Here is a 57,671-nt window from a genome sequence, read left to right as displayed (position 1 = left end):
CTACCGGCTCCGCGGCCAAGAGAAGCGGACTTCCCGAACGGCCGTGGAGCATACGCTTGCCTATATCAATAACCATTACGCCGAGGAAATCTCTATCGAAGGCTTGGCGGCCATGGCGGGGATCAGCCCGGCTTACTATATGGAGATGTTCAAGAAAGTCGCCGGCAGAAGCCCCATCGACTATCTCACCTCCGTCCGGATCGACGCGGCGCAGAAGCTCCTGGAGGATACGGGCGCGCCCGCCCGCCAGGTCGCGGAGTCCGTCGGCTACAAGGACCCGTTCTATTTCAGCCGCCAGTTCAAGCGCGTGACCGGCGTATCGCCCTCCCGCTACGCGAAGCGCAGTCCGCTCAGAATCGCTTCCCTTCATTATCCGATGACGGGACAGATGCTTGCGCTGCGGCACATCCCTTACGCGGCGCCGCTCGACAGGGAGTTCTGCCGGTTCTATAGGCAGCAGTACGAGCTGCGCATACCGGTTCATCTGCGCGACCCGGCGGTGGACAGCAACATGATTTTCAACCTTAACGCCTTGCAGGAGGCGAAGCCCGATGTCGTCATTGCCGGCGATTGGCTGTCCGATGCCGATCAAGCGGCCTTGAACCGAATCGCTTCAACGCTATATATCCCTTGGTGGGAGAAAGACTGGCGCGAGCATCTGCTGCTTGTCGGCCGTTTCTTGGGCGAGCATGCGCAAGCGGAGCGCTGGCTGGACCGCTACGACAGCCGGGCGGCGAAAATACGCATGAGGCTGAAAAAGCGGCTGGGCGAGAGCAGCGTCATGGCCATTCACGTGCAGAACGGGGGCATCTACCGGTTCGGCAGCCGGAATCTGGGCACGGTGCTGTATAACGATCTGCAGCTGAACGTCGCCGGCGGGCTGCGCATCGACAAGGTCTACGAGCCGATCACGTGCGAGCAGCTGTTGGCTTCCGATCCCGACAACCTGCTGGCGGCGGTTGCGGACGACCCGCGTTCGGCCGCATTGTGGGCAGCCCTCATGGAAAAGCCGGAATGGAAAGCGTTGAGCGCCGTTCGGGAACGGAACGTGTTCCGCATTCAGCCAGACCCCTGGTTCGATTATTCCGCCATGGGGAACGAGCGCATACTGAACGAGGTCGACAGGCTGTTTTCCTAGAATCGTCCATTCTATTTCCTAGCATCGGCCATGGTAAACGAGGAAACGGACGGGTATAGTTAGGTTCTAAGTGATAGTGATTATCAATATCAGGAGGATCCCATGCTTACGAATACCAAGCTCCGCCTTGTCATCATGCTCTCTGTCTTATCCCTGGCTTTGTTCGGCTGCGGAAACGCAAACGGCGACGCCTCGACCGCGAATCCGAATTCGAATTCGAAATCGAATTCGACAACAGTTTCATCGTCGGATAACTTGTCATCCTCGCCGTCCGGCGCTGCAGCCAATGAAACGGCAGCCGGCCAATCCGATAGCGAGACGGCTAGTCCGGCCGATCAAGCGTCTCCTCGCGCCTTCACGGACGATGTTGGTCACAAGATCGACGTCCCTGCCGACCCGCAGCGAATCGTCGCTCCGTATCTGGAGGATGCGCTGCTCTCGCTTGGCGTTACGCCGAGCGCCCAATGGTCCGCCGGAGCGCTTCTGCTGAACTATCTGCAGCCGCAGCTGAAAGACGTGCCGAAGCTGGACTTCATCAATCTGCCTCCGGAGCAGATCGCAAGCTTCAAGCCGGATCTGTTCATCGTCCCGTTCGCCGTTCGTGCCGAGAAAGGGGCATACGATCAGTTCGCCAAAATCGCGCCGACCTACGTGTTCCAGGACGCGACGAAGGATTGGCGGAAGACGCTGCTTACGCTGGGCGATTTGCTCGGCCGGACGGACAAGGCCAATGAAGCCTTGACGGCATACGATGCGAAGATGGCCGAGATCAAGCAAAGCCTGCAGGATAAGGCAGCCGACAAATCGGCAGCCATCCTGCTGATCTCGGACAAGTCGTTCTCCGTGATGCAGGATCGCACCTACAGCGGCAACGTCGTGTACGGCACGCTTGGATTCCGCGTGCCGCCGCAGGCGGAAGGAACCGATTGGAAGGAGATCTCCCTGGAGGTTCTCCCCGAGCTGGATGCCGACTATATCTTCCTGATGCAGGTCGACGGCGCCGACCCGCTGCAGAACAAGGATCTCGCTTCCGTCTATGACACATCGGTTTGGAAGAACCTGAAAGCCGTCCAAGACGGTCATGTATTCAGCGTCGACCGCGACTATTGGATTAACGCCGGTCTGATCGCAAACGAGAAGGTCGCCGAGGATGTACGGAAGCTCGTTGCCGGCTAACGCGCGAACCTAATCCCGGCCCTGGATCCAAACGGCCCAACGGCCGAGGACATGAAAACCGCGATCCCATAGGGAACGCGGTTTTTGGATTGCAGAGGACCCCTGTACTTGAATGCCTACCGTACGTTCTTCTCTCAAGAAGCCAGTCATCGAGCAGAGGAATCCCCCCACCCGGCATTATTGCCGTTCCGCGCAGCCTTCTCCGCTTGAATCTCCCGCTCTTCCACGTAATTGCGGTACGGCCGCCCGGCATAATAATCCATAATATCCCTCGCGATCTCCGGATACAGCTGCACTTGATCCAGCTCGGCGACCGGCACCCATCTAACGCCGATCTGGTTCGCGTCCGGACGTTCCGGCATGCGCGGCTCCGACGTTTCCTTCAAGCGGCAGGCGAACGTTACGCCGACGGAGTGCGTGTCGCCGTACAGCCGGTCGTTGCAGGCCGGCTGGTATTCGTAGACGAAAACGGCGGGCCCGACCTCGATATCCGCGCAGGCTTCCTCCCGCGCCTCCCGGACAGCCGCTTGCGTAAGCGTCTCCCCCGGCTCGACGCCGCCCGCGGGCAAATTGTAGTGCACGCCCTCGCCCTCGTCGTCCTTGAATTCAACCAATAAAAGATTGCCGTCCTTAATAATTAATGCGCATGCCCGAAGCCGAAATGGCTGAGTCGGCATGGTACGCCTCCCTTCGTTTTACGTTCTGCGCTGCAGCGAGAGCTGCCGAACAAGAGGTTCGGTTAATGCGGCTAACGCATGGCCGATCGCGACGCCTTCCGTCTGCGACGCTCGCTGCGCGGCCGGCACCATCGAGAGCTGCGCGGCTGCGACGCGCGCGCCGGGATGTTCCCGGGCCGCCTGCAGCAGCCCTTCGCGCACGCGTTCGAGGTACGCTTCCTTGCGGCCTGCCATGATCAGCTCGAACGTACCCGGCAGCAGGCGCGACTCGATCTGCGGCGTCTTCCCTGCGGCTGCGAGGAAACGGCGAAGCTGCCCCATCGTGCCTTCGACCGTCGCCGGATTCGTGAATACGAGAACGGTCGGCCCGCTGCAGTCCGCAATTTCGCGGAACAGCGGATCGTCGATCTTGATCACCGGCACCGGAATGCGGCGCAGAACCTCGTCGTTCAAGATCGCGGTGAAGAACGTGCAGGTCACCAAAATCGCGTCGACATGGCATCGGGCGATCCAGTCCAGTGTCTCGAACACCTTCGTCTCGGCCAGCTCCGGGGTGAAGTCCGGATCGTGCTTGATCCGGTCCAGCCCCGGATCCACGAAATGAATCAGCTCGGCCTCGTACTCGCCCAGCGCCCTGTCCATATGCTCGATATTGGAGTAATGCGCATGATAGCAGCCGATTCGCTTCATGCCGGCGCCCCTTCCCGTGTCTATGATGAATAGATGCGCTTGTAGTATAGTCGAACCCGACGAAGGAATCCATACCAAGCTGCGCGTTGACGGGGCGTCCAGCGCTCCCGCATCGAGCTCGCGAAGTTCAGATGCACATAATGACTGCCGCTCCGCTCTCGCGCATCAACCCGTTTCCCGGAGAAATTGTCGGTGCGTACAGGCGAACCGGCAGCCTATGATTCGCAATAACGCCGACTAAATCCGAATGACTTGTCCCTCGGCAGACGGCGGTTCCGTCCCTTCCCGCTCATGCGACGGCAGCGACGGCCCGCGCACGAAACCCGTCGCCCATACGACGGCGCTGCCGAACAGCGCCACGTTCATCGTGGATACCGCCCACAGCGGGAACGTATACGCCGTGCTGTCCCCCGACTGGAACAGGATGACGTACGTATTGACGAAGATCGTCACGCTGAAGCCCGCTGCCAGCCAGAGCAGGATCCGGTCCTTCAGCTGCACATAGGCGAGCAGCGCCAGCGCCGCAGCGGGGAACAGATACCGTTCGTGCATGCCCGTCGACAGCGTGAACACGCCGGAGATGAGCAGCATCGCCGATGCCGCCGCGAAGGCCGGACGGCGGCTTCGCGCATAGGTCCGCCATGCGAATAGCGTCGTCAGCACGATGAACAGCAATCCCCATGCGTGATAACTGAGCCCGAGCGCGCGGGTATCATCGGCTTTGTAGTTCAGCCCCAGCAGCGCGAACAGATTGTACCCGTTCACCGTCGCATACGGGTATTCCGAGACCGTTCCGGTGTACAGCCGGTACAGCCAGAGCGGGCTTTGGCCGAGCGAGAACGGCAGCACGACGACGAGCAGCGTCGCGACCGCGCTCGCAGCCGCGGTCATCCAGGCGCGGAGCTGGCGCATGGACACGAGTCCGAAGAACAGCACCGGCGAGAAAATAATGCCCTGCGGCTTCATCAGAATCGCCGCCATGAAGAGCGCCGACGCCCAGCCGGCTTTGCGCAAGGTCAGGAGCCAGACGGCCGCGGTCACGAGCAGCGTGAAGAGCGAATCGACTTGTCCCCAATAGGTCGAGTTGACGATGACCGCCGGATTGAGCGCGTAGAGCACCGCGACGAGCAAGCCGGTCGTATAGCCGACATGCCTCCGGGATACCGCGAACAGCAGTCCGGCCGTCGCGACGTCCGCGATCATCGAGGGCAGCTTATAGAGCAGCGCCGCGTACGAACCGAGCGAGGCGGACGACAGCAGCTTGCCGATCGCGTAGAGCACGTAAATATAGAGCGGCGGGTAGTCGGCGCTGCCGTTCTTATAGAACCCGGCAAAGTCCTCCGCCGCCTGCGACGCCCATGTGCGAAAGAAATTCAAATCGCCTTGGTGCCCCGATACCCATGGCACGACCGCGATGCGCAGCAGCAGCGCGCTGCCGAGCAGAACCCAGACGAGGCCTTTGCGGCTTTCGGCGGGCACTTCGGCCTTCCGGCGGAAGACAGCGTACACGCCAAGCGCGGCTATGGCGACGAATGCGAAGCTGTACACGACGAGGCCCGTCTTGCCATCCGAAGCAGCGGAGAACCCGCCGCCGCGTCCGCCGAAGCCTCGGCCTGCTTGGGCATCGCCGGCGCCGTCACTGCCTTGCGCATCCGGCAGGCCGAAGCCGGCTCCGCCTGAGCGGGCGCCTTGCGCCGAGGGCGCATCACCGCCCGCGCCTGCCCCGGCGCCATCCTGCGCTGAAGGCGCATCACCGCCCGCGCCTGCCCCGGCGCCATCCTGCGCCGAGGGCGCATCACCGCCCGCGCCTGCCCCGGCGCCATCCTGCGCCCAAGGCGCATCAGCACCCGCGCCTGCCCCGGCGCCATCCTGCGCCCAAGGCGCATCAGCGCCCGTGCCTGCCCCGGCGCCATCCTGCGCCCAAGGCGCATCAGCGCCCGCGCCTGCTCCGGCGCCATCCTGCGGCGAAGGCGCAACACCGCTGGCGCCCGTCCCGTCCGACGCCGGAAACTGCGGCGCTCCGCTCGCGTCCGCGCCCTGCGCCATCGCGCCGCCGCCTCCTCCCGCGAACCCCCGAGACGGCCCGCCGTTCATGCCTTGGCCGCCGGCGGAGAACCCGCCGCTCCCGCCGCCGAAGCCTTGAACCGTCGAGGCGGAGCCGCCGTCCCTGGCCTGTATTAGGGAATAGGCGCATATCCCCAACGATAGAATCAGCAGCGCGATGGCAGCGATCCGAATGAACTGTTTGTGCATGAAGCCACTCCTCTCTTCCTTCAGTCTAGGCAGGGAAGCTGAAGCGCAACTTAGCGTTACCTGATAGTTTGCTGAAAGCTTGCCGGCCGCGGAAGTCCCCGGCAAACCGCAAAAAAGACGCCCCGTCCATCCAGAGCGCCTTCCTCCTGACTATTAATCCGCGGACCTGTCAGCCACGGGTATCTCCCCTGCCGCGGTCACTCCCACGGATACGTACTCAGCAAATAATCCGCGAACTTCTTGCTCTCTTCCCTACGGTGCTTCCGCAGCTGCGTACGGTACTCGGCCGTCTCGAACAGCTTCTTCTCCTCTTCCGTCTCCGGAATGACCTGCGGGACGGGGGTCGGCCGGTTGTTCTCATCCAACGCGACGAAGGTGAGAAAGGCGGTGGCCGCGATTTTGCGCGTGCCGCTGTTCATATCCTCGCAGATGACCTTCACGAACACTTCCATAGAGCTCGTCCCCGTATGCGTGATGAACGATTCCAGCGACACCGCGTCGCTCGGCCGGATCGGGTACAGGAAATCGACGGAGTCGGTCGAGGCCGTGACCGCCGAGCTGCGGCACAGCTTCGCGACGGAGATGGAGGCGATATCGTCGATATACGACATCAGCTTGCCGCCGAATAAGGTGTTGTGGTTGTTGACGTCGGTCGGGAATACGCGCGAAACCTTGAAGCAGCGCGTTTCGCGGATGAATTTCGATTCCATTGCATTCACTTCGCTCTCTTAGAAAGTCGGGTTTCTAAAAGATCAGTTCGAGACCGGCAGCAATTCTCCTGTTTTATCCTGAATGAGTTCGGACACGGTTACGAGACGGTAGCCTCTGCGTTGCAGCTCCGGCAGGATGACCTGCAGCGCCTTCACCGTATGGGTTGAGCCCGAAATATAGTCGTGCAGCAGCACGATGTCGCCATTGCGCGCGTTCTTCAGCACTTTGTTCACGATATGACGCACGCCCGGGCTGCGCCAATCCTCGGTATCCTGATGCCAGGACCAGAGGATGGTCGTATAGCCGAGCTTACGCGCAATATCGATCATGACGTCGCTGTAATAGCCGCCCGGGGGCCGGAACAGGAACGGTTTCTTGCCGGTCAGCTCGACCAGCGCCCGGTCCGTCCGCTCGATTTCGCGCTGAATCGTATCGGGCTTGATCCCTTTGGTGAAGAACACATGATTGAACGTATGATTGGCCACCTCGTGCCCCTCCGCGATCTCCCGTTTGATAATGTCCGGATACTCGCGCACGCGATAGCCAATGACGAAGAAGGTCGCCTTGGCGTGGTACTGCTTCAACAGATCGAGAATCTGGTTCGTCGTCTCCGGATCGGGCCCGTCGTCGAACGTGAGCGCCAGCTCCTTCCTATCCAGCGGCAGCTCCCAGATGATATCGCCCCGGCTTTCATAGAACTGCCTGTCCTTCCGGGGCGGAGCCTGGAACCCCGAAAGCATGGCCGCGCACAGCGTGACGGCCAACAACCGTTTCGTAAAATGCCGCATCGTGCTCCTCCCTTGCGCTTCGGCAAGCTAGACTGCAATCTGTCTTACTATGCGGAGGAGCGCGGATTTTTATGCCAGCGCATGAGAAGTCTGCCGGTCGGGAGCAGCGGGAAGGTCGACGCGCCTGCAATCGGCAACTAAAAAAAACGCTCCGGATAGGAGCATTCGCGTCAACCGCATTTCATTCGCCGAAAAGGAACCGTTCCTGCGGCGACGCCGGCAGCGCGCGCTTCTTCCACACCTCGTACGGCTCCGGGTACGGCACGGTCTGCTGCGTATGACGCTCATCGGCGTACGGCGCTAACTTGGCTTCCAGCCGGCGTATGCAGGCCTCCAGTTCGTCTAAGCGGGCTTGCACGATTGCGTATTGGGCCGTCCAGAACGACGGGATGGCCGTTATCGTCTCCAGCGCTTCCGACCGTCGATTGCCGAAGTATTCGTCCTTGGCTGGATCATCCATGCTCCGTTCCTCCGATCAACATCCAACAATATACATATCGTAACATCTATCGACTTGAAAATGAAGCGATTTGTATCGCCATTCGGAACGCCAAAAGACCGCCGATCGCTCGGCGGTCCAACATGGAATGAAGCAGAATGAAGCTAGAACGTACAGCAACAGCGCACAGGCAGCGCAATCCGAGCCTGTTTACGACGACGTCGTCGTCCGCGGCTGCGAGGAATCGAAATGCTGCATGTCGATACCCTTCCAGATGTTTCCTGCATCGAACGTCTCCGGATGGTCGAACACAAGGAACGCGGACGGCAAGTACCGCATGCCGTATTGGCTGGACGGCTTGTTGACGACCTCATCGTCCTTCACCAGCACGGTAGAGGAGCCGCCGTCGAGATTGGCCGCCGTAACCACGTTCTTCTCCAGCAAAATCTTCTGAATGTCATATAGCGTCGCGCCGACCGAATAGCCAGGCTGGCGGCCGTCGATAACGACGAACAGGATCGTGCCGTCCTTCTGCTGCGCCATGACGGTGCGCGGCGCGATGCCCCAGCCGTCGGCCTCGTTCTTGATCAGGCCTTTGCCGTTGACGATGAACTTCGGCTGGAACGTCACCGCGTCGGTCACGCCCATGTCCAGCAGCTGCGAAGGCTTGTACCGCCCGGCGACCATGAGGCCGTTCTTGTCGATGCCGACGACGTTGACCGGCGCTTGCATCCCGTCGCCCTTATACAGCACCTTGCCGCCGGACATGACGATGCCGGCCGGCCGGAAGCCGTTGCCGTCCCAGTTCGGGTCGTCGAACGCGCCGCCGTTGACGCCGGCGATCGCGCCCGTGCGCTTGACCATGCTCAGCACCGTCTCGCCCGAACCGACGACGTTCGTCGTCGCGACGCGGATCATTTTCGGATCGTGCACGTACATGATGAAGCCTTTGAACTTCGCGGTGGAAATCTTCTCGACCTGCACGTCGCTCGCCGGATGCGAGGCCAGCGCCACGTTGTGCTCGTCCTTGATTTCCCCCATCTCGTCGAACTTCTTCATATATTCCGCGACCCGACTGTTCAGCTCATCCTGGCCGATCAGGTACTTGGCCAGATAGCGATGCTGGCTCGTGATGAGCGTGTCCGCCATCATATAGCGGATATCCGAGCCGGAAGGGGTCAAATAAAACCAGCCCGCGCCGCCAAGCATAATCACGAGCACGCCGGCACAAGCTATCGCTATCCGTCTCCGCCACCGCGCGAACGCGCTTCGCCGCTTGAATCGTTTGCTTCTATAGTTAGGTTCGAACGAAGTCGTCTCCGTTGGGGTTCTCATAACCTTCTCCTTTGCCTGAAGCTTAAGTACGTGCACGGTGAGCGGCAGCAGTCTATGCCCCGCTCGACCATCCACTATACGCTCGTTAGCTTAGGAGAAGCTGAAAATCGCCCGTGTAAAAGATGGAAGCCCGCCGAAACCCGTGCGGCTGCAAGAATTACGCTATCTGCCGCGACGCCGTCAGAACGCCGTCGGTACGTTTGCCGGGCGGGCCAATACCGACGTCGCGTCAGCATGCGCGATTCGCCTTACTGCAGCTCGACGCACAGCACATACGGTACCCGCTGAATCAGCGGCAGCAGCTTATCCGGCTCTCCGGCGGCCGGCAGCTTGACCGTGAAGTGCAATTGCAGCTCCGGCTCTGCTCCGTCAAGCCGCTTCTCGGCCTGGAAATAAAGCACCTCGACGCCGGCATCGCGCAGCGCGCGCTGCAGCGTGTCAACGGCCCCCTCCGCGTCGGCAAGCCTGACGGTCAGCTGCTCGCTTCGCGGCGCGGTGAGCCAATCGAACCGGCTGTGCAGCAGCTTCTGGGCAATCAGGATAAGCAGCGTCACGCCGATGCCGAGCACGTATAAATTCGCCGCGATCGCCATGCCGATGCCTGCCGTCGCCCATATCCCCGCCGCAGTCGTCAGTCCTTTGACCGTCTGCCGCTGCATGAAGATCATGCCCGCTCCCAGAAATCCGACGCCGCTGACGACCTGCGCCGCAATCCGGGACGGGTCGAGCGCGATGTACGGCTTTCCCTGCAGATCCGAGAATCCGTATTTGGAAATGACCATCATGAGCGCCGCCCCCGTCGCCACCACGAAATGGGTGCGAATGCCCGCTTCCTTCATCCGGTTCTTCCTCTCGTAGCCGATCAACAGACCGCAGATACCCGCAATCATGACCCGAAGCAGCATTTCATATTCTAACCGCATGGCTATCGCCTCCTTCATCATATATAAGTACGCCGAAAGAACGATATTCAAACAGTCTCGAATAGACTGCCGTCCCAAGCTTTATATGAATAGGTTTTGAGGCCCCACCTGTTCCTCGGGCGACAGGCGAACCGCGACACCGTTGTCGGCATCCCAGCTGCAATCGAACAGCATGGCATAGCTGCCATCCCGCTCAAAAACAAGCTCCGTCGGCTTGACCATCAGCTGCAGCTGCGCATTCCCAGTAATGACCGGGCCGATCTGCAAGCTGTAGTACTGCTCCAGCAGTTCGCATATTCGCCGTTCATTGTCGCTTTGGCGCTCAAGGAAATAACGAAATTGCCGCCGCTGCTCTTCCGCGATTTCTTGTCCTTTGTACGCGGAAGCGACGCAATCGATACGGTAACCGCGATTCCATAAACGCACTTCAAACGGTTTCGACCAGCCATATGCATAGGTGACTTCCCCGAATACGGGATCTACCATGCTCATTCGATACATCCTCCTAGCGATTAGACTTTATCTATCCATCTCGTTTGTTTTCTTCATCTCGGAAATGCCGCCTGTATGAGCAACGTTGTTGTGAATTTCGGAAGGCACCAATTGCATGGTTTTGCAATCGCTGCACTCATGCCAAGTATAACCGTTTTCTTCACGCCATTGCTTGATTTCGTCCGGCGAACATCCGCGCGCCTCGGCCAGCTTCTCGTCGGCCTGCATAAAGTTCTTTCTGCGCGAATCCGTGAAATCATCGATTTCCACGGTGCCTTGGGCGATTTCCGAGAAGTCCGGTTCCCCCTCTTTGAAGGAAATATGGTCGATCCCGTGCTTGTCGAGCGCTTCCCCCCACGTTATGTTCTCGGGATTATACCGCGGCAGTAACGCTTCCTTGTCCGGATACCAGTCGGAGTTGCCGCGCTCGCCGCTCCAATGTCCGCCGTTCCCTTCGATCGGGCAGCCTTTGACGTTATCCGCGTCCAAAGCGATCGGCCGATCCAGCTCTCTTAAATCCAGCGACTTGTTCGTCATTGATTTCGCGATTTCGGAGAGCGGGCACTCGTTGATCGTCGTCTCCCGAATATCCATGTACGCGTTCATGACAGCCATTCCCCGCTTTCCAGCGTGTGCTTCCGCCAAGCCGAATAGATCTCCAGCCGCTCATCATCCCTGTCAGGGAAGCTTCGCATAAGGCACTGCGCGATGCTCATCTGCCATTCTGCGGATAGCCCCGGGATTTCCCTATCGATGAATAGCCGCAGCGAAGCGTTCAAATCGGAGAATCGCTTCTCGCTTCGGATGAGCGCATCTACCGCCGCCCGCGAACCGAGCTGTCCCGTGACGAGATCCGCCGTTTCGCCGAAACGCTCGTCCTTCCACAGCTCCAACCGGTTCGTCCGCCGATATTCCTCGAGCAGGCGTCGAATGATCATCTTCATCCGCGTCGACAGATTGGTGCGATCTACGGCATCGCCGAGATACGCCAGGTCCGGTTCCGTATCCTCCGGCACCCGGCCGCGCAGCAGCAGCTTGATGAATGCCGCCTTGAAACGAGCCGTTTCCGTCCCCCTTGCCGATCCAGCGGGTTCATACCGATACGGACGCCGGTCCGCTTCGTCGAATTTCCGAATCTGGCACAAGACCGGCTCCAGCCAATCGTTCTGATAGACGACCGCAACGCCGCGCGGCAGCTTGGATATCTCGTCCAGCTGGCCGTCCTTTAATGCGGCGGACTTGCCGGCCAGTCGCCGATCCGCTTCGTCCGGCAGCCGCATGATGATCTTCGTATTCGTATTCCGAATCGCGGACATGTCGACCGCGCTGGGGGATTGATCGGCGATTATGAAGCCTTCGCCGTACGTTCGCATCTCGGCAATCGCATTCGCCAGCAGCTCGACCGACTTGCCGGAGACGCTCGGATTCTCCGGGTTCTGCTCGATCGAGGCGCGTCTGAGAATATGATGCGCCTCTTCCAGAACGGTCACGTGCTTAAGCGGAAGATTCATGCCTTCGGCATGAGTCATTCGGTGTTCGTTGAGCCGCATGATCAGCAGCCCCATAATGAACGACTTCGTCTCGAGCGAACCGACGCGGCTTAGATCGATAATGACGTTGTCGTCAAACAGTGCCTCGTTCGGCGTCTCGTCGGCCGTGAACAGCTGTCCGTTAAGGCCGTTCGTCAACGATTTAACCCGGGTAACGAGCGAACCGGTGTAGTTGCTCTTCAACTCCTGGGAATAAGCGGAGCTCTCTATGACTTGTACGAGCTCATGCTGCAAATCGGCAAAGGTCGGGAACCATTCCCCGGAGAACCGATTGCTCGACTCCGCCAGATCCCAGCCGCACACCTCATAAGCCTGCAGAACGGCATCCTTCAGCACAGCCGGCATCGCCGCGTACATCGGCCAGCATACATTGAAGATTTCGATCAGCCGATCGACATGCTCCAGCACGTGGATCCCCTTCGGAAACCGGAACGGGTTGATCCGCAGCAGCTCGCTGTACTGCGCGTTCGTCCCAAGCACGCGTACGTCGTGACGATGTCCGAATACATGCTTGTATTCGCCCTTGGCCGGCTCGATGACCATGAACCGGACATCCACGGCATCCAGCTGGCGCAGCAGCTCATAGACCGTATTGCTCTTCCCGGATCCCGTTGAACCGGTAATGAAAGTATGCATCGTCAACGTATTGCGATCAAGCCCGATGCGATTGTCATGGACGCTGCCCATATTGAACAAGCGGCCCAAGTTGATATTGTTCGCCGACTTGCTCCCTTCGTATCGGACGACGTCCTTGCCGAAATCGGCATGCTCGATGACCGGAAATCCGCTGACGGACCGCCGCGGCAGTCCCATATGCAGCGCCAGCTCGTTGCCGCTCACCAGGGAGCAGGGCGTCACCTGAATATTCCCGGCTTCGTTGCGGTAAGCGAACACGGGATGCATGAAATTCGTCACGTATTCCCGAATGCGGCTCGCCTTATCCCCATCCCGCAGGCCCCATGAATTGATGGCCGAGAGCTCGACGCCCGAATGCTCGCCCCTCATCAGCGCCTTGTAGGTGGACGCGGCCATCTCGGCCGCATACGGATTCTCGGACATGAAATACGCCGCGCATTCCCACATGCCCAAGCTTTCGAATTCCTGCAATCGCGCCAGCTGCAGATCGATGCGATCGAGCATGCCGATGATCGTTTTATCCTGCAAGGTCAGGGTCATATTCTGCGAGTCTCCAAGCTGCTGACCCTGCGTAGCCGTGCTGCTCTCGTTGACGCTGGTCGTCGTTCCCTTGCTGGTGCCCGTCGTGTCGGAGAGGCTGTCCGCCGTAGACGTCTGCGATGTCGATCCGGTTGTCTTCGTACTCTGAATAGCCATGCCCAGAACGCCCAGGCTTCCGGCAAGCACACCGCCGGCTGCGAGACTCGCCCCTCCCGTTACGGGAGCAAGCGCCGCGCCGATCATGCCTGCGGCGGCGGCCAAGCCTTTGACCGCTTTGCTGGCCCCGCTTTCTACGGAGACGGATTCGGATGTTCCGCTGCTGGAGGTTTCGGTCGTGCCTCTCGTCGAGGATTGCGTCTCGCTGAACGAACTGCCTTGAGAGCTGCCTCTCGTTACGGCTTCCGACAGATTATAGGACCTGTTCATCGCGTAGCTGACCTGACTCGTTCCGAAAGGGGACAGCTGCGTGTATATTTGCTCGTAGCCCTTGCGGATATCGGACAATTGCTGCTGCGTTGTGCCGTTCGCCAGAATAATCGCGGTATATTTCTCTCCCTGCATGGACAGCGCAAGCTTCTCGAGTCCCTGGACGAACGAATGATTCGCCCGGTTCTGCTCGTCCTTGTCGTTGGCCACGCAAGAGACCGCCGATATCGTATTGGTCTTCATCCGTCCGAGGACAGCGCGCATCTCCTCATCCAAGTAATCCTCGGTCTTGACGCCGGGAAATTGTCCGGTGATCGCGCTCTTCAAGGTATCCTTCAACGAATGCGTCGTGCGCGCCGAATCCAGGGAGCGAATGCCCATGTAGAACTCCGTCTTCGCCCCGTCGCTGTCGATCAGAATGAAGATCGCGCAGTTCGCGGAGGACAGCGCATGGAAGACGCTCGCGAATTTGTAAGTCGAATATTCATCCTTCTCGTACACCATCTCGGTAATCTTGAAGAATCGAACGTTTTCCGTCAAATTCGTCTCCAGCGTATGCGCATCCAGCGGAACGACGTCAAGCGCTTCAAGTTTGGAAATATAGTTTTTAAGAACGATGTCGTCAACGACTTGCAGGGCGGAGGCCACGCTTGCCTCGATTTGTTCATGCTGCGGAATGGGGTATTGGGACACGGCGCCCGGTTGCTGGTTAAGAACGGAAGTGCTCATAGAAACCTCCTTGGCTTGCCTTTCAGCATCAAACCGCCTCCGGCAATGGCCAGGACGACGCCGGCAACGGTAATAATCGTTTTGGGAATGGCTGCGCCAAGAATCACGACGCCGATGCCGGCTACGGCCAGTCCCGCTCCGCGGCGTATGTTCGGACCTGCGCCGCTTCTACGCGGCGCCCTCGGAATATACGCTCCACGGCTGCCTCCGCTTGTCTGAACGCGAGGCCTTGCAGTCCCGGCTGCGACTTGCGCCGAAGCAGCCGAAGCAGCGGAACTTGCTTGCAATTGCGGTTGCAGCGCCCTCCCGTCGTACAGCTGGCGGCAGATACTCTTCACCAGCGCCACGCGTTCTCTGGAGAAATTTTGAACCATCGCAACCATCTGCTCGTCCAAATCATCCTCCGTCCACAACGCGGAAGCCTGCTGCAGCAGCTCCCCGTCATGCTCGTCATATAACGCGGTCAACCGCGCCGCGGCGTATGACAGCCTTTGGTCGAAATCGGTTTGCGTCGGGTCTACCATCAAACTGTTTTTGAGCATAATTCGTACCATTAATAGATCCTGGTCGAGCACCGCTTGCTCGAATTCCTTGTTTATCGTCATGGTTGTCCTCCCCGGAAGCTTCTCGTCGTGATTTGCCAGTCGCCTAGATGTCCAAAATGCCTTGGATCCGGTCCTGAATGTTCTCCAGCCACGTCAATCGCACCTGAATGTCCCGAATCGCCTGCTCCACGTTCGTGCGGTTCACGGCGCAATTCTCGAGCTCGTCCAGCTTCCGCTGCAGAACCCGATCGAGCTCTTCGAATCTCTTCTTGAAGGCCTCCTTGACCGCATGGGCCTGGTCTTTGGCATACTTCACCGCGATCTCGTTGTTTTTTTGCAATTCCGCCTCAATGGGGGCGAAATACTTGTCTCCGAGCTCTTTTCCGTTGATATATTCCTGATCTTCGTAGATGGCTTTGCTGTAGCCGGATTTTTGGAAATAGGTCCATGGCTTATACCATTTTTTATTCTCGTTTTTAACCCATTCCTCGCCTACCTTTACGGACTCGGTCTTCGTCAAGTCTTTAAGCAGCTTCTCCGGATCGGGCGCTTTCCCCACATCGCCGCTCATCATCTCGAACGGCTTGATCGTTACGGTTCCCGACTTGACGTCCTGGGCAAGCTCGGAAATGCGCCGCTCGTATTGATGCAGCAGCTCCTCGGCATTTCGCTTGACATGATCCGTGACGAGATTCTCCAGCTTGACCTCGATCCCCGCCTGAAGGTCCTGGGTAAACTTATCGAATTCCCGCCATATGACCTCGGCTTCTTTCCTCGTAAGCTTCTTCCCTTTCGAATCATCCAGATGCAGGCGGATTTTCTTCTGCGCATCCACTAAGACCGAATTGGCGACCTGACGGATCTCTTTATCGTAATTAATGGCCTCCACGTTCGCTTTGAACTTCTTCGCTTCTTCCCCGCTCTTCAGCTTCGCGCGAATCGCTTCGATCTGTCCGAGAATCTCCTGCTCCAGCTCCCGGTTCTGCGCGATTTCCTGCTTCGTGTTCTCGAACGACCGGGCGCTCTCGAGCTTCTTGGCGAACGTATCGACGATGTTTTTGATTTTGGCCGTCTTGGCATACTTCGCCACGTACATGCGGATCGCGGCTTCGATCGGGATAATGCCGGAGTGGATCAACGCTTCCTCCTTCATCGCGTTCGATCGGATCATCCGGTCCTGCTCGTTCATGGCGGCCGCATGCGCTTCCAGCTTCGCCGTGATTTCTCTCCTTACGCTCGGCGTGAGCGGAGCATAATTCTCCAAGTGCAGATCCGGATTGCGGTTCATCTTCTTGACTTTGCTGATGGCGCTTGCGATTTCGGGATCCAGCTCATCCAGCTCGTCCTCCGACAGGCCGATGACCGGAATGTCGCTCAATTGCGTGCGGATGTCGAGCGCGGTCAACGCCGACGCCGGATAAATATTCGGATTGGCGATTCCCTTGTCCTCCAGGTATTTCTTGACCTTGTTGAGCGAGCCCGCGACATGATCCTCGCCCTTCTTGAAATCATCCAGCTTGTTGACGACGAAAATAAACCTTTCCTTCGATTGCTTGCCGCCGACGGACATGCTGTCGGCAATGTAGGACAGCAGGTTGCTGTCGTCGTTCACGCCCAGCTGGGTTGCGTTCAATACATAGAGGACGACGGTTTTCGACGACTCCGACAGCATGCGGTAGGTCGTGACTTGATGCTCCGGGTCACGGGAGTTGTTCGGTCCCGGCGTATCGACCAGAACCAGCTTGATATCGTCCGAGGAGACGAAGGGGATGTCTCCCTCCGCAACGATGGTCGAGACCTGCGGGTTGGCGTTCAGCTCTTCCATCCGTTCGAACGTCAGCTCGGGCTCGCTCGCGATCAACGCCTTGCTTCGGTCATATACCGCTGCTTGGAAGCCCTCTCGGCCGGTATCCATGTCCTTGATCTCCGTGATCGTCGCCGTACAGGCCTCTTGTCTGGCCGGCATCAGCCTTTGCCTCAGCAAGGCGTTGATCAGCGTGGATTTGCCGGCGCTCATCGTCGCCACGACGTTCACGGGAAACTCGCTGCTGCTCGCCATCTCGAATGCTTTGACCACGTCCGGCTGTTTCAATTCATCGAAGGGACCGTGCTGGATCTCCAGGAAGATATCGGCGATGGCCTGCTCCTTGTCATGCGCTTCTTTCGCCGGAATATGCTCGCAGGCGATGCGAATGCCCTTGGCTTCGGCGTCTTCCGCCACCGAGACCAAGTCTTCGTAATCCAGCAGCGTGCCATGAAACTGAACGGCGAAGCTCTTCGTATTGCACTCCTCCACCAGCCGTTTGGGCAGCTCTTCCACCCATTCCTGGAATCGCTGATTGCCTGCGTCCAACGAGCTGTTCTTCTTGATCGGCTTACCGTCGATCGTGATTTCCGTCTCGACCTTGTACGGGTTGTACTTGATATGGATCGTGCGCATATTCCGTAACACTCCTATGTATTTAGTAGGTGCCGATGAGTCTCTCCAACAACGAGATGCCCGCGCGTCTCAAGAGCGTCGCATACTTCGCGGCCGCCTCGCCGTGCTCTCCGCGGTCTCCGCTTCCGGCTTGATCGAGCCGGGACATCGCTGCCGGCGCATCGGCCGAATAATAGGCGGACAGGTCATACTCCGGCCGCTTATATTTGCGAACGAGCAGGGCAAGCTCCTCGCTTTCGTCCTCGTCCAGCTCCTCGTTATAGAGCCTTTGCTTGGCCAGGTACCCCGCGTAGGCGGAGACGGGACAGACGACGGGCTCGGGAAATCCGATCCCAATTAGATCCTGCCGCAGCGCATGCATCGTAGATGCGACGGAATCCTCGCTCGGCTTGAACTGATCGAGCTTGTTCAGCACGAACAGCACTCTATTCGCCGGCACCGTCTCCCGAATGAACGATAAGTACTTCCGGTCGTCCGTCGAGCCTATATTCTCGGCGTTCATGACGTAGATCAGCTTATCGAAGCGTTCCTCCCGAACGGCTGTATACGCCAGCTCCTTATGCTCCGCGTTCAAGGAATAATTCACGCCGGGAGAATCGATGACGCACAGTCTCGCGGATGAGAGATGCGGTGAGCGGAAATAAGTACCCACGTAACGCTTGCCCCCAGCTATCTCCGCCGGATGGCGCAGCAGCTTGTCATGCCCCGCGTTCAGATCCAGGTCGTCTTCCCATACCGCATGCAAGCCGTCCTCGAAAGGCTTGTTATGGATGTAATGCAAGCTTGCCGTGCAGGCCTCGCTTTGCGTCCGGTTCATCTTCTTGCCGATAAGCGCATTCAGCAGCGTCGATTTGCCTGCGCTCATATTCCCCGTGACCAGCAGGTTGACCGGTTGGCGGGACAGGAACTGTCTATTGGCCTGCCAGCTTTGGAACGAAGCATGAAGAAAGTCCGGGGCAGTGAAGGCGCGATCTTCATACAACGCCCTGAAGAACAGCTCCAGCTTGTTATGATAGCGAGCATGAAATAACTGTCTGAGCTCGCGCTTGATGGATGTCGTCCGCCCCGGATCTGCCATGCCGTTAATAAAGCAGCAATCCAGAATGAGCTGATACCGATACGTAAAAAGCTTGAAGGATTTCAATTGAATCGCGCCCGCTTTCTTGACGCTCCTCGAAATGTCGTGCCCGGCCGTCCGATCTGGATCGGCAGGCGCTAATTTCTTCAAGAACATGCGAAGCACTTCCCCGGCGTAGGGATCTTGAGCGGCATATTTCCGCGTCATGTAGGTCAGAACATGGCAATATGACGCTCGGTACGCTTCTTTCTCCTTGGCGACGGGGTGCCGCTCGATGTAATGGGCTATGCTTAGTCTCTCGTACTTCATGATGCTATCCCCCAATGCGTCCATAACGGCATTCTTTGCTGGACTGGACGCTCCAGTATATTCGGATCCGCAGCCGATCTCGCCTACAGATAAATCTCGTTCATCGCCCTGATCATTTGGCGAAATTCTTCGCGCAGCGGCTCCGGGCCGAGCAGTTCGACCTGCTTGCCCTGGCCGAGCAGCCAGATAAGGCAGCCTTTGCCGAATACCTCGGCTTCGATGACCGTTCCCCGCTCATCCTTCCGCAGGATGACCGCGGTCGGAAAACGATCCAGAATCGCCTCAAGCGAAGGTCCTCGAAACAAAAACCGCAGACGAACGAGCTCGCCGCCGTACATGAATTGGACGCGCTTCTTCAACTCGCCGTCTTCAAAACGCCTGTAAGCGTGCGTTCTCCCCAACCGCTTGACGCTGTCGATCCGGTCAACTCGGAAGAACGTCGGATCGTTGTATTCGCTGTCCTCAAACTTGGCAATCAAATAAAAATAAAACTCGGAGAAGACGACCGCCAGCGGATAGACGATCCGCCTTCGCTCCTCGCCGTTCATGATCGTATAGCCGATCTCGATGACTTCCTTCTTCATGATGCATTGTCCGATATCCCAGATGAGCTCCAGGAGCGGCTTGCCGTGCGTGACGGGCTCGTAGTGAAACTTCTCGTTCAGGATCAAGTCGTTAAAGGCTTTGCGCTCCGGCTTCGATGCCATGCCGCACACCGCATTAAGCAGCGCATCCATTTCGGATTTGTTGAACGCCCGGCTTTCCAGCACGATTTTCACCAAAGCGAACACCTCGATGGCCGATACGGGCTTGCCGCCGTTATTGACAAGCCGGTAGCCTTTCTGCCGAGTGTCATAGCGGACGGCCTCGCCTATGTAGCGCTCCGCGATATACGCGCGAATCTCGTTCAAATCCCGTTGAATCGTCTTCTGCGTAACCTTGAACTCATCCGCGAGATCCTCCTTGTTCAGGACGAACCCTTTGCGGAGACGGTCGTAACCAAATAGGATTCTTGCAGCTTTGCTATCATCGTTTCTCACCTGAGCACTCCTACTTCGGATATAGGCACATTATACCATTTATGTTGTTAAATTCTTAATATTATTACAAAATCGGAGAGTCGCCACCGCTCGCCGCTTGCTTGCCATCCCTATAAAACAAGCATAACGAATAGGATGGACATATATTGTACCTACGAAAAAAACAGCCGATATCCATCCTTTGCCGAATGAGCGTCTTGCAAGTAAACTTGGGTTATGCGACGGCTGTCGGCCGATCCGCAATCTCGTAATTCCATAAGGAGGATGACCGCATGAATTGTCTCGGATGCCGCATTGCGAACGGCCTTGAACCGGGCGTCAACGTTGTTTATGAGAACGAGCTGCTAACCTGCGTACTCGATATCGCCCCGTTCAATGAAGGACATTTGCTCATCCTGCCCAAAGGGCATGTGCTCGATGTCGAGGACACCGACGCCGAGACTGCGTACGCCATTATGGATGCCGCCAAGAAGCTGTCCGCCTTGCTCAAGCGGACCTTCCGGCCGGACGGCATCACGATCTGCCAGAACGGCGGCCGCTTCAACGACCTCGGCCATTACCACATGCACCTCATTCCCCGATACGAAGGGGACGGGTTCGCGTGGAGCGAACCGCTCCATCCGCACGGCGCGGAGCGGCGGCTTGCGGAGACGAGGGCGAAGCTGGCTGCGGGGCTTGGGACGCTTTAATTTACCATTCTTTCATTGGTTTGTATCACATACATCGAATGACAAAAGAAAACATAAACGGCACCCGATTGGATGCCAAAATCTGTCGTTCAAGCGGCCCACCACCGCATTGACGACACGAACCAGTTGATGCTTTGGAATGTTTTAGGACAGATTCCTTGGCAGGGCTTGGGAAACGGACATGCGATCCTTTATTTGCTCGTATTCATCGATGTTTCGCTCGCTGCCGGACAGGAGATCCGCTATTTCTGCCGAAAGCCGTATTTTTACTGCATCCCGAAGCCAATAACGCATCCTATGTCCGATCGCTGCCTCCAAAACGCTGATTTCGATCAAATAGCGGATCCTCTGTCCGTCTGCCTATGCCCGTTCGTGGAGGAGGTACGCGTCTGACGATGCATGCTGCCCGAGCGGTAACGTTGTCAGCCGCGGGCCTCGACCCGAACGCCTTTTCAGCCGCCTGCGGATAGGGTGAAGAACCTCCATCCTTACGAAGGGGCTTCCCACGGCCATCCAACGATGACTTATGGGACGGCCCCTCTATGTTGGATGTGAATGTTAACGGATTGAAATATCCGTCCCATAAAGGTGAAGACGAAGGCGTCTGGCAATGGAAAGCGATGAATAATTATCCCATGATGTGCTGTACAAGGGGATCCTTCCGGACTGTCGTATCGCTTGGGCCCATGAGGAGGTTACGTGCATCGCGTATCCTTTGCCGCGATACGCTTCCAGCGTCTCGACTCCGGCCTCCGCAGCCTTATCGCTGCTTCTCGCACTGAAACAGACCGACACAGCCATGTTGTTCTCCGTCATCATGTAACAAGGCCCTCGAAACGCCAGCTCCGATAATAGCGCAGGGAACCCTGGTTCCAAGCAGTATTGATTGTCTTCCGTAACCAAGACGGCGCCCATGTACGCCTTATCGGTTTCATGAACGGCATAAGCCGGGCCCATCCATACGCCTCTCACTTCTCTGTCCTTGTCCAGCATGCGTATCACAGTGGCAAGCCGCTCCGTTGAATCGCCCCGCTCCATGCCTTGCAGAATGTCACGGACTAAGCGCTCGGGCATATCGCTCCGGAATCGTACAATACGGCCAGCGGCGGTCTGTCCCCAAAAGAATCGGGGAGCAGGCCCGTTCGCCGGCTCATTAATCGTCGTGATCCGCCCGGCATGATCATGGTTATAGAGAACCGCTGCTTGCATGCTCATGAGCTCTAAGTGGTCGTACAAAGGCTTACCTCCTCTATTGTTTATCCGTCACCCTTTCTCTGCACGATTTTACGCCCATCAAACACCACTCGCTTTCACCATTATCTGTATCCAAGATACCATCTTTTCACAGCGGTTTGAATGGTCGCCTATTCGCAAATAAATTTCCCATTAATTACATTTTGGTATTCACAAATAGGACAATAAGTAATAATATGTAACTAAACGGACATTGGAGGGATTAGCAACATGGCTGATTTACTGACAGTCGATCAATTAGCTCAGATGCTCGAAATGCACCCTAGAACGATCAGAAGATATATCCGAGAGAACCAACTGAAGGCAACCAAGGTCGGCGGCGAGTGGAGAATAAGAATGGAGGATGCGGAAATGTTTGTCGGCAGCAAACTCGAAGCGTTAAAGTCGGACGCTATGGACGACATCCAAGCTTTCATCGAAGGCAAAGACAGCGAAGTTGAAGGTAAGCTTCAAGTGTGCACGGTGCTTGACTGCTACGTTGACACCCCGGAAGCGGTCAAAATCTCCGAGGTCATCATGTGGCATATGAATCAGCCCGACCCGTCCAGAGGGAAAGCGAAGTTCCAATACTTCTTCGACGACAAAGAGAAAAAAGGCCGGTATATCATCTGGGGAACCCCGGCCTTCGTTGGCAAAGTTCTGTCGGCCGTTGGCGAGGCAGCACAATAATACCGGATCGGCTAGGTTTACAGAAGTTTGGCGATGACCTGCTATGGCCCCTCTTCCGAGGGGCCGGAGAAACGGCAAGCGCTCGAATTGAAAGAATCTAGGCGTCTCTCTAATGCTTAACCTGTTGAATCTCCTTCCACTTCTCCTTCAAGGCATTCAAATCTTCAATGAAGATCCCTCGTAAATTAGGTCGCCTTCGTACTGCAAGCGGGTGGTAGGCGAAGCCGATCGGTATACCCTGAAACGCATGCCAGCTGCCTCGCAATGCCTTGACGCTAGCACCCTCCTTATCCGGGAATACCGCTTCCGCTACGACATTGCCGAATCCAAACAATAGCAGTGTACGCTTCTGTGAGAGCTGCAGCTGTAGATGAGGAAGACACGCCGCTCTAGCCCCCGGCTTATTGTACGCGCGTATCGGCCGGCATTTCAGCAAAACGAACGAATTCCCTTCCCGATCCTCCCGGGCTCCGGGATTATCCAGCATCATCATCAGCGAGGCTCTCGGGTTTCCTTCCCCCCAGATGACGCGAGTCCGCTGCTTCGCTAATTCGCAAAGCTCGCAATGCTCTGCACCTTCGGGGGCCTGTTCTTCAGGCAGAATTACAGCGGGATGCTCCATCTCCGTATCACCGGCTCCTTCCAATCGTAAGCAGTAAGCCTATTATGCCCGCCCCCTGCAAAAACTTGCCGTCCCTTGCGGTTCGGCTCTCTGCGCTGCCTATAACGGCAAGGTAAAGCTTCATCAAAATGGAAAGCACGCTTGACATTCGATGCGCCGCACGATATATTTTCCATGTAAAGTCAACTTTCCATCAAGGCGGTGAACGCATTGAACAACCGTTTAGAAGCAATCCGCACGCAGCGCAAAATCAAGCAAGAGGAATTAGCCAAGGCTCTTGGCGTGACCAGGCAAACGATCGGCTCGCTGGAAAACGGACGGTATAACCCCTCGATCCTTTTAGCGTTCAAGATTGCCCGCTATTTCAATATGAGTATCGAAGAAATCTTTATTTACGAGGAGGATCAGGTATGAAGAAAACGATTTCGTCTTATTTGTTCACCGTTATAGGCGCAGGGCTGCTGGCAAGCGGCGTGTTCTTCATCAAGACCATCGAAGACCCGCAAGATCTACTGCGCGTGCTGCTGTATATATGCGTTGGGCTTGGCTGCTGTATTTTCGGTCACGGCATGGGAGAAACGATCGTCCGGCTTGCCATGAAGAATAATCCCGCCGTTGCAGAGCAGCTGGAGATTGCCCAGAAGGATGAGCGTAATTTGGCAAACGCAAACCGGGCAAAAGCGAAAGCCTTCGACTTGATGATTTTCGTGTTTGGAGCCTTGAATATAACCATTGCCTTGATGGATATCGATTTAACGATTGTATTGCTCTTGGTGATTGCCTATTTGTTTATTATTGGCTACTGCACGTATTACCGGATCAAGTACTATAAAGACATGTAACGTGTTGAAAGCGAACGATGGATTATTTCACTAAAGACGTGGAAGCTGTTTTGGCTCTCCATTTAGCAAGGTTCTCCCCATGGAATCCCTTCACAATGAACCAGGCTGCCAAGCTCATCTCGTAAACGCCCACAGGAAGCGCCATCAACCCTTTTACCGCCGAATAGGGTCCGATGAGCCCGAACATTTGCAGCACGCCGGCTGCAAGTACCATAACGGCCGTAATCATTCCGAAAATCGCTAACGGTTTAGGCACAAGGCCTGTTCGATAAAGCAAATAACTATACAGACCAGTATTGATGCCCAACATGATATTCGGACCCAACATCGCCGTCCAGCGATAAATCGACTGCATCAACAGCCCTATGGGTTCGATATTGGTTTTACTTGCCAAGCCAGTTGTATCATAATATGAACTAAGTTGTAACAAACCCAATATACTTACGAGACCGATCGCGATAAAAACGGCTTCCATAAACCGAAAACAAAGATACCCTAGCGCAAGATGCTCGTTCCAATGCCGAACGTAGGGAAACAGCATGACTGCCGTACCGACAGCCGTTGCTATAAGGAAGAGGTCATTGCATACACCGATTAAGACCTCCGTTTCCGAACCATTCGCCACGGCCAGCTGCCATTGTTCTGACAAAACCGGCCCGTACAAAACAACCGCTATGATTGACGTCACTGCAGCAAGGATATAGAAAATCCCCAATATCCTTGCATTTCTTCGATCTCGGGTCATCTTTTTTGCCTCCTAAGACAATACATTTATTTGCTGACGGACGTAAGGCATACTTGCCTGCCAAACTTGCTATAAGGAGTCATTATGGACCATAACGAAGTCATCGAACGCGCTTTGCTCCACATCGAGGGCCATTTACAACAGACCTTAACCCTGGAATCCGTTGCCAATGCCTTCAACATGTCTAAATTCTATTTTCATCGGCTGTTCTCCGCTATGATGAACTGTTCGTTAAACCAATACATTCTATCCAGAAGATTGAATGCATCTTTAACCTTTATTCAGAACAAAAACAGCTCTCTAACCGATATTGCTTATCGGCTCAACTTCGGAACGCAAGCCTCCTTCACCCGCGCTTTCAAACGACAATACGGCGTAGCTCCAAGTTCTTTAAGAACGGGACTTACAACCATCTCCCCCGTTCCCGTACCTTCAGTGGTGAAGAGGCCTATCAAAAACCTTAACGGCGATATCGTCACGGACTTCACCCTGACCGAGTTCAAGGAGACCCGAATCAGCGGGATCGCTTTTGAAGTGAATTTAGCCGATGAGGATTACAAGGCGAAGATTCGCGCGCATTCGGAAATGCTGTTGAGTCATATTGATGAAACCATACATGGTCCCTGTTACGTCATTTATTCAAACTGCCAGCCCGACTCAACTCGGTTTAAGGTGCTGTTTGGGATCCCAAGCGGCATTGAAATTGATAAACCTTATTATTTCACGGTGGATGTGCCGCGAATTTTTTGCGCAAGGTTCAACTATTGCGGCGAGTTACTCGACATTGGGGATGTGCTGGAAAGCGACTATGCCAGATTTCTGAAAATTTCCAAGCAGGAAACAGCAGAGACCGATATTGAACTCATTCAAGCGTTTGATGACGTCCGCCATCTGGATTCGGCCTACCATATCTATGCGCCGATCAAAAAACTCCCTGCCGATTCCGATTTGTAAGATCGCGGATCGCTTGTCATGCCGTCTGCCCCTTTCTTTGCTCGTATTTGATCATTGCTTTACTGCAAATAAAATAACATAACGGGGTTTCGCTCGACTTTCCACATCTTGCTGTAATCAGGAACGAACACCGATCAGGCGCAAATAGAAAGCCGGGCTCCCCTGTCAGGAAAGCCCGGCTTATTCCATCAGCTTATGCGATTGTTACACCATCACTTTGCAAATATCGTTCGTGAACGCGACCGGATCCTGGATCGGCAGGCCTTCGATCAGCAGCGCCTGGTTGTACAGCAATTGCGTGTACAGGCTCAGCTTCTCGTTGTCCTTCTCCGCCGCTTCCTTCAGCGACTGGAACACCGGATGGTTCACGTTGATTTCCAGTACCTTCTCCGCCTTGATGCCTTCGTTGTTCGGCATCGCGCTCAGGATCTTCTCCATCTCGATGGACAGCTCGCCCTCGCTCGTGAGACAGACCGGATGGCTCTTCAGGCGCTTGGACGCTTTGACCTTCGTCACCTTGCCGCTCAGCAGCGTCTGCATTTGCTCGAACAGCGCCTTGCTGCCCGCTTCCTCCGCTTCCTGCTTGTCGCTGTCCGCATCCGGCTCGAGGCCGAGATCGCCGCTCGAAACCGACTTGAACGCCTTCTCCTTGTACGTCATGATCGCCTTGATCGCGAACTCGTCGATATCGTCGGTGAAGTAGAGGATCTCGTAGCCTTTGTCCGCCACCAGCTCCGTCTGCGGCAGCTTCTCGATGCGCTCGATGGAACCGCCCGTCGCATAGTAGATGAACTTCTGGTCTTCCGGCATCCGCGAGATGTACTCGTCCAGCGACACCAGCTTATTCTCCTTGGAGGAATGGAACAGCAGCAGATCCTGCAGCACGTCCTTGTTCATGCCGTAGTCGTTGTACACGCCGAACTTCAGCTGGCGGCCGAACGCCTTGTAGAACTTCTCGTAGCCCTCGCGCTCGTCTTTGAGCAGGCTGAGCAGGGTGCTCTTGATCTTGTTCTTGATGTTCTTCGCGATCAGCGTCAGCTGGCGGTCATGCTGCAGCATTTCCCTGGAGATATTAAGGGACAGGTCCTCGGAATCGACCATCCCTTTCACGAAGCTGAAGTAGTCCGGCAGCAGGTCGCCGCACTTGTCCATGATCAGGACGCCGTTGGAATACAGCTCGAGGCCCTTCTCGTATTCCTTCGTGTAATAATCGAACGGCGTGCTCTCCGGAATGTACAGAATCGCCCGGTACACGACCGCGCCGTCCGCGCTGATATGAATATGCTTCAGCGGCTTGTCGAAGCCGTAGCGTTTCTCATGGTAGAATTGCTCGTAGTCGGCATCGGTCAGCTCGTTCTTGTTCTTGCGCCAGATCGGCACCATGCTGTTGATCGTCTGCTCTTCCACGTACGACTCGAACTCCGGCTGCTCGCCCTCGGCGGCGTCCGCTTTCGGCCGGCTGCCCGTAACGTCCATCTTGATCGGATAGCGGATGAAGTCGGAATACTTCTTGACGATGGCGCGGAGACGGTACTCCTCCAGGAATTCGTCGTAGTTGTCGTCCTCGGTGTTCGGCTTAATGTGCAGCACGATTTCCGTGCCGACGGATCCCTTGTCCGCCGGAACGATCGTGTAGCCGTCCGCGCCTTCGGACTCCCACTTGAACGCCTGGTCGCTGCCGAGCGCGCGGCTTGTCACCGTAACCCGGTCCGCCACCATGAACGCCGCGTAGAAGCCGACGCCGAACTGGCCGATGATGTTGTGGCCGTCCTTGCTCTCGTTCTCCTTCTTGAACGCGAGCGAGCCGCTCTTCGCGATAACGCCGAGGTTGTTCTCCAGCTCCTCCTGCGTCATGCCGATGCCGGTATCGTATATCGCCAGCGTGCGGCTGTCTTTGTCGGCGGCAATCTTGACGTAGTAATCGGCGGCGTTGAACGCGATGCTGTCGTCGGTCAGCGCTTTGTAATAGATTTTATCGATAGCGTCGCTTGCATTGGAAATCAGCTCCCGCAGGAAAATCTCGCGCTGCGTGTAGATGGAGTTGATCATCATTTCCAGCAGTCGCTTGGACTCTGCTTTAAACTCTTGCTTCACCATGTTACGGAATGCCCTCCCCGGTATGGAACGAATATTGTTAGCACTCTAACGTTTGGAGTGCTAACCGCTACTCTTTTTATAGCATATATCCGGGGGTGAGCTCAAGTCCAATCCCGATAAAATATCCTCCATGCCGCAAGATGAAATCCGTCCCCCGGCTATGCTACAATACGAGAATTGAACCGCCAAGGAGGCTTCGCCGCACAATGCTGATCATCGGGATCGCCGGGGGCACCGGCTCCGGCAAAACGACCGTTGCGCGTTCCGTCATCGAACGGCTCGGCACGGAAGAAGTAACGTTTATTTCACAGGACAATTATTATAAAGACCATCCGCATCTGACCTTCGCCGAACGGGAAGCGCTGAACTACGACCATCCGCTCGTATTCGACAACGAGCTGCTCATTGCACACCTACGGCAGCTGCGCGAAGGCCGTCCGGCGCAGGCGCCGGTATACGATTTCACCGTTCACGCCCGTTCCGAATCCGAAACGGCCGAGCTGCGCCCGAACCCGATCGTCATCATCGAAGGGCTGCATGTGCTGTCGAACGAAGACCTGCGCCCGCTGCTCGACATCAAGGTATTCGTCGACACCGACCCCGACGTCCGCATTCTCCGCCGCGTGCTGCGGGATATCGAGGAACGCGGCCGGACGATCCAGTCGATCCATCAGCAGTACCTCGACACCGTTAAGCCGATGCACGAGGCGTTCATCGAGCCGTCGAAGAAATATGCCGACATCATCATCCCCGAGGGCGGCGAGAACCAGATCGGCATCGAGCTGCTGACGACGCTGACGGAGAAATACTTGAAGCTCAATTAGCGACTTATGCCGCGTAGCCGCGTAAACGATATATGACGAACAAGGGACCGTCCCATAATTCATCGTTAAAACATGGGCAGGCGGACAGAGGATCCGCTATTTGATCGAATTCGCCGTTTTGGAGGCAGCGAACGGAAACAGGATGCGTTATTGGCTTCGGAATGCAGCAAAAAAACGGCTTTCAGCATAAATAGCGAATCTCCTGTCCGGCAGCGAGCGAAACAGCGATGCCTATGAGCAAATAAAGGATCTCCTGTCCGTTTCCCCAACCCTGCCAATGATAGCAGGTGGCTTACGATCGCCCACAATCTGCCGAAGATGGAAGCGGTGGATGCAAAAAGACCCAAGAGGATGCAGAGCCAGGTCTGCCTATCTTGGGTCTTTGCGGTTTTATGGTTCAGAGCTGTCCCTGGTGCGCCGTTCTTCCCCAAGTCCCCTTCCCGCACAATTGCTTATTGACAGCTCCTCTCAACTCTGGGACAATGGCATAATTTACCTAGTCCCAAGCCATGAGGTGACGCAAATGGAACTGACAAGCACCGTTAACCGCATTAATGCTGCCGTTCGCGAAGTCATGCTGACGCATGCAGGCACTTCCTTCATCGGGTTAATCCTCCAGGGCTCGGCCGCGAAAGGCGGCTTTATCCCCGGCAGCAGCGATATCGACTACGTCCTGTACGTCGCGGATGCCGCCCTGAACGAAGCAGGCACGCTGCCTGCAGAACAATGCATCGCGATCCATCTCGCCTTGTCCGCTATTGACGTCGCCCCTTTCCGTTACATTCAATTCAGCGTCGTCTCGCCGCTCGCCAATCCTTATCCCGGTCCGGTGCCCGGCGCCTACAAGCTGCTGGCCGGACGATTGCCCGTTCCCGAAGCGACCGGTGCCGAGTTATACGCCGATGCCGTCCGTTCCCTGGATGCACTCGTTCCTGACCGCGCTTTCGATCCTCATCAACTGCTGGATCACGGCGAAGAGCGCATCGAACGGAGCACGCGCCTCATGTGCACGAAGGCGTGGCCGCTGGCGTTTCAATTATTAACGGCCTTACATAAGGACGGCCTCCGGATATGGCGCCTGGACAAGCTCGAAGCGGCCGCCCTGCTGGCCCGCGAGCCCGGCGTCGCCGCCGAGATGAACGGGTTCCTCGCAGCCGTTCGAGCGTATTACCCGCAGGAGCGGCCGGTCACGAAGGCGCTGGACGTTATAAGCGCCGGAATCGCGTTCAATCGCGCCGTTAAACGTCACTGGGCGTCGCTCCGAGCCGTCTCGTGCAAGCTCATTCTGGTAGAAGGCATTCCCGGCTCGGGCAAATCGACGGCCGCGCAGCATATCGCGCTGGCGATGGGCAAGCTCGGCATCGCTTGCCGATGGTGGTATGAAGAACAGCGCGGCCATCCCGTCTACGTCTACAGCGACTACGAAGGCATGCAGGCGGTGATCGGCGAGCTAGAACGGGGCGATTTCGGCGGCCTCATCGACAGGGCGCTCGCGCAATGGCGCGCCTTCGCCGCAGCCGTGCAGTCTGCGCCGGAGGCCGTCGTCATCGACGGCTGCCTGCTCGGTTATCTGACGTGGAGCCTGTTCCCTTACAATGCCGCGCCGGCGGACATTCTGCGATATGTCCGGGAAGTCGGGGCGATCCTGCATCCCCTGAATCCGCGGCTGATCTATCTCTATCCGCGCGATGTCGGGGCTGCGCTGCGCCGCATTACCGGTCGCAGAGGCGGGGATACCGAGGCGAATTGGATTCGCGGCGCAGCCGGATCGGCCTACGGGCAAGCGCGGGGCCTGGAAGGCTTCGAAGGCCTGGTCGCGTACTGGGAAGCGTATCGCGAACTGGCGGATGAAGCATTCGCCGGATGGTCGGGCGTCAAGCTGGCCATCGATAATTCGGCGGGCGACTGGCCTCGGTATTACGAGGAGCTGGAGATTTTGCTTGGCCTGAAGCAGGCCGGCGAGGCGACCAGCCTCTTCAGCCTTGCGAGCCTTACAGGGCGCTATCGCCCGACGGCCGAAGGGCTGCCTGACTGCATCATCCGCATGAACGCCGGCACGCTCATTGCGGACGGGCTTCCGCATGCCTGGCCGAACTCGCCGCTCATCGCGGCCGGCCCCGGACGGTTCCATGTACAGTCCATGCCGATGCAGCTGCTATTCGAGGAGCACGGGTTCCGCCTTGCCGGGCCCGATCTGCTGGACGGGCCGGTCGATTACCGGTTTACGAAGATGCCGTCCGAAGCGGACTGACTGCCGGCCTGCCGCATAACGGCTGGGAGGAAAAGGGGAAATGTGCTATGGTGAACGTATCCTCTCAGAGCGAACAATTCCCACGCCAACCTATTGGAGGGATTAGCCATGAAGATCGTGCCGGCCGCTGCATCCGACTATGCATACATCCGGGAACGAGACCGCCACCTCGCCGAGAGGCTGATCGCGGCCAAGCTGCAAGCGGGCGAAATCTACCTGTTCCTGGACGACGAAGAAAGCCGCATCGGCTGGCTGCGATACGGCTTCTTCTGGGACAATACGCCTTTCATGAACATGCTCTGGCTGGATGCCCCGTACCGGGGACAAGGCCTCGGCAAGCAAGCCGTTATGCATTGGGAGCATGCCATGAAGCAGCAAGGGTTCAAGCTTGTCATGACATCCACGCTGGCGAACGAGGACGCGCAGCATTTCTACCGGAAGCTCGGCTACCGCGATGCGGGCTGCCTGCTGCTGCAGGACGAGCCGCTGGAAATTCTGCTGATCAAGACGCTCGAGTAGATTCGGGAGCGCGGCACTCGAAACTCGAAGCATGCAACAGAAGCGCCGGCAGGACAGCCGCTGCTGCCATTCCGGCGCTTCTCCCCCATCCGCCTAATTTCGGCCTTACCCGCTACTGCTTCCACACATCCGCGTATTCCGCATTGCGCCTGAACTGCGCGAGCGCGTACGAGCAGGCCGGAATGATCTTGATCCCCTTCGCCCTCGCCTCGCCGACGACGAGATTGAGCAGCCGCTTCGCCAGATTGCCGCCGCGGTAGCGCGGATCGACATACGTGTGGTCCAGTATCCACGTAGCCGCATCGGCCGGCCTGTACGTAATCTCCCCTGCCTGGCCCTCCGGGCCCTTCAGTACGTAGCCGTTGCCCTGCTTCTCAGCGACGATGTCATCGGCAGACCCGCTCCCCGAGCGGACCTCATCCTCGTTTCCGTTCCCGTTCATGCAGTCCCACCTCCGGCGTAATAAAAACAATCCTGTTATTCTATACCCCGTCTGGAGGAATTTCATGCATGTCTGCGCGGGATTTGAGTCCTTAGAAGCCTTAATGGCCTTAGATGCCATAGAGACCTTTAGAAGCCTTCCTGTATGGCCGTTCTCATCTCGTCCGACAATCCCCCGAGCCGCCAGAGCGCGACCTTGTGCAGGCCGGATTTGCGTACGACGCCGATCCAGCGCTTCAATGTCGTCGAATCCGCGTACCACACCGTATGGGCGGCGCCGGCTTCGTCCTTATAGTCGAAATACAGACTGCCGCTGGCGCCGTCGCGCGTGAGCTGCCGCGCGCCGCTCGACAGCTCCGCGGCCTTCTCCTCGGTCAAAGCCGTCACTTGCCCGTTCGCCGACCAATCGAAGCCGCCCAGCGACAACGCGACGGCATTATCGCCGGGCAGCGCCTTCATGCGATTCGCCAGCCGCGCGATGAACTTGTCGTCAGCCTTCGGTCCCGGACCGCTGAAGCCGCCATAGAGGTTATACGCCATCATGACGTATTCGGGCCCTTCCGGCAGCCGCAGCTTCTCGATCGGCGCGCGGGATTCCAGCACGACGCGCAGCGACTTGCCCTGCTCGTGCAGCCGTGCGTAGAGCTCGCGGATGAACAGCGCATAATTGTTCCACGTACCGTCAGGCACCTTCTCGTAATCCAGCTCCAGTCCTTCGAAACCGTAGTTGTCCATCGCGGCGAGCAGGTTATCCATATGCTTGCCGCGGCTGGCGCCCGTAAGCATCAATCTTCGCACGAGCGCAGGATCCTTCTCCTCGGAGGAGGAGCCGTCCTCCGTATAGCGATCGTTCACCACGGTGAGCTGCGTGCCCGTCACCCCGCCGCGCCTGGCAGCAGCCAGCGTTTCCGGCAGGAGCCGGCCGTCTGTCTCGGTGAAATACAACTCGTCCTTGCTGCCGAAATAAGCAGCGAACGCCTGCACATGATCAAGGCCCGAAGCGATCGCGTCGAAATCGCCGATCCCCGCCTCCCATTGCCAGTCGACAATCCACGCGGACAAAGTAAACGGCAGCTCGCTCCCGCTCTGGACGGGCGGCGCGCCGAGCGCCGGATTGTCGGAGGATCGGTCCTTGATCGTCGTGTACAGCAGGAAGACCGCGATCGCGGCGGCGACAATCGCCAGTCCCGCCGCGGATTTCCGCCTGGAGCGGCTTCTTCTTCGCAAACCAGCCATGCCTCCCTTTCCGAGCGTAGCGTCAAAATGTGTCAATGAACCAGTCCACGGTCGTATTGAAGCCGTGCTTCACGGCGCTCGTCACGCGCTGCAGCCCTTCATTCGTATCGTGGTAGTACGGCTTCGGCGCGCCGCTCTTGTCGATGGTCTTGACTGTCACATCCGTGAACCGGCCGTCGTAAATATCGTCCTTCACGTTCAAGGCGCTCGCCTCGGAGCCAAGCGCCACGCCGCCCTTGGCGAGCGAGGCATCGATCGCGCGCCCGCTTAACAGCGTCTTGCCGTCCACCTTCACGCTCAGCTTGCCGCCCGCGAGCTTGACGTCGACGCTGCGCGTCTTCTTGATATTGACGGGAATGCCCGGATCCTCGGCAATCCCTTGCTGCGTCTGCACCTGCGTGTAGACGGCGGCCTTGTTATACGAGAGGTCCTCTTCGTCCCATGTCACGTCGCCGAGCTTGGCGCTGAACAACCGTTCCGCGGCCTGCCCCGGCTTCTTCTGCTCCACGGCGATCTCGTTGTCGGCAAGCATGACGCGCACGTATGCATCCCGCGCCTTGTCGTACCGCACATAGAGGCTCTGCTTCCCGACGACATTGCCGCCGAGCTTCGCCGTCAGCGACACGTCGCCGAGGGCGTCGCTGCCTCTCAACAACGCAAGTCCGCTCCCCCCCGGAGGAGACGTCAGCACGATCCGGTTCTCGTCGAACTCCGTCGCTCCCGCCGCGGTTTCCCAGTCGGACGCGCGATCCTGGCTGCCTTCGACGAAGGTCATCGCCTGTCCCGAGTCCTTACGGATCTTCATCAACAGATGGTTGGTTGACCAGTAGGGCTGCGGCTGCACCCGCGTCAGATCATAGACGCTGCCTTCCTTGCCGTTGAACGCCTCGCCTTCGCGGGCGAAATGCATGCTGAACAAGCTTTCGATGTTCTTCTCGTTCACGTCCGTCACGAGCGGGTTATTCCCGTTCTGCAGCGAGTTGGCGTGCATGATCATGTACAAGCCCGGCATGAAGCCGAGTTTATCCGTATAGACCTTCCGCATCAGAGCGTAGTCCTTCGTGACGCGCGCTTCCATCTGCTCGCGGTCCTCGGAAGGGATCATGTTCTCGTCCCGGATGAAATCCATCAAGTAATGGTTATAATACGCGATCTTGCTCTTCTTCTTCATTTGGCCTTCGGTCATCTGGCCTTCGAACTGCCCCGTCCGATCGAACACGTTGATGTACGACAGGCGGTAGCCGTTGCTGCCGAGCTCCCAGTACCCCGACTTCCGCATCTTCAGCATGTCCTTGGCCTGCGTGAACTTGTTCTCTCCGTCGCCGAGCTTGCTCGCATACGACAGGAAGGTCGCCTTGTCGTTGTACTTCTCCAGCAGCGGTTCGGCGAACAGCGCGGAATCGTTGCGGCCGTCCTCGAAGGACAGGAAGAGCGCTTTGTCCGGCAGCGGCTTCCCCTTCTTGTAATAATCGAGCACGTCCTGCTGGGAAATCGTCCGGTAGCCTTGATCGTGCAGCGCCTTCAACTGCCGGTTCAGCTCGCTCTTGGCAATCAGCTTCGGCGTTCCCGTGCGGCCGACGCCGAAATAGGACAGCGCGATGAAGCCCTTGTCGTTCGTCCACTTGCTTTCATTCGGCTCGCTGTAGACGGACGTATGGAACACGGCCTGGTAGACCAGCCCGGCCACGGCAAGAATCACGCCCGCCTGAACGATCGTTTTCACTGCTTTCCTGCGGTTTTTTCTACGGTAATCGAAGATCGTATCCCGTTCCCGTTCCCGTTTCCAAATCGCCATCTTCTTGCATCCCTCATTAAGAGTCGCCGGCGCCGAATCTATCGCTCCACGCCGATCCCCTTTTTATTTTTGCCCTTCCGCATTTCCCTGCGTTCGCGGGCTTCGATATCCTGCGGCGTCTCGCGCGTCCCCCAGGTCGATTTCCAGAACGTTACCCAGGCGACCGGCATTTGCCACAGCAGCACCAGCTCGTAGAAGAGACAGAACACGATGCCGAAGATCCACAGCCTGCTCTTGCGGAACAAGAGATGAGCCAGGCTCATGAGGAGCGCCATCATCAGCAGCCCCATCAGGAACGTCCCCGGGAACACGTGATGCACGATCGGCACGTAGCCGAGGTTGTACAGCACGATAATCGGCGCCGCGATCGGCACGATGAAGCCGACGTAGAAGAAGAGCGCCATGAACGGCTCCTTGCGCCAGATGAAGGCGCAGGCGCGCAGCGATTCGCGCAGCCAGGAGCGCTTCCAGCGCATCTGCTGCTTCAGGAACACGCCCGTATCCGACGGCACGATGGTGGAGCAGATCGCCGAATCCTGATAGCCGGTCCGATGCGTGCGAAGGATGAAATTCGTCATGCTGCGGTCGTCGCCGAACGTCGCGGGCTGCCCCAGGAATTTCTGGTTCAGCCAAGCTTCCTTATGCTTTAAAATCAATTCCTTGCGATAGCAGGACAGCGGGCCCGACAGACAGGATACGCTGTCGAAATAAGACTCCGCCGCTTTCATGATCCGGAACGCGATGTAATAGCGGACGGTCTGCAGCTTCGTGATCGTGTTCGTGTACTTGTTCTCCACGTCCGTGCGGCCCGCGACCCCGCCCATCCGGGGATCCTGGAACGGCTGGACCAAATGCCGGATCGCGGTCGGTTCCAGGAAGCTGTCGGAATCGACGAAGACGACCAGGTTATGCTTCGCCATTTCCACGCCTTTGACGAGCGCGACGCGTTTGCCGCCGTTGACCTCGAGGACATGGAATTTGACCCGCTCCTTGGTCGCGTACCGCTCCGCCTCCTTATGGACCAGTTCCACGACCTCTCGAATGCGCTCGGCCGACCGGTCGTTGGACTTATCGTCGACGACGATAATTTCCAGCTTCTCGATCGGGTAGTCCTGGTTGACGCAGCTGAGAATCGTTCGGTGAATCCACGCTTCCTCGTTGAAGCACGGTATGATGATCGACACGCCCGGCGTATAATGCCGGTCGATCGGCACTTCCCGATATAGGGCCCCGAACAGGTAGCGGCTTAATAGAAACGCCGCCGCCGTCAGGCTGTACAGATACAGCAGCAGATTGTATTTGAAATACAGCACGCTCTCCACGCGCATGAGCATGACGAGGCAGACCGCCACGAACAAGGCGCCGCTTGCCGTGTAGATCGAGTATCCCCACCGTTTGCGCTGCAAATAACTGGTCAACGGCTTCTCGAATTCGAACGCCAGCATCTCTTGCTGCCGGCCGTCTTCCTCGCGAACGAACTTCCGCACGAGCGTCGCGCTCAGATTGACCGACGATTCGAAGCCTTCCGGCATCGTACCGGGCGGGATTTGAAACTGCAGATTGACGATATGGCCGACGATGTACGGATAGTCGCCCCGTTCCAGCGTCACGAGGATGCCGGTCGAGGAAATATCCTTCGCCTTGCCGCGGGAAGCCGACCTCTTCCTCTGGCGCGGGCCGATCATCGTTACGTCGAAATCCGCGATATACCGCAGGCTGAGCAGCCGAAGCCGTTCCAGCTGGCTGGCGGAGTCCTGATCGCGTTCGTCGTCCGGCCCGCCGTTCCTGCTCCCCCGCCGGTCGGACAGCGTCCTGATCTGCTCGGGATCAGGCACGTTGGATAGGGTCCGGCGATCGCCGCGCGTCACTGTCAGCACCTCGACGACGTCCTTCTTCTTCCGTTTATTCACAATGACTCTACTCCCATCCTCGCGAAGCACTGATCCCGGCATGCAGCGGCTGGTTCAACGCCTTATTACTCAGAGACTCCAGTAACGAAATCCGCTGCGCTCGTATTCGCTTCGCTCATAAATCCCTCTCACGTCGACCATAATCTTCTCGACGTTCAAATCATAGAACGGCTCGAAATCGGATACGCGCATGTCCTTGAACGGCGCGTGCGGCACGGCGACGATAACGGCGTTCAGCTGTTTGAACGCGGATAATGGCGACAGCTCGATCCCGTACTCGCGATACGCCGTCCGTGGATCGACCATAGGGTCATAGACAAGCGGCGTAATGCCGTATTCCACGAGCTCTTTGATAATGTCCGTTACTTTGGTGTTGCGGATATCGGAGCTGTTCTCCTTGTAGGAGAGCCCGAGCAATCCGATCCGCGCGTGCGCCATGTTCTGCTTCTGCTTCATAAGCAGCTTAATGATCTGCTGGGCGACGTATTTGCCCATGCCGTCGTTCACATGCCGCCCGGCAAGAATGATTTTGGAATGATAGCCCGTATCTTCGGCCTTGTACGTCAAGTAGTAGGGATCGATGCCTATGCAGTGTCCGCCTACGAGGCCCGGCGCGAACGGCAGGAAGTTCCACTTCGTTTCCGCCGCACGCAGAACGGACGAGGTATGGATGCCCATCGTGTTGAACAGCATCGACAGCTCGTTCATGAACGCAATATTGATATCCCGCTGCGCGTTCTCGATGACCTTGGCGGCCTCGGCGACCTTGATGCTCTCCGCGCGGTACACGCCGGCCTTGATGATTAGCCCGTACATATCGGCAACGGTATCCAGCGTCTCCTCGTCCATGCCGGAGACGATCTTCACGATATTCTCCAGCCGGTGCACCTTGTCCCCCGGATTGATCCGCTCGGGCGAATAGCCGACTTTGAAATCGACGCCGCACTTCAAGCCCGACTCCGCTTCCAGAACCGGCACGCATATCTCTTCCGTGACGCCGGGATATACCGTCGACTCGTACACGACGACCGCGCCCTGCTTCAGCTTCCGGCCCACGAGCCGGCTCGCTTCCTGCACGTAGGCCAGGTTCGGCACGTTCCCGCTCATTACGGGCGTCGGCACGGCGACGACGAAGAAACGAACGTCATGAAGATCGTCCGGGTCCGACGTGAAATGCACGCCGCATTCGCGGAGCGCGTCATCGCCCAAATCGCCGGTCGAGTCGATGCCGGCCCGATAATCGGCGATCTTCTGCGCGTTGACGTCGAAACCGACGACGTCGACCTTTGCCGCGAACGCCACGGCGATCGGCAGGCCGACGTAACCGAGGCCGATTACCGCCAGCGGCTCCTCGCGGTCCACGAGCCGGTCATAGAGCCGTCGCTCTGCTGCAGCCACCAAATTCAAGTTCATCCAGAACAGCTCCTCAAATTATCGTGTAAGTCCGATCAAATCCGCCATTTTGACAAAAACGAAGCCTTTCTTCTTGAGCAGCCCGATTGCGGTTGGCAATGCTTCGATCGTATGAATATCGTCAAGCATATGAAGCAGGATGACGCTGCCTCCGGTCGTCTGCTTCATGACGCCTTTCACGATATCGTCCGCGCTATGCGCCGCGTCCCAGTCAAGCGTCGTGACTTCGTACATCGCGATGTCGGGGTAGCCCGCCGCGGCAATGGCTTTGGCGGTCGTATCGTCCACGACCCCGGTCGGCGGCCGGAACAGCATCGTCGGCTGCTGCTGAATGGCTTCCGTGATGACCTGATGCGCCTTGACGATGTCCGCCTGCAGCTTGTCCGGAGAGATCTCCGTCACGACGGGGTGGCTGTACGAGTGATTGGCGACGTCATGACCGCCCTCGATCATGGCCCTTGCCAAGTTCGGATTGCTTTCCGTCCCCTTCGCGCGAAGGAAGAAGGTCGCCTTCACGTCTTCCGCAGCCAGAATATCGAGAATCTTCGTCACCGTCTTGTCGGTTCCCCAGTCGTCGAACGTAAGCGCGATTCGGTTGGTCGGCGCACCGTCTTTCCGGTAATACAGCTTATAGGCCGCGTGGCTGAAATCGGGATTGATTTTGGCCGCGTCCCAGCCCGGAATCTCCTCCAGCGGCTTGCGCTCTCCTCCGTTCTCGATCAACTCATGGAGGGGAATGAGCTTGTAGCCGATATTCGACGCCGCCTTCGCGATATACGGGATCGCATCGATGACCTGCGGATTCACGTCCGTATCCAGATTGATGATGCCCCCTCGCATAATGAAACGTTCCACGTACTTGCCGATTTCGGCTGCGCTTTGCATCTGCCTGTCCTTCGGATTGATGTTATAGCTGACGACGCCTTTCATGCCGAGCTGCGCGGCCGCCAGCCGGACGTCGTCCGTGTAGTCGCCCGACTTCGTGCGCACGTACGTCGGCGTAATGCCCGTCTTCTTCTGAATGACGTCGTTGCTCAGCTTGATTTCGTTATACACTTGTTCGTAGGAGAGCTTGCTCATATCGAGGCGATTCAGCGTGTTACTCTCAATTTCGTGGCCTCTGGCCGCGATCGCCTTGGCGATGTCCGGCTCTTCCGCTACCCGCATGCCAGGCAGGAAGAACGTCGCCTTGATGCCGGAAGCATCCAGCTGGTCAAGCAGCCGGTCCATCGTCTCCGGGTCGGCCATGCCGTTGAACGTCAAGGACAGTTCCTTCCGGGCCGTATAGACGAAATCGATTCCCCGGCTCATCTGTCCGTCATAGCGCGCGACCTGCGCCTTCTTCGCCTGATCCGCTGCGGCAGGCGCTTCTTCGAATGTTCCGTTGCATCCCGCGAGCATGCCGACGACCGTCAGCATCGCGGTACCGGAGGCAAGCAAGCGGCCGGATCGTCTCGCCCGGCGCCGGAGCATCCCGATTCTCCCTTTGTGCACGTGCCAAAAACTCCTTTGCGCTGTATGCTGTATTAAGAGGTTTGCTGCCCGTTTGGCGCGAGCCCCATTAGCTCCGACATGCGCACGAACGTATAGCCTTGTCCGCGCAGCGTTGTGATAATAGAAGGCAACGCTTGAATGGTTTGGGTATCGTCCAACATGTGAAGGAGCACGACGCTGCCGTTCTTGGTGTCTTCCTTGACCGTCTGCAGGATTTGCGCACTCGTTCGCGACCGATTGAAATCGACCGGGTCGACGTCGAAATTGGCGATGTTGCGATAGCCCGTCGCGCCGACGACCTTCAGCGTCGATTCGTCGACTACGCCGGTGGGCGGACGGAAGAGCATCGTCGGCTGCTGCTGGATCGCTTCCGTAATGATCTTGTGCGCCTTGACGATCTCTTGCTGGATCTGCGCCGGAGTGATGGTCGTGATTACGGGATGGGAATACGTATGATTACCCACGTCGTGGCCGCCTTCGGCAATGGCCCGCGCCAAATTCGGATTCTTCTCCACGCCGTCGGCGCGAAGGAAGAACGACGCTTTGACCTTGTAAGCGGCCAGCACGTCCAGAAGCTTCGTGATCGTGTAGTCGGTTCCCCAATCGTCGAAAGACAGCACGACTTCCTTCTTCGGATCGTCCTGCTTGTTGTACATGACGTTGTAGGTCGCCGCGGCGTAATTCGTATTGATCCTGGCCGCGTTCCAGCCGGGGATTTGCTCCAGCGGCCTCCGCTTGCCCCCGTCGCGCATAAGCTTGTCCAGCCGGACGAACTGGTAGCCGACGTTCTTCGCGCCTTCCGCGATCAGCTTCACGGACTCGGCGATGATCTTGTTCTCCTGCGTATCCAAGGCGATAATGCCGCCGCGGTTAATATATTTGCGAATATAATTGCTCTTCTGCAGCGGGGTTTCGTTCTCCCAATTATGAAGAAACAAGCTTGCTCCGATGACCGCTTCCATGCCTTGCTGAGCGGCGGCGAGCCGGACGTTGTCCGTATAGTCGCCGAGCATTGTCCGCACGTAGACCGGCTTAACCCCCGTCTTCTTCTGAATGACGTCGCGGCTCAGCTTGATTTCATTGACGATCTGTTCATACGGCAACTTTTTCATATCGAGCCGGTTCAGCGTGTTGCTCTCGATCTCGTGGCCTCTGGCCAGAATCAGCTTGGCAATGTCCGGCTCCTCGGCCACCCGCATGCCGGGCAGGAAGAACGTCGCCTTGATTTTGTATGTATCCAGCTGATCCAGAAGCCGCTTCATCGCGGCTTTGTCGGCCATCCCGTTGAACGTGAGCGCCAGCTCCCGTTTGGTAGTGTAGACCATGGACACGGCATCGCTCGGCGTACCGGCGTACTTCACGGTTTTCGGTTGAACGAGCTGCGCATCGCTTGCGGACCGCCTGTCGCTCTTCCCCTTGAAAACTGCGCACCCGGCAACGAGCGCAACCGATAATAGCAGCAGCGAAATGGCTCTCAAGCGTTTCATGACACTCTCCTTCAAAATACGACATAAACCGTCATCACCAACACATTTTATTGTATTTTATTCCATTTTTAATGGGCCTATAGTACTATTTTAATTCACTCTATTATATAATAGCGAAATAGATTTGTAACGTTTTTTTTCGCCATTTTTTTACAAGTTTTATCCATTACCTAACCTCTCTTACCCTGAGCTGGACGGAACGCATCTGGCAATACCGTCCTCATGCTCGAAATTCGTCGCTCCTTGGCGATTCTCCGAACGGCAAAAAGGCACCTTGCCGCATGAATATGCGCCGGTGCCTTATTGCATTGTCGCAACGTATTTTACCCGTCTGCCCGATGTCTGCCCAGCAGCAGCCGAGCCAGCTCGGCGTAATTGCCCGCCTCGTGCGTCGGCTCGTGGCCGCTTTCGCGCGCCGCGCGCCGATGGTTGAACCAAATGACGCGCCAGCCGGCCTCAAGCGCTCCGATGACGTCGTTGCGCCACGAGTCGCCGACGTAGACGCTGTCGGCCGGCGTCGTGCCCGTCGCCTCGTTCACATGCCGGAAGAGCCGCGGATCCGGCTTGTCCCAGCCAAGCGCGCCGGATATGAAGCGCCGCTCCGGCGGCACGAGCTCGTCCAGCCGCATGGCGTCGATCTTGCATTGCTGATGGTTCGGCGCGCCGTTCGTGATCAGGCCGACGATCCAGCCCTCGCCCGCGAGCTTCGCCAGCAGCTCGCGCGCGCCCTCGAACATCGTAATCTCGTACTGGCAGCCGATATAGGCCGCCTGCATCGCCTCCGCCTGCGCCTCGGTCAGCGGAATGCCGAATTCCGCCAGCGTCAGCTGAAACCGGCGCATGCGCATATAGCCCGTCGCCGCGCCCGATTCCATCGCGCCCGCGCCGCCAAGCTCCAGCGACAGCATGTCGCTATGATACCGCAGGCGGTGATAGGCCGCTTCGAACGGAAATCCGCCAAGCGCAGCCAGCGGTCCCGCCGTCCGCTCCACTGCCTTGCGGAACGGAATCAAATGGTCGTACAGCGTATCGTCTACGTCAAAAAAAACGGCCCGTCGGTCGGTTATTCTCATCGATTCGTTTCCCTCGTTCTCGTCTTCGTCTTCTGTCTCCCCACACTATACGCCATTGCGGCAGCCCGGACAACGCCCGCTCCCCCGCCGCCGACGCAGCGGAAGCGAACTCCGGGCAGCACGAAGAGGGCTCCTCCAGGCCGGGCGGCCGGATAGAGCCCTCTTGTCCATCTCTCGCTTGTCGTCAATCCGGTTCCCGAACCTCCTGCCGGGGAGCGAGCTCCTCCTGCCGGTAGCGCTGCCGCCGCATCCACTGGGTCGCAACCCATTTCTCTCCGGCCGCCACCGGCATGCCCGCATGAAGCGTCAGCTCGTTCAGCCGCTCGTCCTGATAAAAATATTCGAAATAGACGGCGCTGCCTTTCCGCGGAGCGACAGCCAGCCGCAAGGAAGGAAACCATGTCTCGCCGCCCTCTTCCGCATCGTTCAAATACATCACGAGCGTGCTGATGCGATTATTGACCGCGTTGCCGGACGTGAAATAATCGACATGCGGGCGGTAGCATTCGCCAGCCCGATAGTGTAAAATTTGCAGCGGCTCCGCATGCGGAAGAGGGACGTTCATCAGCTCGGCCAGCCGTTCTTCAATGCGCCGGATGACGTCGTCCTCGCCTTCCTCCAGGAAGACGCCGCTCCCGGTACGGATTTCGCTCTCGGCCCGGGCCGGCCCGATTCGGGCGCGCCGCACGCGCCCCTGCGCCAGCGCGATCAAGGCATCGCACTCGCCGCCGCTCAGGACATTGTCCAGCACCAGCACCAGGGGTTCTCCGATGCGCGCGACGATCGGAATGTCCCGATCCTTTGTCCGGATCCGGTTGCCGCTTGCTTGCAATATCGTCTGCTCTTGCACGATCATTCGCTTTGTCCTCCATTCGGGATGGAATACCAAGGAAGTCATGAATATGCAGGCTTTCCGCTTAGCTAATCGTATACATATAGGATTCTTCGCGCTAAGCGAAAAATCCTTCCGGCACGGCAGGCAGGATCGCCGCCGGGTGATCCGGAAGGATAAATGACATACGGAAAGAAGGAATATCCATGTTGATTCGTCCCTTGCTGCCAAGCGACGACCCGGCCATCGAACGCATTATCCGCAGCTGCCTGATCGAGTTCGGGGCCAATCGGGCCGGCCTCGCCTAGGAAGACGAGAGCTTGAGCCGATTATCCGGCTACTATGCCGCGGAAGGGAGCGCGTATTGGGTCGTCGAGGATGAAGGAGCGGTGGTCGGCGGCTGCGGGATCGCGCCGTTCGCCGGTTCCCGCGAAGTCTGCGAGCTGCAGAAAATGTACCTGCTGCCCCGCATGAGAGGAACGGGCGCGGCCGCCCTTCTGCTGACTGCCGCGCTATCGTTCGCGCAGCGCCGTTATCGGCGCTGCTACCTGGAGACATTGACCGCGATGGCCGCCGCGAACCGCTTCTACGCGAAGCACGGATTCGTCCCGCTGGCAGCGCCGCTTGCCGGCTCGGAGCATTTCGCGTGCGATGCTTGGTACATCAAGGAGCTGTCCGGCAAGGCGTAACCGCCTAGCCGATCATTCCCTTCAGGCGGTCGCCCATCACCTGCAGCATGCTGCGCAGCACGTCGATGTTCTGGAAGCAGAGCGAGAACACCTGGTCCTTGTGCAGCTGAAGCAGCACCGTCGGCTCCGTCGCCGTGCAATCCGCCGAACGCGGGCCGCTGTCGATGATCGCCATCTCCCCGAAGCAGTCGCCCTCGCCCAGATGAGCGAGCGTCTCTCCGCCGCGATGCACGCGGACGGTGCCCTCGATAATCCCGTACAGCATGTCGCCGTAGTCGCCGACCCGGCAGACAGCCTCGCCCGGCGCGTATTCCACCTCGTCGACCATCTGCGCCAGACGCACGATATCGTCCTGGGATAACAGGGCGAACAGGTCGATCTTCTGCAGGATCAGCACGCGCCGCAGCAGCGAATCCTCCCCTTCCCCGGCTTCGAGCGCGGAAGCCGCAGCGGCCTGAACGGCCGTCGCGATCTGCGCCTCGGCGGCCTCTGCCGCCCCTTGCGCCGCCGTCCCTTGCGCCGCCGGCGCCGGCTTCACGCTCGCGCCCGCCTGCCGCTGCCCGTCGATCGCCGCGCGCAGCCTGCGGGAGAGCAGCTTCATCATCTCGATGGCGATGGACGAGCGGTCGAACATGACCTCGTAGAAGTCGTCGGCGTCCAGCCGCCATAGCGAACTGTCCGTCTCCGCGACCGCATCCGCCGTGCGCTCCCGGCGAATGAGGATGCCGGACTGTCCGAGCGACTCGCCGGCGCCCCGCTCCGCAAGCATCTCGCCAGCCCGATAAATGCCGACCCGGCCGGCGCGGATCAGATACAGCGAGTTGCCTTCATCCGCCGCGCGGAAGAGCGTCGCGCCGCGCTGCGCCTCGACCGGCGACAGCTTGTCCGCCAAGGCCGACAGCTCGCGGCTCGTCAACCCCTGGAAGAGCGAGAACCCGCGCAGCATGCCGATGCGCGCCATATGATCCCGAAGCGCCGCCGAAGCGCCGGGCTCGACCGCATACGCAATCGTCTGGCGCAGCCATGGGTCGTCCTGCTTCGCAAGCCAAGCCAGCTGCTCCGACAACTGCGCCTCCGTGCGCGCGGCGCCTGCCGCCTCGGACGGCGCCGTCATGATTCGCGCCAGCTCCATCCGAATCGCCCCGGTCGTCAGCTGATCCATCACTTCCATCGCGTTGGCCTGCTGCCGCGCGTCGCCTTCCGTCCAATTCGCATAGACGGCCTGAATCGTCGCGGTACCGTGAACGAGCGCGAGCAGCTGGAAGATCCGCCATACCGTTCGTTCCCGCACCTGCGAAGCCGCATCCGCCGCTTCCCGGTAGGGCTCGGCCGCGTTCAGTCCGACAAGCCGTTCCGTCAGCTGCCAGTACAGCTCCATTTCGGCGGCGGCAAGCCCTTCGATCGCGGCCGCCTGCTTCCCGGTCGCGGGACCGATGCCGCGACCGATGCGGACAAGCGCTTCCAGCAGCCGGTTCCGCAGCTCGAGACCGGAGAGCGGATAGCGCGACAGCAGCATGTCGAAGGCCGCCTGCGTCGCCAGACGCTCGAACGCCTTCGGCAAGTGCAGCGCTTGATGATCCCCGTCGAAATACGGCGCGAGCAGCGGCACGATCGTCCGCTCGTCGTACGCGGCCAGCGCGTCGATCGCGTCCTTGCGCGTTGCCCCTTGCTGCAGCCGCGCCACCAGATACGGCACGAGCTCGGGCACCTGCAGGGCGCCCGCCGACCGCAGCGCCAATCGTTTGACCCGGGGCGAGGCGTCCTGCAGCAGCGGGATGAGCGGCTTATAGAACTCCTTGATGCCGATGCGTCCGAACAGCGCCGCCACGGCGCTTCGCTCCCCCTCGTCCGTGCTCTCGAGCAGCGGCTTCAAGGCGCCGACCGCGCGGAACATGCCCTCGATGCCGTAGTACTTGATCAGCCCCGCAATGGCGGCGGATTTCAATTCCAGATCCGCTGCGTCCAAGTAAACGCTGACCGCGTCCAGGTAATCCTCCTGCGCGTAAGCCGTCAGCGCAAGCAGCGCCTGCGGTCTCGCCTCGCCTGCGGCTGCCTGCACCAGCGCGTACAGCTCCGGCTCCATGCCTGCCGGCTTCGTGCGCTCCACGTGCCGCAGCGTCTGTACGGCGACCTCCCGCTCCGGATGGCGGAGCAGATACGGAAGATGCGGCGACAGGTCGAACCCTTCCAGGCCGCGGAGAATCCGCAGCGCGTACAGCGTCTGCTGCCTGTCCGGGCTTCGCAGCGCCGACTCGAGCAGGCCTCGGCTTGCCGGATCCATGAAATCGAGCCCGGACTCGTCCAGCTTCGCGCCATCCTTCTGCAGCGTGGACAGCAGCGTCGCCAAATACGCGCCTTTGACTTTGATCGCCGCGGCGATGCAGACGACGAGCAGCGCCAGAATCAGGAAGCTGAATTCCCGTGCCGAGAGCAGCGGGGACAGCGCGATCAGGCTGATCGCGGCCAGCCCCTTGGCCCCGTTGCGCACGATGCCGTCGAGGAAGCTTTTGGCCCGGTTGCGCCATTTCGGCGGAATCGGGAACATGATGAGCTGGTTCACGGACGCGTTAATCGTGTCGCCGACGACCTTGTCGCTGCCTTTGACCAGGACGGCGGTGGCGAGCATCGGCATGAACAGCACCCCGAGGCTGCCCGCGAACAGGACGACGGGGAAGACGAGGATCGCGGCCATCACCCCGAACCGGGTCAGCAGGCGTCCCGCGACGAACACCTGCACGAACAGCCCGAGCAGCCCGGCCCAGCCGTAGAAGCTGCCCATGAAGCCGGCGAGCGCGTCGTTCTGCAATTCGCCCCCGAGGATGACCTTGAACTGATAATCGATGAACGTCAGCGCCAGAATGAGCGCCGCCGACATCACGGCCACGTACTTCAGATGCGGCACGGAAGCGAAGAGCCCGTCCTTCCCCGTCTCCTTCGCTTGCCGGCGCTTCGGCTTGGCGGACGCGGACGCCTGCGCCTTCTTATCCGTCTGCGCGAACGTCTCGGCGGGATCGCCGCTGATCCGCACGAGCAGGATGACGGCGCCGAGCGCCATCAGCTGCAGGCCGGCGTAGAAGTAGATCAAATTCGCCGTGCCGACGAGCGGCACGATGACCTTCAGCCCGAAGCCGCTCAGAATGCTACCCGTAATGCCGCCGCTGCCGACAAGCCCGATTGTCCGCTTGACCTTGCGCTGATCCAGCACCGACGGCGCAAACTGCCAGAAACAGACGATCATCAGGAAATTGAACACGTCGTACGATACGTAAATGACCGGGAACATCCAGTTATGCCCGAGCCCCGCCCCGATCCGCGTCAGGACGACGAGCAGCGTCACGGCGGGGATGAGTCCCTGGATCAGCCGATCGATGCGCACGCGCGGACTGTACCGCTGGAAGAGCAGGCCGGCCAGGATGAGCGAGGCCGCTTGCGGGAGGTACATTTTGGACAATACCGACGAGTCGAACCGGGACAGGAACAGCGCGTCCGCCGCCGTCCTCCCCACCGTCGACGCCGATACGACGAACAACAAATAGACGAACAGCAGCGCGACCTTGCGGTACTCGCCCCCATCCGCCGTCAGCCGCCCCATAGCGGCTCCGAGCCGGCTGCCGGCAAAACGTTTCATCATGCGGTAACGCCCCGTTTCATAAGCATAGTTAATGGCTCTAACTATTCCCTATGCCGGAAGCGTTTTCCTTCCGGGGCGGCAGAAAAAAATGCGGCTTGCGACCTACGGTTCGGCTCCCCGTCCCATCTCACTCCAGCTCCAGCGGCGTCAAATACACGGTTTCGCCCGCGCGCTGCCTGCGGAACGCTCCCGGCGTCACGCCCGTCCACTTCACGAACTGGCGGATGAAGCTCTGCACGTTGTCGTAGCCGATGCGCCGCGCGACCTCCTCGACGCCCAACTCGCCGCCCATGAGCAGATGCATCGCTTCCTGCTGCCGCAGCACCGCCAAATATTGGCGCGGCGACAGGCTGTACGCGTCCCGGAACACGCGGTAGCAGTGGCGCCGGCTGAAGCCGAGCCGTTCCGCGAGCGCCTCCATCCAGCCGGCCGCAATGGCCTCCTCGGCATGACGCTCCGCGACGAGCGACTCGATCGCCTTGGCGATGCGGATCGGCAGCACGTCGGCGTCGGAGCCGTCGTCCTCCTGCGTCGCAAGGGACGATTCCAGCAGCTCCATGATCGCGTAGAGGCTGCGAAATAGCTGCGTTTTGGATGCCGCAGAATCCTGCACGAGCGCCATGATGCGCCGTACCTCCGGCAGCAGCAGCCGGTTCAGCTCCTGCTCCGGCGACATCAGGAATAATTTCGCGCGGTTCAGCTTGTTCAGGAACACGGGATCGTCGACCTGCACATGCATGACGAAGAAAGCGAACGCCCCCTCCGCCCGATACGAATGCAGCATCATCGGCGGCACAAGAATGAGATGCTCCTTGCCCTGCCGGTAGACCGTGCCGCCGACCTCGGCCAGCTGCGTCCCCTCCATCACCAGATTAAGCTCGAACATCATATGATGCAGATGCCGCCGGCAGGCCCATCCGTCCGGCACGCTCCCCATCTGCGCACCGTAGAAATGCGCTTCGGCTTTCCGGTTCGGGAAATGACGCAGCCCCTTGGCCCAATCGGCGGCCTTCTCCTTCCCGATCTCCTTCGCGGTCCCTTTCTCCATCTTCATGCACGCTTCCTTCGCTCTCGGGATGTCTCATTCGGTTAACTATTGATGCCATTCACGGCCCGATTAGTTATTCATTGCGCGGCCGGGCCCGTCTATACTTGTATCATTGTCTACATTATAGAGGAGGTCAAGGCATGGAAGCTACGTTTCACTTAGGCGAGCCGGACGGCGTCATGATTCGGACGGAGGAAGGCTGGCGCCAATTGGCCGAAGGGTCCTCGGGCAGCTGGACGGCGCCGGGACTGGCGGTTTCGCTGTCCGCTGCGCAAGGGCAGGCTGTCGCGCTTGAACTGGAGGCGCCGAACGACGCCGTCCGCCTGATCAAGCTGCGCTGGACAATGAAGCAGGAAGGACGCTCCCTCATCCTCGGCGACCATTGGGAGCGCGCATACGGGGAGCTGGAATGGCGCGGCATCGTGGCGGAACGCGCGCTGCCGTGGTATTTCCTTCGCCATGACGGCAGCCGCACGGCGGGCTTCGGGGTGAAGACCGGCCCGAACGCGTTCTGCTACTGGCAGCTGGACGCCGACGGCGTGACGTTCACGGCCGATGTCACGAGCGGCAGCGAGGGCGTTCGCCTTGGCGCGCGCAAGCTGACCGTCGCGGAGCTGCTGCACGACCCGGGCCGCGAGGGCGATTCGCCGTTCCGGGCGGCGCAGCGATTCTGCCGGCTGATGTGCGACAATCCCGTCATGCCGAAGCAGCCGGTCTACGGCGGCAACAACTGGTACTATGCGTACGGCAACAGCTCGCATGAGGAGATTTTGGCGGATTCGCGGTTCATGTCCTCCCTGTCCTCGCATCGGGAGAATCGGCCGTACATGGTCATCGACGACGGCTGGCAGCTCGTCAGCGGCGCAGGCGCGTGCAATGGCGGCCCGTGGGTCGGCAATGCCAAGTTCCCGGACATGGAGCGTCTGATCGGCGAGATGAAAGAAACCGGCGTCAAGCCCGGTCTCTGGTGCCGGCCGCTGCTGACGGCGGAGGACGTTCCCGCCGAGTGGGTCCGCTATGCCGCGAGCGGCGGGCAAGTGCTCGATCCGAGCATTCCGGACGTCTTGCAGCATGTTCGCCAATCGGTCGAAACGATGGCGGGCTGGGGCATCGACCTGTTGAAGCATGACTTCACGACGTTCGATCTGCTCGGGCAGTGGGGCTTCACGATGAAATCGCGTCCGCACGCCTTGCGGCAGCCGTTCCATGACCGTTCCCGCACGACGGCGGAGATTACGCTGGCGCTCTACCGCACGATCGCGGAAGCGTCCGGAGACGCCGCCATCATCGGCTGCAACACGTTCAGCCATCTGTCCGCGGGCTTGTTCGAGATCCAGCGGACCGGCGACGACACGAGCGGCAAGTGGTGGGAACGCACGCGGTACATGGGCGTGAACACGCTGGCATTCCGGATGCCGCAGCACGGCACCTTCTACAGCCACGACGCCGACTGCCTCGGCCTGACGAAGGACGTGCCTTGGGCGCTGAACGAGCAATGGCTGCGCCTGCTGGCCGGCAGCGGCACGCCGCTCTTCGTCTCGGCCGATCCGTCGATCGTGACGAGAGAGCAGGAAGCGGCAATCCGCCGCGCGTTCGAGCTGGCAGCCGAGCCGCTGCCCGTCGCCGAGCCGCTCGACTGGCTGGACAACACCTGTCCGAGCCGCTGGCTGCTGAACGGCGAGGAAACGACGTTCGCCTGGAACGACGTGAGCGCCGAGCTGCTGGAGGAGAAAGACAACGGCTGGTGGCTGTAAAGGCTCGGCATGCCCGCTAGCAAACGAAACAGCAGCAATCCCGGACGCAAGCGATCCTGGACTGCTGCTGTTTTTTTGAGCTCACGTTCCCGTTACGCTTCCCTGGACTGCTGCCGCTGAATATGCAGACCGTCTTCCTCCGACCATTCGGCATAATAGACGGCTTGGATCCGATCCACGCCCTGCTCCCCAAGCCGAGATAGCAGCCATTCCTCGCTGCGGCCGATTTCGCGGAGCTCGCTTCGCTGAAGCATGCCCTGCTCGATCAGAATGCGCGGAAGTCCGGCCGCCGGCTTATGCACCCGCAGCTCCATTCGGGTCGGGGGCTCGTCGCCCGGCTGCTTCATCACGCTCAGGCTGCCGTTCGGTTCGAAGACCGCGAACGCGACCTCGCGCACCGTGAAGACGCCCTGCCCCCTCAGCAGCATGCCGACCTGATGCATGTCAAGACGGTTCCGCTTCATCGCTTCGACATCGATCTCGCCGCTGCGGATGATGATGTCCGGCCTGCCGTTCAGCGGCACCGACAGCCGCGGTATAAGCTGAACCGCCTTCTCCAAGGCAAGCGACAGCGCCATCCACAGCGCGAGGGCGAAGATGAGCAGCGCGAAATGCGTCCCGCGGTCATAGATCGTATTGCCGACAAGCTCGCTCAGCATAAGCGACGAGACGAAGTCGAAGGGCGTCAGCTGCGAGATTTCCTTCTTCCCCAGCAGCTTCGTCATGAACCAGAGCCCGAAGAAGCCCGTCGCGAGCTTCGCCGAAATCATTGCGTAATCCATCGCAAATCACCTCTCACAACCCGCGTCGATCGTCCGCCCCGTATCTTCTCCTCTTCAATATACACAGTAGATACACGCTTCAGGCTCGCTCGAAACAGCTGCCGGGCGGCAGCGGCGATTGATATTCGCAATGGGTCAAGAGGCGCTAGATGCCTTTTTTTAGCGATTTGTAGATATAGACCATCAAGAGCGAGAATCCGCCCACGACGGTCAGCGCGGCAAACAAACATTTCATGAAGAACAGCACCGGATCCACCTCATGCAATCATATTCATTATCATGCAATATCGGCGGGCTGCCGAACGAGATGAAGGTCTCTGGCGCCAAAACCCCGTCAGTTGTCGCTTATTATTGAATTTTTCCTATTAAAGTCCTATGACGTCTAATCCTGACACCCGCCTGAATACCTATAGAACAAGAGCCTAAAGGAACAGTCGGAAGGCAGCCAGGGGGGAACGGCAGCATGCGGATCGCGGTAGGCATCGTGCATGGCATCGGACAGCAGACCTGGGATTTCCATGCGAAATTCGCGGCAAGGCTGCAGGAGGCCATGGCGGCATTGAATCCGAGGGTCAAGCTCGTCGTCGAAGGCATCTATTGGGGGGATATTACGGACTCGTTGGAAAAGAAGCTGTGGGAACGGACGGACGCGGACCGGCTGCATTGGAACGAAACGCTGAAGCTGCGCTCGTTCGTCGTCAACTACCTCGGCGACGCCATCGCGTATCAAGCCATTCCGAAGGAGAACGACCCGTGCCCGCACGACTACATTTACGACGATATCCACGCGCGCTACGCCCAGCAGCTGCAGCGGCTGGCAAGCCGCGCGGGCGACAACGCCCCGCTGTGCATCATCGCGCACAGCCTCGGCACCATCATCTCCAGCAATTATTTCTCCGACCTGCAGTATCGGCGCATGCGGCCCAAGACGGGGGTTGCCGAGCTTATCCGCTCGAGCCGGTCGAAGCTCGTCGGAGGCGAGACGCTGACGCACTTCTACACGATCGGCAGTCCGATCGCGTTATGGAATATGCGCTTCGAGCATTTCGGGCAGCCCATCTCCGTGCCTGCGCCGCCGCTCAAACCGCTCGGCGTCGGGGAGTGGGTCAATTTCTACGACCGCGACGACATCATCGCCTACCCAATTCAGGGGTTGAACGCCGACTACGCCGCTGCCGTCACCGCGGATATCGAGGTGCGCTGCCCCGGTCCGCTGGGCTGGACGCCCGCTTCGCATAACGGGTATTTCCGTTCGCGTCCGCTAATCCGGCGCATCGTGCAGTCGCTGGATCGGATGAGCCGAATGATCCCCGGCGGGCTGCCGGGCTGAAGCCGGCCGGACTGCCCTTCGGCACGCCGGCATTTCGGCACGCCGGCATTTCGGCACGCCGGCGCCGTACCAGCGCCGGGACCGGAGGTCGCCACGCTGGCGCCGTACCCTGCGTCCTAGCCCTGCCATCTGCAGCATGCATCGCTGGCCGGTATCAGCACTGCATCTGCATGGATGGCCGGCGACGGCATCGGCAGCCTGCCTTGCAGACAGAAACGGCGACTCCGCGTCAGTGAACTGACAGGAATCGCCGTTTATCGTTCATGCCGCCTGGGGCAGCTATGCCCAGCTCATAGTCCGCGCTCATCGCTTTCGCTCCGACCAGGCCTTCAGCGACGGCAGCAGCCGTTTCGCGTCCTCATAGCCCTGCCAGTACAACGCGTCGAGCTTGGCGGAGTTCTTCTCCATCCGGCCGACTTCCAGCGGCTTCTGAGGCCGGATGACGAAGATGTCGCCGCGGGCCTCCTGATCGCGGATGTAGGCAACCTGATTATTGTAGATTTTATGCCGCTGAAGCATGATTCTCACGAATTTCGGGAACTTGGCGTAGATGCGCCGCACGAACCAAGCGAAGCGATTCGGCGATTTCCGGTACCCGGAGTCCCGCGTCAGCACGACGACATTGCGCTTGTACCCGTCCTTCTCCGCTTGCTGCAGCGGAATCGGATCCGAGATACCGCCGTCGAGCAGCTGCCGGCCGTCGTAGTTCACGATCGGGGCGATGAAAGGCAGCGAGCTGGAGGCGCGAAGCACCGTAAGCACATCGAAGTCCGGGTCGCTTTTGCGATAGAAGATCGTTTCCCCCGTTACGACATCCGTCGTCGCCGCGACGAACTCCTCGCTGCTGGCGGCGAAGGCCTGGAAATCGAAGGGCACCAGCTTATTCGGGATTTCATCGAAAATAAAATCCATGCCGAACATTTGCCCTTTCCGAAAATAATTCCCCCACGAAATGTACCGCTTATCCGTGATCATGTCGACATTGACGACTTTATTCCGGCCCTTCTGCCGGGAGAGATAGCTGGTCGCCACGCAAGCGCCGGCCGACACGCCGATAATATAAGGGAAGATGATCCCCTGTTCCAGAAAATATTCCAGCACGCCGGCCGTATAAACGGCCCGCATGCCTCCGCCTTCCAATACCAAACCGATCGATTCCATCGTTTTTGCTTCTGCCCCTATCCTCAATCCCGACATGTTAGCTAATAGTTATTTTACCTATGTAAAATGGGGGAAGTCAACGACGATTGGTTTGCTGCTCCATGGGAGCTGCAGCATTCGTCGGGAGAACGATTGGTTTGCTGCTCCATGGGAGCTGCAGCATTCGTCGGGAGAACGATTGGTTTGCTGCTCCATGGGAGCTGCAGCATTCGTCGGGAGAACGATTGGTTTGCTGCTCCATGGGAGCTGCAGCATTCGTCGGGAGAATGCCTGCGGAAAATTAATAATTCCATACCCGAATACTTGGTTTTGATGTACAATAGAACTAACCACTTCAACTTAACGGAGGCGCATACCATGGCAGCATCCTTACAACCCGACCCGTACGCGTGCATCGATGAAGTTCCGCTTCACCGGGTACGGAGCAACCAGCTGGGCATTCTCCTGAGCATCATTGCAACGGTGATCACGCAGCAGTTCTGGATTCTGATTCTGCCGCTGCTCGTGCAGCTCGTCAGCCGCACGTTCGGCGTGCGGTATAACTTGTTCGTCCGCATCCTCTCGCCTCTCATGCCGGTCAGCGCCAGAACCGAGAGCCGGGAGCTGCTGCGGTTCAACAGCCTGCTGGCCATCCTGTTCCTGGCCGTGACGCTGATCGGCGCCGCAACCGGCTTGACCATCCTTGCCTATATCAGCCTTGCGATGCTGACGGCTGCCGTCGTCTTGGCCTTGAGCGGATTCTGCCTCGGCTGCTTCATGTACTTCCAATGGAAGCAGTTCAACGCGCGGCGCCGGCTTAGAAGAAGCTAATCGAGTCATCCATACCCGACGACGGCCCTCTCTGCGGAGAGGGCTTAGCATGTCGAGAAAGTCCATGAGAAACGGACAGGAGATCCTTTATTTGCTCGTATTCATCGATTTTCCGCAAGCTGCCGAACAGGAGATTCGCTATTTCTGCCAAAAGCCGGTTTTTTGCTGCATTCCGGAGCCAATAACGAATCCTATGTCCGATCGCTACCTCCAAACGCCGATTGTGATCAAATAGCGGATCCTCTGTCCGCCTTCCTATGTTTGTTCGCGGAGCGGGTACACGTCTGACGATCCGTGTTGACTAGCGGTAACGTTGTCAGCCGCGGGCCTCGACCGAACACCTTTTCAACAGCCTGGGCCCTCTCTACGGAGAGGGCTGTTTGGTTTATCCGCCTTGCGAAGAAGCGGTCCACAGCCGCTCGCTTGTGTACAACCGAATCTGTGGATATGTGCGTAATAAAATTCAAAATACCGCAAAATAGCGCTTTTCCGCCTGTTAGCATTGTGCATAACCCTGTTGATAAGTGGATATCACAGCAGCAGGACGGACTTCGTTTCGCGCTGCATCGCCTTATGCACAACGCATATCCGTCCTCATTTTCGTTATTCACAGCCTACCGACATACCGCCATACCCCGCTATACGATAATGCGACTGCCGGCAACGCAAACAACCCCGGCTCGCAGAGCCGGGGCTTATCGTATGGATCGTAACCGTTATCGTTTGCGGATTAGTACGCGAGCGAGAACAGGCCGTTGATGTGCGACAGGTAACGCGCGTTGCTTGCTTTCTTCATCAGGGAAGCAGGCGTGCCTTTCAGCTCGATGCCGCTGCCGCCGATGGCGCCAATGCCGTCTTTGCGGCCCAGGCTTGCCAGCGTACCGGAGAATACCGGGCTGAACGTGTCCATCTTCGCGTTCTTGATTTGAGCCGCGATGTTCGCGCCTGCCAGTTCGCCCATTTGCCATGCCAGCTGAGCTGTCGGCGGGTATGGACGGCCTTCCGGTGCGAATACGACTGCGCAGTCGCCGGCCAGGAAGACTTCAGGATGCGAAGTGGATTGCAGGTACTCGTTGACCGTAGCGCGGCCGCGGTTGACTTCGATGCCGCAGCTGCCCACGAGGGAGCTGCCTTGAACGCCGCCCGTCCATACGAGCGTGTTCGTTTCGATCGTTCTGCCGTCTTTCAGCGTAACGACGTTGCCGTTCACTTCCGTGATCGCAAGGCCCGTCAGGAATTCCACGCCGCGAGCCTCGAGGCTCGACGTTGCGCGCTGAATCAGCTCAGGCGAGAAGATCGGCAGGATTGTCGGCATAGCTTCGACCAGCGAGATCGACACGTCCGCGAAATCCACGCCGTATTGACGGCAAATGCCCGGAAGCTCGTCTGCCAGCTCGCCGACCAGCTCAACGCCGGTCAAGCCGCCGCCGCCGATAACGAACGTTGCGTCCGCTTTATTCTTGCTTGCCGCGTATGCTTTGATCCGGTCTTTAACGTGATTGAATACACGGTTAGCGTCAGCAACGGATTTCAGCGTCAGGCTGTTCTCTTGCAGGCCCGGGATGCCGAAGTAGTTCGTTTCGCTGCCCAGCGCGAGCACGAGGTTGTCGTAACGATACGACGTGCCGTCGCCCAGGGATACGCGTTTGCCCGCAACGTCGATCGTTTGCACTTCGCCGACCACGACGTTGACGGATTTGCCTTTCAGCAATTTCGCCAGCGGCAATGCAACGGCTTTCTCGGCTACGTTGCCTGCGGCAAGACGGTGAAGCTCCGTAATGATTTGGTGCGAGGGAACGCGGTTAATCAGCGTGATGGTTGCTTCGTCCTCCGTCAGATGCTGACGAGCGGACAGCGCGCTAAGCAAGCCGCCGTAGCCGCCGCCTAGGATCAGTATTTCTTTTCTCATGGGTTCTCATCCTCCGTACTTCGCATAAGTTATGAATCGTCGATATCGGTTCGGTCGGTTTAGCCCTGTTGCTTTCTTTCGCCAAGGATGTCGAGGTATGCTTGGCTGAAACGGAGCATTCTTTGCAGTTCCGGATCTTTCAGCAATTTGATCATGCCGAACAAGCCGATCACGTTCTCGCTTTGCTCCGCACGGTCGCTCGCTTCGATTGCTGCCGATGCGTAGCCCTTCACTTTCTCCGTCAGCGGCTTAACGACTTCTTGGATGCCGCCTACCGTGTCTTGGATCAGGATGCGGTCGGAAGCGACCTTCTGCGCCAGTTCGTACGTTTTCGTCATCAAAGCCATCATTTCGGACAGTTTAGGAAGCTGGTCCACCAGTTGTGTCAGCGCTTCTTGCACTTCCGGCTTCAGCAGTTGATCGAGTACGTCCGATTTCACGAGCGCCGATGCATCTTGCTGCTCCAGGTTCGATACCATTGTTTCACTCATTGTATTGCCTCCTTCAGATGTAGTCACTCAGCTGCAATCATCCTGACGGATGAACCGGCGCGCCGCCGCAAGCAGCGCGGCAAGCTTAATCCCATCAAGGCGTCTGATAACGTTCACTGCCTTGGGACAGGGAACGCAGCATACGCCTATAGCGAAGTAAAGCGGTAAAGCATTCCATCGCAAAGGGAGAAATGTGAAAATAATCACAAGACGCTTCGAGTATGACAGCAGCCTTTCTTCTGTCTCTACTGTATCGCTTTTTGCCCTGCTCGACTATAGGTAATTTTAAAATTATTTTTATTATTACTATAAAAATTTTTAATCATCCCAAGAAAAAAAGCCCAGCGCCGCTAAACACGCGAGTTTCAGGCGCCGGAACGATGTAAACGCTGTTAAAAGGTTCCTGGCATACGCTTTGAAACGCTGCCATAATTTACGCTTTCCGGTAGGATCGCTTATCGTCCGCCGGGACGAAACGGTCTCGCAACGGCCGGTCGGAGCTCCCGGCGAGGTGTATCGCCGCGGGACCGCAGCCCGGTCCGGTCGACCGCAGCCGCAGCCCGGCGCTTAAATCAATTTATGCCGATACCATTTCTTCCCGCGGAAGCGCAGGATGAAGACAAGGCCCCTGACGCCCCACTCCAGGTTCATCGCGAGCCAGACGCCGACGATGCCGCCATGCAGCACGATCCCGAGCAGATAGCCGAGCGAGATCCGGAACAGCCACATCGACAGCAGCGACACCATCGACGTGAACTTCGAGTCGCCCGCGGCGCGCAGCGCCGACGGCATGATGAAGCTCATCGACCAGAGCGGCACCTGAGCGGCCGCGTTAATGAGGACGATCATGAAGATGTCGTGCTTGATTTCCTGCGGCGGATGGAACAACGCGACGAGCGGATGGAACAACGGCACCACGATCAATGCAGTAATAAGCAGGAACACGGTCGATGTCCACACGAAGAACCTTGCGTACTTTCTCGCGCCGTCGACGTCCTGCCGCC

The 57,671-nt window shown here is 58.5% G+C and carries 49 protein-coding genes (2 of these 49 cut by a window edge); 14 read left to right on the top strand and 35 right to left on the bottom strand.

The window, feature by feature from the left end; all coding sequences use genetic code 11:
• Positions 1-1,138, top strand: partial view of a helix-turn-helix domain-containing protein gene (locus GXP70_RS02975; RefSeq protein WP_162355093.1) — the 3' portion only. 164 nt of this gene lie to the left of the window's left edge; the window shows 1,138 of its 1,302 coding nt (coding positions 165-1,302); its start codon lies off the left edge, out of view; the stop codon is at positions 1,136-1,138.
• Between the two features lie 102 nt (positions 1,139-1,240).
• A complete protein-coding gene (locus GXP70_RS02970) occupies positions 1,241-2,314 on the top strand; it encodes an ABC transporter substrate-binding protein (protein ID WP_162355092.1) in 1,074 nt (357 codons plus the stop codon).
• A 146-nt stretch (positions 2,315-2,460) separates the two neighbouring features.
• Here the strand turns inward: GXP70_RS02970 and GXP70_RS02965 are convergent, their stop codons facing one another.
• The 15 genes from GXP70_RS02965 to GXP70_RS02895 form a co-directional block, all read right to left on the bottom strand.
• Positions 2,461-2,928: an NUDIX domain-containing protein gene (locus GXP70_RS02965; RefSeq protein ID WP_263864086.1), complete on the bottom strand. Its 468-nt coding sequence runs from the start codon at positions 2,926-2,928 to the stop codon at positions 2,461-2,463.
• Between the two features lie 81 nt (positions 2,929-3,009).
• Positions 3,010-3,681 (bottom strand): aspartate/glutamate racemase family protein, encoded by a 672-nt coding sequence (locus tag GXP70_RS02960; protein ID WP_162355090.1) that lies wholly within the window; start codon positions 3,679-3,681, stop codon positions 3,010-3,012.
• 237 nt (positions 3,682-3,918) lie between these two features.
• Complete coding sequence (locus GXP70_RS02955) at positions 3,919-5,934, bottom strand: glycosyltransferase 87 family protein (protein WP_162355089.1); 2,016 nt, start codon at positions 5,932-5,934, stop codon at positions 3,919-3,921.
• Positions 5,935-6,131: 197 nt separating this feature from the next.
• The gene (locus tag GXP70_RS02950) at positions 6,132-6,644 is read right to left on the bottom strand and encodes an acyl-CoA thioesterase (RefSeq protein ID WP_162355088.1); all 513 of its coding nucleotides are present in this window, start codon (positions 6,642-6,644) and stop codon (positions 6,132-6,134) included.
• Positions 6,645-6,686: 42 nt separating this feature from the next.
• Positions 6,687-7,433 carry a polysaccharide deacetylase family protein gene (locus tag GXP70_RS02945; RefSeq protein WP_162355087.1) on the bottom strand — a complete coding sequence of 249 codons (747 nt, stop codon included), beginning with the start codon at positions 7,431-7,433 and terminating at the stop codon, positions 6,687-6,689.
• A gap of 181 nt (positions 7,434-7,614) precedes the next feature.
• Positions 7,615-7,893: a hypothetical protein gene (locus GXP70_RS02940; RefSeq protein ID WP_162355086.1), complete on the bottom strand. Its 279-nt coding sequence runs from the start codon at positions 7,891-7,893 to the stop codon at positions 7,615-7,617.
• Positions 7,894-8,082: 189 nt separating this feature from the next.
• The gene (locus GXP70_RS02935) at positions 8,083-9,207 is read right to left on the bottom strand and encodes a phosphodiester glycosidase family protein (protein WP_162355085.1); all 1,125 of its coding nucleotides are present in this window, start codon (positions 9,205-9,207) and stop codon (positions 8,083-8,085) included.
• Between the two features lie 248 nt (positions 9,208-9,455).
• A complete protein-coding gene (locus tag GXP70_RS02930) occupies positions 9,456-10,130 on the bottom strand; it encodes an MgtC/SapB family protein (protein WP_162355084.1) in 675 nt (224 codons plus the stop codon).
• A gap of 81 nt (positions 10,131-10,211) precedes the next feature.
• Positions 10,212-10,622, bottom strand: a complete 411-nt coding sequence (locus tag GXP70_RS02925) for a DUF6985 domain-containing protein (protein WP_162355083.1) — start codon at positions 10,620-10,622, stop codon at positions 10,212-10,214.
• A gap of 27 nt (positions 10,623-10,649) precedes the next feature.
• Positions 10,650-11,237: an HNH endonuclease gene (locus GXP70_RS02920; RefSeq protein ID WP_162355082.1), complete on the bottom strand. Its 588-nt coding sequence runs from the start codon at positions 11,235-11,237 to the stop codon at positions 10,650-10,652.
• A complete protein-coding gene (locus tag GXP70_RS02915; protein WP_162355081.1) occupies positions 11,225-14,503 on the bottom strand; it encodes an ATP-binding protein in 3,279 nt (1,092 codons plus the stop codon). Before GXP70_RS02915 ends, GXP70_RS02920 begins: the two co-directional genes overlap by 13 nt.
• Positions 14,500-15,108: a hypothetical protein gene (locus tag GXP70_RS02910; protein ID WP_162355080.1), complete on the bottom strand. Its 609-nt coding sequence runs from the start codon at positions 15,106-15,108 to the stop codon at positions 14,500-14,502. The genes GXP70_RS02915 and GXP70_RS02910 overlap by 4 nt, the downstream gene beginning before the upstream one ends.
• A 43-nt stretch (positions 15,109-15,151) precedes the next feature.
• Positions 15,152-17,488 carry a dynamin family protein gene (locus tag GXP70_RS02905; RefSeq protein WP_162355079.1) on the bottom strand — a complete coding sequence of 779 codons (2,337 nt, stop codon included), beginning with the start codon at positions 17,486-17,488 and terminating at the stop codon, positions 15,152-15,154.
• A 22-nt stretch (positions 17,489-17,510) separates the two neighbouring features.
• Positions 17,511-18,875 (bottom strand): dynamin family protein, encoded by a 1,365-nt coding sequence (locus GXP70_RS02900; RefSeq protein WP_162355078.1) that lies wholly within the window; start codon positions 18,873-18,875, stop codon positions 17,511-17,513.
• Positions 18,876-18,958: 83 nt separating this feature from the next.
• Entirely contained in the window at positions 18,959-19,915 is a 957-nt protein-coding gene (locus GXP70_RS02895) for a helix-turn-helix transcriptional regulator (RefSeq protein WP_162355077.1), read from the bottom strand.
• 272 nt (positions 19,916-20,187) lie between these two features.
• On the opposite strand from GXP70_RS02895, the gene GXP70_RS02890 reads away from it, so the two are divergent.
• Positions 20,188-20,604 carry an HIT family protein gene (locus tag GXP70_RS02890; RefSeq protein ID WP_162355076.1) on the top strand — a complete coding sequence of 139 codons (417 nt, stop codon included), beginning with the start codon at positions 20,188-20,190 and terminating at the stop codon, positions 20,602-20,604.
• A gap of 558 nt (positions 20,605-21,162) precedes the next feature.
• On the opposite strand, the gene GXP70_RS29675 is transcribed toward GXP70_RS02890, so the two are convergent.
• Positions 21,163-21,405 carry a GNAT family N-acetyltransferase gene (locus GXP70_RS29675; RefSeq protein ID WP_263864121.1) on the bottom strand — a complete coding sequence of 81 codons (243 nt, stop codon included), beginning with the start codon at positions 21,403-21,405 and terminating at the stop codon, positions 21,163-21,165.
• A gap of 663 nt (positions 21,406-22,068) precedes the next feature.
• On the opposite strand from GXP70_RS29675, the gene GXP70_RS02880 reads away from it, so the two are divergent.
• Positions 22,069-22,527, top strand: coding sequence for a helix-turn-helix domain-containing protein (locus GXP70_RS02880; protein ID WP_162355074.1), 459 nt, complete (start codon positions 22,069-22,071; stop codon positions 22,525-22,527).
• A gap of 109 nt (positions 22,528-22,636) precedes the next feature.
• On the opposite strand, the gene GXP70_RS02875 is transcribed toward GXP70_RS02880, so the two are convergent.
• On the bottom strand, positions 22,637-23,149 hold the full coding sequence (locus GXP70_RS02875) for a uracil-DNA glycosylase family protein (protein ID WP_192043411.1): 513 nt from the start codon (positions 23,147-23,149) through the stop codon (positions 22,637-22,639).
• A gap of 210 nt (positions 23,150-23,359) precedes the next feature.
• On the opposite strand from GXP70_RS02875, the gene GXP70_RS02870 reads away from it, so the two are divergent.
• Positions 23,360-23,563 carry a helix-turn-helix transcriptional regulator gene (locus tag GXP70_RS02870; protein WP_162355073.1) on the top strand — a complete coding sequence of 68 codons (204 nt, stop codon included), beginning with the start codon at positions 23,360-23,362 and terminating at the stop codon, positions 23,561-23,563.
• Positions 23,560-23,991 carry a hypothetical protein gene (locus GXP70_RS02865; RefSeq protein ID WP_162355072.1) on the top strand — a complete coding sequence of 144 codons (432 nt, stop codon included), beginning with the start codon at positions 23,560-23,562 and terminating at the stop codon, positions 23,989-23,991. The genes GXP70_RS02870 and GXP70_RS02865 overlap by 4 nt, the downstream gene beginning before the upstream one ends.
• Positions 23,992-24,013: 22 nt before the next feature.
• Here GXP70_RS02865 and GXP70_RS02860 read toward each other — a convergent pair whose 3' ends face one another.
• A complete protein-coding gene (locus GXP70_RS02860; protein ID WP_162355071.1) occupies positions 24,014-24,736 on the bottom strand; it encodes a DUF4386 domain-containing protein in 723 nt (240 codons plus the stop codon).
• An 84-nt stretch (positions 24,737-24,820) separates the two neighbouring features.
• Here GXP70_RS02860 and GXP70_RS02855 point away from each other — a divergent pair, with 84 nt between their 5' ends.
• Positions 24,821-25,690: a helix-turn-helix transcriptional regulator gene (locus GXP70_RS02855; protein ID WP_162355070.1), complete on the top strand. Its 870-nt coding sequence runs from the start codon at positions 24,821-24,823 to the stop codon at positions 25,688-25,690.
• Between the two features lie 204 nt (positions 25,691-25,894).
• Here GXP70_RS02855 and htpG read toward each other — a convergent pair whose 3' ends face one another.
• Entirely contained in the window at positions 25,895-27,787 is a 1,893-nt protein-coding gene (gene htpG / locus GXP70_RS02850; RefSeq protein ID WP_162355069.1) for a molecular chaperone HtpG, read from the bottom strand.
• Positions 27,788-27,993: 206 nt separating this feature from the next.
• Here htpG and udk point away from each other — a divergent pair, with 206 nt between their 5' ends.
• The 3 genes from udk to GXP70_RS02835 all read left to right on the top strand — a co-directional run bounded on the left by udk (position 27,994) and on the right by GXP70_RS02835 (position 31,381).
• A complete protein-coding gene (gene udk / locus GXP70_RS02845; protein WP_162355068.1) occupies positions 27,994-28,611 on the top strand; it encodes a uridine kinase in 618 nt (205 codons plus the stop codon).
• A 523-nt stretch (positions 28,612-29,134) separates the two neighbouring features.
• Positions 29,135-30,862 carry a P-loop NTPase family protein gene (locus GXP70_RS02840; protein ID WP_162355067.1) on the top strand — a complete coding sequence of 576 codons (1,728 nt, stop codon included), beginning with the start codon at positions 29,135-29,137 and terminating at the stop codon, positions 30,860-30,862.
• Between the two features lie 108 nt (positions 30,863-30,970).
• Positions 30,971-31,381 (top strand): GNAT family N-acetyltransferase, encoded by a 411-nt coding sequence (locus tag GXP70_RS02835; RefSeq protein WP_162355066.1) that lies wholly within the window; start codon positions 30,971-30,973, stop codon positions 31,379-31,381.
• Between the two features lie 112 nt (positions 31,382-31,493).
• On the opposite strand, the gene GXP70_RS02830 is transcribed toward GXP70_RS02835, so the two are convergent.
• The 9 genes from GXP70_RS02830 to GXP70_RS02790 all read right to left on the bottom strand — a co-directional run bounded on the left by GXP70_RS02830 (position 31,494) and on the right by GXP70_RS02790 (position 43,086).
• Positions 31,494-31,823 carry a GNAT family N-acetyltransferase gene (locus GXP70_RS02830; RefSeq protein ID WP_162355065.1) on the bottom strand — a complete coding sequence of 110 codons (330 nt, stop codon included), beginning with the start codon at positions 31,821-31,823 and terminating at the stop codon, positions 31,494-31,496.
• A gap of 128 nt (positions 31,824-31,951) precedes the next feature.
• Complete coding sequence (locus GXP70_RS02825) at positions 31,952-33,049, bottom strand: glycoside hydrolase family 18 protein (protein ID WP_162355064.1); 1,098 nt, start codon at positions 33,047-33,049, stop codon at positions 31,952-31,954.
• A gap of 31 nt (positions 33,050-33,080) precedes the next feature.
• Positions 33,081-34,853, bottom strand: a complete 1,773-nt coding sequence (locus GXP70_RS02820; RefSeq protein WP_162355063.1) for a polysaccharide deacetylase family protein — start codon at positions 34,851-34,853, stop codon at positions 33,081-33,083.
• A 38-nt stretch (positions 34,854-34,891) separates the two neighbouring features.
• Positions 34,892-36,805: a glycosyltransferase family 2 protein gene (locus GXP70_RS02815; RefSeq protein WP_162355062.1), complete on the bottom strand. Its 1,914-nt coding sequence runs from the start codon at positions 36,803-36,805 to the stop codon at positions 34,892-34,894.
• A 27-nt stretch (positions 36,806-36,832) separates the two neighbouring features.
• Positions 36,833-38,176 (bottom strand): nucleotide sugar dehydrogenase, encoded by a 1,344-nt coding sequence (locus GXP70_RS02810; RefSeq protein WP_162355061.1) that lies wholly within the window; start codon positions 38,174-38,176, stop codon positions 36,833-36,835.
• Between the two features lie 18 nt (positions 38,177-38,194).
• Positions 38,195-39,649 (bottom strand): polysaccharide deacetylase family protein, encoded by a 1,455-nt coding sequence (locus tag GXP70_RS02805; protein WP_162360264.1) that lies wholly within the window; start codon positions 39,647-39,649, stop codon positions 38,195-38,197.
• A 53-nt stretch (positions 39,650-39,702) separates the two neighbouring features.
• On the bottom strand, positions 39,703-41,157 hold the full coding sequence (locus GXP70_RS02800) for a polysaccharide deacetylase family protein (protein WP_162355060.1): 1,455 nt from the start codon (positions 41,155-41,157) through the stop codon (positions 39,703-39,705).
• Positions 41,158-41,480: 323 nt separating this feature from the next.
• A complete protein-coding gene (locus GXP70_RS02795) occupies positions 41,481-42,230 on the bottom strand; it encodes an HAD family hydrolase (protein WP_162355059.1) in 750 nt (249 codons plus the stop codon).
• A gap of 184 nt (positions 42,231-42,414) precedes the next feature.
• A complete protein-coding gene (locus tag GXP70_RS02790) occupies positions 42,415-43,086 on the bottom strand; it encodes a 2OG-Fe(II) oxygenase (RefSeq protein ID WP_162355058.1) in 672 nt (223 codons plus the stop codon).
• Positions 43,087-43,382: 296 nt separating this feature from the next.
• On the opposite strand from GXP70_RS02790, the gene GXP70_RS02785 reads away from it, so the two are divergent.
• The gene (locus GXP70_RS02785; RefSeq protein WP_225442641.1) at positions 43,383-43,751 is read left to right on the top strand and encodes a GNAT family N-acetyltransferase; all 369 of its coding nucleotides are present in this window, start codon (positions 43,383-43,385) and stop codon (positions 43,749-43,751) included.
• Positions 43,752-43,755: 4 nt separating this feature from the next.
• On the opposite strand, the gene GXP70_RS02780 is transcribed toward GXP70_RS02785, so the two are convergent.
• Positions 43,756-47,382: an Npt1/Npt2 family nucleotide transporter gene (locus tag GXP70_RS02780; RefSeq protein ID WP_162355057.1), complete on the bottom strand. Its 3,627-nt coding sequence runs from the start codon at positions 47,380-47,382 to the stop codon at positions 43,756-43,758.
• 127 nt (positions 47,383-47,509) lie between these two features.
• Positions 47,510-48,436, bottom strand: coding sequence for a helix-turn-helix domain-containing protein (locus tag GXP70_RS02775; protein WP_162355056.1), 927 nt, complete (start codon positions 48,434-48,436; stop codon positions 47,510-47,512).
• Positions 48,437-48,570: 134 nt separating this feature from the next.
• On the opposite strand from GXP70_RS02775, the gene GXP70_RS02770 reads away from it, so the two are divergent.
• A complete protein-coding gene (locus GXP70_RS02770; protein ID WP_162355055.1) occupies positions 48,571-50,184 on the top strand; it encodes an alpha-amylase family protein in 1,614 nt (537 codons plus the stop codon).
• Positions 50,185-50,276: 92 nt separating this feature from the next.
• Here the strand turns inward: GXP70_RS02770 and GXP70_RS02765 are convergent, their stop codons facing one another.
• Positions 50,277-50,966, bottom strand: coding sequence for a YetF domain-containing protein (locus GXP70_RS02765; RefSeq protein WP_162355054.1), 690 nt, complete (start codon positions 50,964-50,966; stop codon positions 50,277-50,279).
• Positions 50,967-51,429: 463 nt separating this feature from the next.
• Here GXP70_RS02765 and GXP70_RS02760 point away from each other — a divergent pair, with 463 nt between their 5' ends.
• Positions 51,430-52,296, top strand: coding sequence for a chemotaxis protein (locus GXP70_RS02760; protein ID WP_162355053.1), 867 nt, complete (start codon positions 51,430-51,432; stop codon positions 52,294-52,296).
• A gap of 303 nt (positions 52,297-52,599) precedes the next feature.
• Here the strand turns inward: GXP70_RS02760 and GXP70_RS02755 are convergent, their stop codons facing one another.
• Entirely contained in the window at positions 52,600-53,457 is an 858-nt protein-coding gene (locus tag GXP70_RS02755; protein WP_162355052.1) for a patatin-like phospholipase family protein, read from the bottom strand.
• A 357-nt stretch (positions 53,458-53,814) separates the two neighbouring features.
• On the opposite strand from GXP70_RS02755, the gene GXP70_RS02750 reads away from it, so the two are divergent.
• Positions 53,815-54,267, top strand: coding sequence for a DUF4395 domain-containing protein (locus GXP70_RS02750; protein WP_162355051.1), 453 nt, complete (start codon positions 53,815-53,817; stop codon positions 54,265-54,267).
• A 730-nt stretch (positions 54,268-54,997) separates the two neighbouring features.
• Here GXP70_RS02750 and GXP70_RS02745 read toward each other — a convergent pair.
• The 3 genes from GXP70_RS02745 to GXP70_RS02735 form a co-directional block, all read right to left on the bottom strand.
• Entirely contained in the window at positions 54,998-56,176 is a 1,179-nt protein-coding gene (locus GXP70_RS02745) for an NAD(P)/FAD-dependent oxidoreductase (RefSeq protein WP_162355050.1), read from the bottom strand.
• Positions 56,177-56,235: 59 nt separating this feature from the next.
• Complete coding sequence (locus tag GXP70_RS02740) at positions 56,236-56,667, bottom strand: DUF1641 domain-containing protein (RefSeq protein WP_162355049.1); 432 nt, start codon at positions 56,665-56,667, stop codon at positions 56,236-56,238.
• Between the two features lie 567 nt (positions 56,668-57,234).
• Positions 57,235-57,671, bottom strand: partial view of an MATE family efflux transporter gene (locus GXP70_RS02735; RefSeq protein ID WP_404822306.1) — the 3' portion only. The gene runs 955 nt beyond the window's last position; 437 of the gene's 1,392 nt are visible here — the last part of the coding sequence; its start codon lies beyond the right edge, outside the window — the gene reads right to left on this strand; its stop codon occupies positions 57,235-57,237.

Origin of the sequence: Paenibacillus lycopersici, from assembly GCF_010119935.1 — a bacterium.
GTDB classification, from domain to species: Bacteria; Bacillota; Bacilli; order Paenibacillales; family Paenibacillaceae; genus Paenibacillus_Z; species Paenibacillus_Z lycopersici.
Note: the sequence above shows the minus strand (reverse complement) of the source record. Positions and strands in the feature narration are given on the sequence as shown.

Bases quoted from the DNA above. Each gene is read 5' to 3' on its own strand.
- GXP70_RS02970 (WP_162355092.1), top strand. From the start codon at position 1,241: ATGCTTACGAATACCAAGCTCCGCCTTGTCATCATGCTCTCTGTCTTA.
- GXP70_RS02960 (WP_162355090.1), bottom strand. From the start codon at position 3,681: ATGAAGCGAATCGGCTGCTATCATGCGCATTACTCCAATATCGAGCAT.
- GXP70_RS02955 (WP_162355089.1), bottom strand. From the start codon at position 5,934: ATGCACAAACAGTTCATTCGGATCGCTGCCATCGCGCTGCTGATTCTA.
- GXP70_RS02950 (WP_162355088.1), bottom strand. From the start codon at position 6,644: ATGGAATCGAAATTCATCCGCGAAACGCGCTGCTTCAAGGTTTCGCGC.
- GXP70_RS02945 (WP_162355087.1), bottom strand. From the start codon at position 7,433: ATGCGGCATTTTACGAAACGGTTGTTGGCCGTCACGCTGTGCGCGGCC.
- GXP70_RS02940 (WP_162355086.1), bottom strand. From the start codon at position 7,893: ATGGATGATCCAGCCAAGGACGAATACTTCGGCAATCGACGGTCGGAA.
- GXP70_RS02935 (WP_162355085.1), bottom strand. From the start codon at position 9,207: ATGAGAACCCCAACGGAGACGACTTCGTTCGAACCTAACTATAGAAGC.
- GXP70_RS02930 (WP_162355084.1), bottom strand. From the start codon at position 10,130: ATGCGGTTAGAATATGAAATGCTGCTTCGGGTCATGATTGCGGGTATC.
- GXP70_RS02925 (WP_162355083.1), bottom strand. From the start codon at position 10,622: ATGAGCATGGTAGATCCCGTATTCGGGGAAGTCACCTATGCATATGGC.
- GXP70_RS02920 (WP_162355082.1), bottom strand. From the start codon at position 11,237: ATGGCTGTCATGAACGCGTACATGGATATTCGGGAGACGACGATCAAC.
- GXP70_RS02915 (WP_162355081.1), bottom strand. From the start codon at position 14,503: ATGAGCACTTCCGTTCTTAACCAGCAACCGGGCGCCGTGTCCCAATAC.
- GXP70_RS02910 (WP_162355080.1), bottom strand. From the start codon at position 15,108: ATGACGATAAACAAGGAATTCGAGCAAGCGGTGCTCGACCAGGATCTA.
- GXP70_RS02905 (WP_162355079.1), bottom strand. From the start codon at position 17,488: ATGCGCACGATCCATATCAAGTACAACCCGTACAAGGTCGAGACGGAA.
- GXP70_RS02900 (WP_162355078.1), bottom strand. From the start codon at position 18,875: ATGAAGTACGAGAGACTAAGCATAGCCCATTACATCGAGCGGCACCCC.
- GXP70_RS02890 (WP_162355076.1), top strand. From the start codon at position 20,188: ATGAATTGTCTCGGATGCCGCATTGCGAACGGCCTTGAACCGGGCGTC.
- GXP70_RS29675 (WP_263864121.1), bottom strand. From the start codon at position 21,405: ATGGCTGTGTCGGTCTGTTTCAGTGCGAGAAGCAGCGATAAGGCTGCG.
- GXP70_RS02880 (WP_162355074.1), top strand. From the start codon at position 22,069: ATGGCTGATTTACTGACAGTCGATCAATTAGCTCAGATGCTCGAAATG.
- GXP70_RS02875 (WP_192043411.1), bottom strand. From the start codon at position 23,149: ATGGAGCATCCCGCTGTAATTCTGCCTGAAGAACAGGCCCCCGAAGGT.
- GXP70_RS02865 (WP_162355072.1), top strand. From the start codon at position 23,560: ATGAAGAAAACGATTTCGTCTTATTTGTTCACCGTTATAGGCGCAGGG.
- GXP70_RS02860 (WP_162355071.1), bottom strand. From the start codon at position 24,736: ATGACCCGAGATCGAAGAAATGCAAGGATATTGGGGATTTTCTATATC.
- GXP70_RS02855 (WP_162355070.1), top strand. From the start codon at position 24,821: ATGGACCATAACGAAGTCATCGAACGCGCTTTGCTCCACATCGAGGGC.
- htpG (WP_162355069.1), bottom strand. From the start codon at position 27,787: ATGGTGAAGCAAGAGTTTAAAGCAGAGTCCAAGCGACTGCTGGAAATG.
- udk (WP_162355068.1), top strand. From the start codon at position 27,994: ATGCTGATCATCGGGATCGCCGGGGGCACCGGCTCCGGCAAAACGACC.
- GXP70_RS02840 (WP_162355067.1), top strand. From the start codon at position 29,135: ATGGAACTGACAAGCACCGTTAACCGCATTAATGCTGCCGTTCGCGAA.
- GXP70_RS02835 (WP_162355066.1), top strand. From the start codon at position 30,971: ATGAAGATCGTGCCGGCCGCTGCATCCGACTATGCATACATCCGGGAA.
- GXP70_RS02830 (WP_162355065.1), bottom strand. From the start codon at position 31,823: ATGAACGGGAACGGAAACGAGGATGAGGTCCGCTCGGGGAGCGGGTCT.
- GXP70_RS02820 (WP_162355063.1), bottom strand. From the start codon at position 34,853: ATGGCGATTTGGAAACGGGAACGGGAACGGGATACGATCTTCGATTAC.
- GXP70_RS02815 (WP_162355062.1), bottom strand. From the start codon at position 36,805: ATGCCGGGATCAGTGCTTCGCGAGGATGGGAGTAGAGTCATTGTGAAT.
- GXP70_RS02810 (WP_162355061.1), bottom strand. From the start codon at position 38,176: ATGAACTTGAATTTGGTGGCTGCAGCAGAGCGACGGCTCTATGACCGG.
- GXP70_RS02805 (WP_162360264.1), bottom strand. From the start codon at position 39,649: ATGCTCCGGCGCCGGGCGAGACGATCCGGCCGCTTGCTTGCCTCCGGT.
- GXP70_RS02800 (WP_162355060.1), bottom strand. From the start codon at position 41,157: ATGAAACGCTTGAGAGCCATTTCGCTGCTGCTATTATCGGTTGCGCTC.
- GXP70_RS02795 (WP_162355059.1), bottom strand. From the start codon at position 42,230: ATGAGAATAACCGACCGACGGGCCGTTTTTTTTGACGTAGACGATACG.
- GXP70_RS02790 (WP_162355058.1), bottom strand. From the start codon at position 43,086: ATGATCGTGCAAGAGCAGACGATATTGCAAGCAAGCGGCAACCGGATC.
- GXP70_RS02780 (WP_162355057.1), bottom strand. From the start codon at position 47,382: ATGATGAAACGTTTTGCCGGCAGCCGGCTCGGAGCCGCTATGGGGCGG.
- GXP70_RS02775 (WP_162355056.1), bottom strand. From the start codon at position 48,436: ATGAAGATGGAGAAAGGGACCGCGAAGGAGATCGGGAAGGAGAAGGCC.
- GXP70_RS02770 (WP_162355055.1), top strand. From the start codon at position 48,571: ATGGAAGCTACGTTTCACTTAGGCGAGCCGGACGGCGTCATGATTCGG.
- GXP70_RS02765 (WP_162355054.1), bottom strand. From the start codon at position 50,966: ATGGATTACGCAATGATTTCGGCGAAGCTCGCGACGGGCTTCTTCGGG.
- GXP70_RS02760 (WP_162355053.1), top strand. From the start codon at position 51,430: ATGCGGATCGCGGTAGGCATCGTGCATGGCATCGGACAGCAGACCTGG.
- GXP70_RS02755 (WP_162355052.1), bottom strand. From the start codon at position 53,457: ATGGAATCGATCGGTTTGGTATTGGAAGGCGGAGGCATGCGGGCCGTT.
- GXP70_RS02750 (WP_162355051.1), top strand. From the start codon at position 53,815: ATGGCAGCATCCTTACAACCCGACCCGTACGCGTGCATCGATGAAGTT.
- GXP70_RS02745 (WP_162355050.1), bottom strand. From the start codon at position 56,176: ATGAGAAAAGAAATACTGATCCTAGGCGGCGGCTACGGCGGCTTGCTT.
- GXP70_RS02740 (WP_162355049.1), bottom strand. From the start codon at position 56,667: ATGAGTGAAACAATGGTATCGAACCTGGAGCAGCAAGATGCATCGGCG.